The organism is Haloarchaeobius caseinilyticus (assembly GCF_051207395.1).
Lineage (GTDB): Archaea > Halobacteriota > Halobacteria > Halobacteriales > Natrialbaceae > Haloarchaeobius.
In genome coordinates, this window is record NZ_JBPJZC010000001.1 from 165,457 (window position 1) to 219,387 (window position 53,931).

The 53,931-nt window shown below is 63.9% G+C and carries 59 protein-coding genes and 4 tRNA genes (2 of these 63 cut by a window edge); 40 read left to right on the top strand and 23 right to left on the bottom strand.

From position 1 onward, the window contains the following. Together ACSC1P_RS00855 and ACSC1P_RS00860 are read right to left on the bottom strand one after the other, a co-directional pair. Positions 1-46 carry the 5' end (the start) of a TIGR00725 family protein gene (locus ACSC1P_RS00855; protein ID WP_435358233.1) on the bottom strand. 395 nt of this gene lie to the left of the window's left edge, so the window shows 46 of its 441 coding nt (coding positions 1-46); the start codon lies at positions 44-46; its stop codon lies beyond the left edge, outside the window. An 89-nt stretch (positions 47-135) separates the two neighbouring features. Then, a complete protein-coding gene (locus tag ACSC1P_RS00860) occupies positions 136-540 on the bottom strand; it encodes a thioredoxin family protein (RefSeq protein WP_435358234.1) in 405 nt (134 codons plus the stop codon). A 156-nt stretch (positions 541-696) separates the two neighbouring features. On the opposite strand from ACSC1P_RS00860, the gene ACSC1P_RS00865 reads away from it, so the two are divergent. After that, positions 697-939 (top strand): DUF7120 family protein, encoded by a 243-nt coding sequence (locus ACSC1P_RS00865; protein WP_435358235.1) that lies wholly within the window; start codon positions 697-699, stop codon positions 937-939. Positions 940-991: 52 nt separating this feature from the next. Next, positions 992-1,249, top strand: a complete 258-nt coding sequence (locus ACSC1P_RS00870) for a hypothetical protein (RefSeq protein WP_435358236.1) — start codon at positions 992-994, stop codon at positions 1,247-1,249. A gap of 183 nt (positions 1,250-1,432) precedes the next feature. On the opposite strand, the gene ACSC1P_RS00875 is transcribed toward ACSC1P_RS00870, so the two are convergent. The 3 genes from ACSC1P_RS00875 to ACSC1P_RS00885 form a co-directional block, all read right to left on the bottom strand. Beyond that, positions 1,433-1,506 (bottom strand) — tRNA-Thr (locus tag ACSC1P_RS00875). A 13-nt stretch (positions 1,507-1,519) separates the two neighbouring features. Then, positions 1,520-2,008, bottom strand: a complete 489-nt coding sequence (locus ACSC1P_RS00880; protein ID WP_435358237.1) for a GNAT family N-acetyltransferase — start codon at positions 2,006-2,008, stop codon at positions 1,520-1,522. Continuing rightward, a complete protein-coding gene (locus tag ACSC1P_RS00885; RefSeq protein WP_435358238.1) occupies positions 1,998-3,209 on the bottom strand; it encodes a phosphoglycerate kinase in 1,212 nt (403 codons plus the stop codon). Before ACSC1P_RS00885 ends, ACSC1P_RS00880 begins: the two co-directional genes overlap by 11 nt. Positions 3,210-3,532: 323 nt before the next feature. On the opposite strand from ACSC1P_RS00885, the gene ACSC1P_RS00890 reads away from it, so the two are divergent. From ACSC1P_RS00890 to ACSC1P_RS00905, 4 genes are all read left to right on the top strand, one after another. Beyond that, entirely contained in the window at positions 3,533-4,648 is a 1,116-nt protein-coding gene (locus ACSC1P_RS00890) for a branched-chain amino acid ABC transporter permease (protein ID WP_435358239.1), read from the top strand. Between the two features lie 104 nt (positions 4,649-4,752). Next, positions 4,753-6,063 carry a branched-chain amino acid ABC transporter permease gene (locus tag ACSC1P_RS00895; protein ID WP_435360249.1) on the top strand — a complete coding sequence of 437 codons (1,311 nt, stop codon included), beginning with the start codon at positions 4,753-4,755 and terminating at the stop codon, positions 6,061-6,063. Then, positions 6,056-6,898, top strand: a complete 843-nt coding sequence (locus ACSC1P_RS00900; protein WP_435358240.1) for an ABC transporter ATP-binding protein — start codon at positions 6,056-6,058, stop codon at positions 6,896-6,898. The genes ACSC1P_RS00895 and ACSC1P_RS00900 overlap by 8 nt, the downstream gene beginning before the upstream one ends. Further along, positions 6,895-7,641, top strand: coding sequence for an ABC transporter ATP-binding protein (locus ACSC1P_RS00905; RefSeq protein WP_435358241.1), 747 nt, complete (start codon positions 6,895-6,897; stop codon positions 7,639-7,641). The genes ACSC1P_RS00900 and ACSC1P_RS00905 overlap by 4 nt, the downstream gene beginning before the upstream one ends. Positions 7,642-8,028: 387 nt before the next feature. On the opposite strand, the gene ACSC1P_RS00910 is transcribed toward ACSC1P_RS00905, so the two are convergent. From ACSC1P_RS00910 to ACSC1P_RS00925, 4 genes are all read right to left on the bottom strand, one after another. Next, complete coding sequence (locus tag ACSC1P_RS00910) at positions 8,029-9,327, bottom strand: ABC transporter substrate-binding protein (protein WP_435358242.1); 1,299 nt, start codon at positions 9,325-9,327, stop codon at positions 8,029-8,031. A gap of 173 nt (positions 9,328-9,500) precedes the next feature. Next, entirely contained in the window at positions 9,501-10,088 is a 588-nt protein-coding gene (locus tag ACSC1P_RS00915) for a CBS domain-containing protein (protein ID WP_435358243.1), read from the bottom strand. 92 nt (positions 10,089-10,180) lie between these two features. Next, positions 10,181-10,939 carry a GTP cyclohydrolase III gene (locus ACSC1P_RS00920; protein WP_435358244.1) on the bottom strand — a complete coding sequence of 253 codons (759 nt, stop codon included), beginning with the start codon at positions 10,937-10,939 and terminating at the stop codon, positions 10,181-10,183. A gap of 84 nt (positions 10,940-11,023) precedes the next feature. Next, positions 11,024-11,350, bottom strand: coding sequence for a DUF5785 family protein (locus ACSC1P_RS00925; RefSeq protein WP_435358245.1), 327 nt, complete (start codon positions 11,348-11,350; stop codon positions 11,024-11,026). A gap of 120 nt (positions 11,351-11,470) precedes the next feature. Between ACSC1P_RS00925 and ACSC1P_RS00930 the strand changes: the two genes are divergently transcribed. Beyond that, on the top strand, positions 11,471-12,529 hold the full coding sequence (locus ACSC1P_RS00930; RefSeq protein ID WP_435358246.1) for a sodium:phosphate symporter: 1,059 nt from the start codon (positions 11,471-11,473) through the stop codon (positions 12,527-12,529). Between the two features lie 13 nt (positions 12,530-12,542). Here the strand turns inward: ACSC1P_RS00930 and mct are convergent, their stop codons facing one another. After that, positions 12,543-13,763 (bottom strand): succinyl-CoA:mesaconate CoA-transferase, encoded by a 1,221-nt coding sequence (gene mct, locus ACSC1P_RS00935; RefSeq protein WP_435358247.1) that lies wholly within the window; start codon positions 13,761-13,763, stop codon positions 12,543-12,545. A 151-nt stretch (positions 13,764-13,914) separates the two neighbouring features. Here mct and glmS point away from each other — a divergent pair, with 151 nt between their 5' ends. The 5 genes from glmS to citE all read left to right on the top strand — a co-directional run bounded on the left by glmS (position 13,915) and on the right by citE (position 19,334). Further along, on the top strand, positions 13,915-14,355 hold the full coding sequence (glmS, locus tag ACSC1P_RS00940) for a methylaspartate mutase subunit S (protein ID WP_435358248.1): 441 nt from the start codon (positions 13,915-13,917) through the stop codon (positions 14,353-14,355). Further along, a complete protein-coding gene (locus tag ACSC1P_RS00945; protein WP_435358249.1) occupies positions 14,355-15,821 on the top strand; it encodes a methylaspartate mutase subunit E in 1,467 nt (488 codons plus the stop codon). Before glmS ends, ACSC1P_RS00945 begins: the two co-directional genes overlap by 1 nt. Continuing rightward, positions 15,811-17,079, top strand: a complete 1,269-nt coding sequence (locus ACSC1P_RS00950; protein WP_435358250.1) for a methylaspartate ammonia-lyase — start codon at positions 15,811-15,813, stop codon at positions 17,077-17,079. The genes ACSC1P_RS00945 and ACSC1P_RS00950 overlap by 11 nt, the downstream gene beginning before the upstream one ends. A 119-nt stretch (positions 17,080-17,198) precedes the next feature. Next, positions 17,199-18,266 carry a 2-methylfumaryl-CoA hydratase gene (gene mch, locus ACSC1P_RS00955; RefSeq protein ID WP_435358251.1) on the top strand — a complete coding sequence of 356 codons (1,068 nt, stop codon included), beginning with the start codon at positions 17,199-17,201 and terminating at the stop codon, positions 18,264-18,266. 27 nt (positions 18,267-18,293) lie between these two features. Further along, positions 18,294-19,334: an L-malyl-CoA/beta-methylmalyl-CoA lyase gene (gene citE, locus ACSC1P_RS00960; RefSeq protein WP_435358252.1), complete on the top strand. Its 1,041-nt coding sequence runs from the start codon at positions 18,294-18,296 to the stop codon at positions 19,332-19,334. On the opposite strand, the gene ACSC1P_RS00965 is transcribed toward citE, so the two are convergent. The 4 genes from ACSC1P_RS00965 to ACSC1P_RS00980 form a co-directional block, all read right to left on the bottom strand. Beyond that, entirely contained in the window at positions 19,331-19,672 is a 342-nt protein-coding gene (locus ACSC1P_RS00965; RefSeq protein ID WP_435358253.1) for a DUF4112 domain-containing protein, read from the bottom strand. The genes citE and ACSC1P_RS00965 overlap by 4 nt on opposite strands. 75 nt (positions 19,673-19,747) lie before the next feature. Then, positions 19,748-22,084, bottom strand: a complete 2,337-nt coding sequence (locus ACSC1P_RS00970; RefSeq protein WP_435358254.1) for a PAS domain-containing protein — start codon at positions 22,082-22,084, stop codon at positions 19,748-19,750. A 289-nt stretch (positions 22,085-22,373) separates the two neighbouring features. Beyond that, a tRNA-Ser gene (locus ACSC1P_RS00975) sits at positions 22,374-22,456 on the bottom strand. Between the two features lie 41 nt (positions 22,457-22,497). Further along, entirely contained in the window at positions 22,498-23,253 is a 756-nt protein-coding gene (locus ACSC1P_RS00980; protein ID WP_435358255.1) for a DUF2064 domain-containing protein, read from the bottom strand. Positions 23,254-23,698: 445 nt separating this feature from the next. Here ACSC1P_RS00980 and ACSC1P_RS00985 point away from each other — a divergent pair, with 445 nt between their 5' ends. Continuing rightward, entirely contained in the window at positions 23,699-23,917 is a 219-nt protein-coding gene (locus ACSC1P_RS00985) for a hypothetical protein (protein ID WP_435358256.1), read from the top strand. A gap of 12 nt (positions 23,918-23,929) precedes the next feature. On the opposite strand, the gene ACSC1P_RS00990 is transcribed toward ACSC1P_RS00985, so the two are convergent. After that, the gene (locus ACSC1P_RS00990) at positions 23,930-24,550 is read right to left on the bottom strand and encodes a uracil-DNA glycosylase family protein (RefSeq protein ID WP_435358257.1); all 621 of its coding nucleotides are present in this window, start codon (positions 24,548-24,550) and stop codon (positions 23,930-23,932) included. Between the two features lie 132 nt (positions 24,551-24,682). On the opposite strand from ACSC1P_RS00990, the gene ACSC1P_RS00995 reads away from it, so the two are divergent. Continuing rightward, entirely contained in the window at positions 24,683-25,669 is a 987-nt protein-coding gene (locus ACSC1P_RS00995; protein ID WP_435358258.1) for a M48 family metalloprotease, read from the top strand. Between the two features lie 17 nt (positions 25,670-25,686). Here the strand turns inward: ACSC1P_RS00995 and ACSC1P_RS01000 are convergent, their stop codons facing one another. Both ACSC1P_RS01000 and ACSC1P_RS01005 read right to left on the bottom strand, forming a co-directional pair. Continuing rightward, complete coding sequence (locus ACSC1P_RS01000; RefSeq protein WP_435358259.1) at positions 25,687-25,965, bottom strand: DUF7976 family protein; 279 nt, start codon at positions 25,963-25,965, stop codon at positions 25,687-25,689. Further along, entirely contained in the window at positions 25,962-27,005 is a 1,044-nt protein-coding gene (locus tag ACSC1P_RS01005) for an Mrp/NBP35 family ATP-binding protein (RefSeq protein ID WP_435358260.1), read from the bottom strand. Before ACSC1P_RS01005 ends, ACSC1P_RS01000 begins: the two co-directional genes overlap by 4 nt. A 364-nt stretch (positions 27,006-27,369) precedes the next feature. On the opposite strand from ACSC1P_RS01005, the gene ACSC1P_RS01010 reads away from it, so the two are divergent. From ACSC1P_RS01010 to ACSC1P_RS01020, 3 genes are all read left to right on the top strand, one after another. Further along, complete coding sequence (locus ACSC1P_RS01010) at positions 27,370-27,735, top strand: hypothetical protein (protein WP_435358261.1); 366 nt, start codon at positions 27,370-27,372, stop codon at positions 27,733-27,735. Between the two features lie 113 nt (positions 27,736-27,848). Continuing rightward, entirely contained in the window at positions 27,849-28,496 is a 648-nt protein-coding gene (locus tag ACSC1P_RS01015; protein WP_435358262.1) for an Ntn hydrolase family protein, read from the top strand. Beyond that, entirely contained in the window at positions 28,497-29,213 is a 717-nt protein-coding gene (locus tag ACSC1P_RS01020; protein WP_435358263.1) for an archaeal proteasome endopeptidase complex subunit alpha, read from the top strand. A gap of 23 nt (positions 29,214-29,236) precedes the next feature. Here the strand turns inward: ACSC1P_RS01020 and ACSC1P_RS01025 are convergent, their stop codons facing one another. Continuing rightward, positions 29,237-30,145: a DUF7351 domain-containing protein gene (locus ACSC1P_RS01025; RefSeq protein ID WP_435358264.1), complete on the bottom strand. Its 909-nt coding sequence runs from the start codon at positions 30,143-30,145 to the stop codon at positions 29,237-29,239. Between the two features lie 605 nt (positions 30,146-30,750). On the opposite strand from ACSC1P_RS01025, the gene ACSC1P_RS01030 reads away from it, so the two are divergent. Both ACSC1P_RS01030 and moaA read left to right on the top strand, forming a co-directional pair. Then, positions 30,751-32,637, top strand: coding sequence for an ABC transporter ATP-binding protein (locus ACSC1P_RS01030; protein WP_435358265.1), 1,887 nt, complete (start codon positions 30,751-30,753; stop codon positions 32,635-32,637). A gap of 112 nt (positions 32,638-32,749) precedes the next feature. Further along, the gene (gene moaA / locus ACSC1P_RS01035; RefSeq protein WP_435358266.1) at positions 32,750-33,733 is read left to right on the top strand and encodes a GTP 3',8-cyclase MoaA; all 984 of its coding nucleotides are present in this window, start codon (positions 32,750-32,752) and stop codon (positions 33,731-33,733) included. Positions 33,734-33,760: 27 nt separating this feature from the next. Here moaA and ACSC1P_RS01040 read toward each other — a convergent pair whose 3' ends face one another. Next, positions 33,761-34,513: a ZIP family metal transporter gene (locus ACSC1P_RS01040; protein ID WP_435358267.1), complete on the bottom strand. Its 753-nt coding sequence runs from the start codon at positions 34,511-34,513 to the stop codon at positions 33,761-33,763. Positions 34,514-34,519: 6 nt separating this feature from the next. After that, positions 34,520-35,044 (bottom strand): DUF6789 family protein, encoded by a 525-nt coding sequence (locus tag ACSC1P_RS01045; RefSeq protein WP_435358268.1) that lies wholly within the window; start codon positions 35,042-35,044, stop codon positions 34,520-34,522. Between the two features lie 248 nt (positions 35,045-35,292). On the opposite strand from ACSC1P_RS01045, the gene ACSC1P_RS01050 reads away from it, so the two are divergent. The 13 genes from ACSC1P_RS01050 (at position 35,293) to rpsB (ending at position 41,469) form a co-directional block, all read left to right on the top strand. Further along, a tRNA-Ser gene (locus ACSC1P_RS01050) sits at positions 35,293-35,378 on the top strand. 83 nt (positions 35,379-35,461) lie between these two features. Next, positions 35,462-35,974, top strand: a complete 513-nt coding sequence (locus ACSC1P_RS01055; protein ID WP_435358269.1) for a 30S ribosomal protein S13 — start codon at positions 35,462-35,464, stop codon at positions 35,972-35,974. After that, complete coding sequence (locus ACSC1P_RS01060; RefSeq protein WP_435358270.1) at positions 35,974-36,495, top strand: 30S ribosomal protein S4; 522 nt, start codon at positions 35,974-35,976, stop codon at positions 36,493-36,495. Before ACSC1P_RS01055 ends, ACSC1P_RS01060 begins: the two co-directional genes overlap by 1 nt. Beyond that, positions 36,496-36,891, top strand: a complete 396-nt coding sequence (locus tag ACSC1P_RS01065) for a 30S ribosomal protein S11 (RefSeq protein ID WP_435358271.1) — start codon at positions 36,496-36,498, stop codon at positions 36,889-36,891. 3 nt (positions 36,892-36,894) lie between these two features. Further along, positions 36,895-37,641 (top strand): DNA-directed RNA polymerase subunit D, encoded by a 747-nt coding sequence (locus ACSC1P_RS01070; RefSeq protein ID WP_435358272.1) that lies wholly within the window; start codon positions 36,895-36,897, stop codon positions 37,639-37,641. Positions 37,642-37,814: 173 nt separating this feature from the next. Then, positions 37,815-37,899, top strand: a tRNA-Leu gene (locus ACSC1P_RS01075). Between the two features lie 32 nt (positions 37,900-37,931). Then, positions 37,932-38,282 (top strand): 50S ribosomal protein L18e, encoded by a 351-nt coding sequence (locus tag ACSC1P_RS01080; RefSeq protein ID WP_435358273.1) that lies wholly within the window; start codon positions 37,932-37,934, stop codon positions 38,280-38,282. Continuing rightward, positions 38,279-38,719: a 50S ribosomal protein L13 gene (locus ACSC1P_RS01085; protein ID WP_435358274.1), complete on the top strand. Its 441-nt coding sequence runs from the start codon at positions 38,279-38,281 to the stop codon at positions 38,717-38,719. The genes ACSC1P_RS01080 and ACSC1P_RS01085 overlap by 4 nt, the downstream gene beginning before the upstream one ends. Beyond that, complete coding sequence (locus ACSC1P_RS01090) at positions 38,713-39,108, top strand: 30S ribosomal protein S9 (protein ID WP_435358275.1); 396 nt, start codon at positions 38,713-38,715, stop codon at positions 39,106-39,108. The genes ACSC1P_RS01085 and ACSC1P_RS01090 overlap by 7 nt, the downstream gene beginning before the upstream one ends. A 12-nt stretch (positions 39,109-39,120) precedes the next feature. Further along, a complete protein-coding gene (locus ACSC1P_RS01095) occupies positions 39,121-39,315 on the top strand; it encodes a DNA-directed RNA polymerase subunit N (RefSeq protein ID WP_435358276.1) in 195 nt (64 codons plus the stop codon). Continuing rightward, entirely contained in the window at positions 39,315-39,500 is a 186-nt protein-coding gene (locus tag ACSC1P_RS01100) for a DNA-directed RNA polymerase subunit K (protein WP_435358277.1), read from the top strand. Before ACSC1P_RS01095 ends, ACSC1P_RS01100 begins: the two co-directional genes overlap by 1 nt. Next, the gene (gene eno, locus ACSC1P_RS01105) at positions 39,497-40,702 is read left to right on the top strand and encodes a phosphopyruvate hydratase (RefSeq protein ID WP_435358278.1); all 1,206 of its coding nucleotides are present in this window, start codon (positions 39,497-39,499) and stop codon (positions 40,700-40,702) included. Before ACSC1P_RS01100 ends, eno begins: the two co-directional genes overlap by 4 nt. Continuing rightward, positions 40,699-41,469, top strand: coding sequence for a 30S ribosomal protein S2 (gene rpsB / locus ACSC1P_RS01110; RefSeq protein WP_435358279.1), 771 nt, complete (start codon positions 40,699-40,701; stop codon positions 41,467-41,469). Before eno ends, rpsB begins: the two co-directional genes overlap by 4 nt. A 91-nt stretch (positions 41,470-41,560) precedes the next feature. On the opposite strand, the gene ACSC1P_RS01115 is transcribed toward rpsB, so the two are convergent. Next, complete coding sequence (locus ACSC1P_RS01115) at positions 41,561-43,264, bottom strand: histidine kinase N-terminal 7TM domain-containing protein (RefSeq protein WP_435358280.1); 1,704 nt, start codon at positions 43,262-43,264, stop codon at positions 41,561-41,563. Positions 43,265-43,630: 366 nt separating this feature from the next. Here ACSC1P_RS01115 and mvk point away from each other — a divergent pair, with 366 nt between their 5' ends. After that, entirely contained in the window at positions 43,631-44,620 is a 990-nt protein-coding gene (gene mvk / locus ACSC1P_RS01120) for a mevalonate kinase (RefSeq protein ID WP_435358281.1), read from the top strand. Further along, positions 44,617-45,351, top strand: coding sequence for an isopentenyl phosphate kinase (locus tag ACSC1P_RS01125; protein ID WP_435358282.1), 735 nt, complete (start codon positions 44,617-44,619; stop codon positions 45,349-45,351). The genes mvk and ACSC1P_RS01125 overlap by 4 nt, the downstream gene beginning before the upstream one ends. A 26-nt stretch (positions 45,352-45,377) precedes the next feature. On the opposite strand, the gene ACSC1P_RS01130 is transcribed toward ACSC1P_RS01125, so the two are convergent. Both ACSC1P_RS01130 and ACSC1P_RS01135 read right to left on the bottom strand, forming a co-directional pair. Further along, positions 45,378-46,058: a CAP domain-containing protein gene (locus tag ACSC1P_RS01130; RefSeq protein ID WP_435358283.1), complete on the bottom strand. Its 681-nt coding sequence runs from the start codon at positions 46,056-46,058 to the stop codon at positions 45,378-45,380. 59 nt (positions 46,059-46,117) lie between these two features. After that, entirely contained in the window at positions 46,118-46,387 is a 270-nt protein-coding gene (locus ACSC1P_RS01135; protein WP_435358284.1) for an AN1-type zinc finger domain-containing protein, read from the bottom strand. Between the two features lie 374 nt (positions 46,388-46,761). Here ACSC1P_RS01135 and ACSC1P_RS01140 point away from each other — a divergent pair, with 374 nt between their 5' ends. From ACSC1P_RS01140 to ACSC1P_RS01165, 6 genes are all read left to right on the top strand, one after another. Next, positions 46,762-48,114 (top strand): RNase J family beta-CASP ribonuclease, encoded by a 1,353-nt coding sequence (locus tag ACSC1P_RS01140; RefSeq protein ID WP_435358285.1) that lies wholly within the window; start codon positions 46,762-46,764, stop codon positions 48,112-48,114. Then, positions 48,114-49,163, top strand: coding sequence for a geranylfarnesyl diphosphate synthase (gene idsA3, locus ACSC1P_RS01145; RefSeq protein WP_435360250.1), 1,050 nt, complete (start codon positions 48,114-48,116; stop codon positions 49,161-49,163). Before ACSC1P_RS01140 ends, idsA3 begins: the two co-directional genes overlap by 1 nt. Before the next feature lie 105 nt (positions 49,164-49,268). Beyond that, positions 49,269-49,757, top strand: a complete 489-nt coding sequence (locus tag ACSC1P_RS01150) for a DUF8159 domain-containing protein (protein WP_435358286.1) — start codon at positions 49,269-49,271, stop codon at positions 49,755-49,757. Positions 49,758-49,923: 166 nt separating this feature from the next. Further along, positions 49,924-50,094 carry a hypothetical protein gene (locus ACSC1P_RS01155; RefSeq protein ID WP_435358287.1) on the top strand — a complete coding sequence of 57 codons (171 nt, stop codon included), beginning with the start codon at positions 49,924-49,926 and terminating at the stop codon, positions 50,092-50,094. A 114-nt stretch (positions 50,095-50,208) separates the two neighbouring features. Next, positions 50,209-51,927, top strand: a complete 1,719-nt coding sequence (locus ACSC1P_RS01160) for a glutamate--tRNA ligase (RefSeq protein WP_435358288.1) — start codon at positions 50,209-50,211, stop codon at positions 51,925-51,927. Between the two features lie 68 nt (positions 51,928-51,995). Then, positions 51,996-53,931: the 5' portion of a sensor histidine kinase gene (locus ACSC1P_RS01165; RefSeq protein ID WP_435358289.1), read on the top strand. The gene runs 53 nt beyond the window's last position; 1,936 of the gene's 1,989 nt are visible here — the first part of the coding sequence; it begins with the start codon at positions 51,996-51,998; the stop codon falls past the right edge of the window.

Sequence of the window (53,931 nt, forward strand, 5' to 3'; positions counted from 1 at the left end):
ACGTTTCGTCCGACACCGAGCCACCACCGATGACGCTCACTCGCATACCCCAGTCGGCGACGCCCACGGTTACGACTGTTTCGGAACCGCGACAGAACGCAGTCCATCGCGGCCGAAGCGGTACCCGAAGACCGCTCAGGCCGCTCGAATCGCAGCCAGAATCTCTGCCTTGTCCTTCAGGCCGACGAGTCGCTGGACTGGCTCACCGTCGCGGAACACCAGCATGTTCGGGATGCCTTGCACGCCGAATCGCCCCGCGAGCCCCTGCTGCTGGTCGACGTCGACTTTCAGGACCGCAGCCTCGGACTCGGCCGCCACGTCGCCGATGTACTGCCCGAGCATCTGGCACGGACCGCACCAGTCTGCGTAGAAGTCGACGAGCACGACGTCGTGTTCCGAGAGCAGTTCGTCGAAGTGTGATTCGGTCTCGACCTGTACTGGATTGTCCGGCGTCCCAGCTTCGTCGTCGCCTCGCTCACCCGATAGCAGTTCCTCTCGTTTCGCTTCTCGAATCTCTGCGAGTTCGTCGTGTTCGGTCATTCGACTGGGAGTACGACGCCAGCACACAAAACGATTGTGGGGATATTGTGCAATACTGTTCTCGGTAGCTGTGGCGGGCCGTCGCTGCTGACAGTCAATAAACCGATTTCCGTGAAAACCCTAGTCTTAACACTGCCGACGTGCCAACCCCCACCTATGCCCAAGACCGAAGTCCAGCTGTCCGACGACGTGGACGCAGAGATCGACCGCTTGGTCGAGACCGGTGACTTCCTCAACCGCGAGGAAGCCGTCGAGGAACTCCTCTCGCGCGGTATCTCCGCCTACGGCGTCGACGACGAGCCGGAAGAACGCGGCGAAGAGCTGTTCACCCAGTCGATGACCGACCAGCAAGACCCGGCCGCGCGGCAGGACGCCCACGACGACAGCTTCGGATTCTGAGCTGGCGGGTTTATCCAGTCGGCACGTCTTTTTCGCGTATGGTGGTTCGGCCGTGAGTGACGCGTGTGTTCGCTGTGGCGACGATGCGACCGAGGAGTTCTGGCTGAAGGAGCAGTCGGTGGCGTATCTGCGGGAATCTGCGGACGTCGACGGTGGATGTTGGGTGCCTGTGTGTGCGGACTGTGAGTCTGCACTTCGTGACGTTGCGGACTTCGACGATGGGACTGTGGAGATTGCAGATGGGACGACGTACAGAGAGCGGTTTCAGGCGGTGTTGGACGAGATGGATGTGGGTCGCGTTCTTCAATGACTAGCGGCTGTCTCGTCTTCCGTCTGAAAGCCTGCTGCAGGCTCTTCGTGCTCACTTCGTTCAGGCAGGAAACGCTTGGAGCGGGATTCGAACCACGGTCGGACGTGCTCACTTCGTTGCGCACGACCTCCCTGCTTCGAATCCCACGTCAGGCTCTTCGTGCTCACTTCGTTCGCACAGAAGAGCCAGGAGTGGGATTCGAACCCACGAAGTCTCGATTACAAGTCGAGTGCATGAACCGCCCATGCTCTCCTGGCACGCTTTCGCAATTCAGTCTGGGTCCTTCGTATTAGTATCACTTTCGACTCCGACTCGTTTCTCCATGACGAGGCGGTGTTCGTCGTAGCCCTCGCGGCGGTAGAAGTCGATGGCCGCTTCGTTCTCGGCCATCACTTCGAGTTGGACCGACTCGACGCCGCGGTCGGCCAGTGCGTCCTCCGCAGCGGCGAGCAGTGCGGCACCGCGGCCAGCGCCGCGGTACTCGGGGAGGACGAAGAGGTTCTGGATGGTGCCGCGTGTCGCCGAGAGTTCGATGTCGCTGGTGGAGAGGTCGAACATGACGAAGCCGACGATTTGTTCGGGTGTGCGGTCGACGAGGACGGAGTCACCGACGATGTGCTGGGCGAAGTTCTGGCGAATCATGTCGTGATTCTCCACGTCGCGGATGTAGCTCCCGTGGGGGCGTTGCTCGCGGGCGAGGTCGACCCAGTAGTCGGCGAGCGTGTCGAGGTCGGCCAGCGAGGCCGGTTCAACCGCCATGAGCGGTTCGGAGGGCCTCGATGGCGGGGAGGTCGCCCCCAGTGAGCATCTGGAGGCAGGCACCGCCACCGGTCGAGAAGTGGTCGAAGTGGTCCGAGAGTCCGAACTTGCGGACCGCGGCGGCGGTGTCGCCCCCGCCGACGATGCTGTACGGGACATCGCCGGCGGCGGTGTACAGTTCGCGTGTGCCCTTCTCGAAGGTGGGGTCTTCGAACACGCCTGCGGGGCCGTTGAGGATGACGGTCCCGGCGTCTTCAAGGACCGAACGGTAGATACGCAGGGTTTCGTCGCCGATGTCCATGGCGGCCTCACCGGCGCGACTCGGCAGGGCGTTCAGCCCGATTTCGCGGCGTTCACCGTCACGTTCGACCGCCACGTCCTGCGGGAAGCGGATGCGGTCACCGTGTGCGTCGAGCAGGTCGCGTGCGCGGTCAATCTCATCCCAGAAGCCCTGGTCGATGATGAACTCCGTGCTGGCGTCGCCGAGTTCGACCCCGTCGGCGACGAGGAAGACGTTGCCGACGACGCCGCCAGTGAGAATCTGGTCGGCGAGGCCGGATTCGAGGACGCTCCACGCCACGTCGATGGAGTCGGGTACCTTCGCGCCGCCGAGGACGTACACGCGGGGCGTTTCGGTCGACTGGATGTCGCCGAGCACGTCGATTTCGCGCTCCATCACCCGCCCGGCGTAGCTGGGCAGGTGCTGCGGGAAGCCGACCAGCGACGGTTGCGAGCGGTGGGCAGCAGCGAAGGCGTCGTTCACGTAGGCGTCGAGGACAGGAACGAGACCTTTCACGAGGTGGGTCTCGCCTGCTTCGGCGGGGTCCCACGTCATGTACTCTTCACTGTAAAAACGGGTGTTTTCGAGGACGACGGCTTCGCCCGGGTCGAGTGCTTCGACGGCGTCACGGGCAGCAGAGGAGAAGGTCGCGTCGACGTAACTGACCGGGAAGTCGAGTAGTTCGTTCAACCGAGCGGCGTGGGGCTCGAGTGTCTCGAAGTCGTCGCCGCCGGGCCGGCCCTGATGGGCGAGTATAGCGACCCGACCGCCGCGTTCGAGGAGTTCGGAGAGCGTCTCCTGGTGGGCACGGAGTCGAGCGTCGTCTGCGAGTCCGTCGTCCGCGAGCGGACTGTTGATGTCGACCCGTACCCCCACTCGTCGCCCGTCGACCGCGAGGTCGTCGAGGGTCCCTACCGGCATATGGATATTGGTGCGTCGGGGCTGGTCATAGACCTTTCTCCTTGCTAACTTGGGGAGACACGCGCTGTACACAGACACGAGAGGCATTGTCTCACACGGCTTTGGTAGGCCTCGCCGAAAATCGAGTTGACATGTTTCGTGGTAACGCGGGGTGTCCGTAGACACCCGCCACACCGTTTCGCGCCCGGGATTTCGAGGCTGATGTTCGTGTGAATTGCCAGAGTAGATTACCGGCAAATATGTCGATATACCTACGCTCGCTTGCGATTTTTGATGGAAAGTTTAAAAGGGTCGTTCCTCATGATTGTGTGTAGGGATAGCGAATGGGTGTCAATACCACTGTAAACCGCAGCCGGCAGTTCGTCCTCTCGAACCCGGGAGTAGTACTGGTTGGCGCGATCGGGCTCTTGCTCGTCGTCGACTTCGTACGACAACTGGCGACGGGAGACCTCACGTTCTCCAAGGTCGTGACGAACGTCTACGACGGGCTTCTCAGAGGGCTCGTCATCGGTCTCGCCGGCATCGGTCTATCGATGACGTACAGTATTCTGAACTTCGCGAACTTCTCACACGGCGACTACCTGAGTACAGGTGCGTTCGCGGGGTGGGCGACGACGTACCTCATCGCTGGACTCGGAACCCAGTATACGCTCGGTGACCGAATCCTCGTCGGGTCCGGTCAGAGCGTGACCGGGGCACAACTCGACATCGGTATCGCCAGCACGCCGTTGTCGATCTTACTCGGCGTCATCGTCGCCGGAGGATTCACCGCAGGACTCGCACTCGCACTCGACAAGACGGTTTACGGTCGGATGCGGGAGGCAGACGGTATCAGTCTCCTCATCGCCAGTATCGGTGTCGCGTTCGCGCTCCGCTACTTGCTCGCGTTCGTCTTCGGTCCGGCGAGCCGTGGGACGACGAGTTTCGGTTCGAACCCGTCCATGTCGTTCTACTTCATCGACGGTACCATCGCAGTGAACGCACACGACGCGACGCTCGCCATCATCTCTATCGGACTGATGGGCGGCGTCCACTACTTGCTCCAGTACACGAAGCTGGGGAAGGCGATGCGTGCGATGTCCGAGAACGAAGACCTCGCTCGCGTCACCGGCATTCCGACTGAGCGCGTCATCAAGTCTACGTGGGTCATCGGCGGTGCCCTCACCGGAATCTCCGGCTACATGCTCGTCCTCTGGAGCGGGACCATCTCCTTCCAGGACGGCTGGCTCCTCCTACTCCTCATCTTCGCCGCGGTCATCCTCGGTGGTATCGGGTCTATCTACGGCGCGATCGTCGGTGGGCTCGTCATCGGTGTGACGGCCTCTATCGCCGTCTTCTGGATACCCTCGAGTTTCGCCCGCGTCGCAGCGTTCGTCGTCATGATCACCATCCTGCTCATCAAGCCGCAGGGCATCTTCAGTGGGAGGTCGACGTCATGAGCGCTCCAACCTCGACGTCCGACGACGGACAACCGGGAGACGGTGGCGACCCCAGCAATTCCCGTGAATCGGTTCTCGAAACGGTGTTCACCGAGGACTGGATCATGGTGCTCGCGCTCATGCTCAGTATGTACGCGGTGTACATCGTCGTCGGGCTCATCCTCGGCTATCCGCTGCGCGGCCAGCTCAACTCCATCGGGACGTTGACGACGTGGATCGCGCTGTTCGCGATGTTCTCGTTGGCGTTGAACCTGCAATGGGGATACACTGGATTGTTCAACATCGGTATCATCGGCTTCGCCGGTGTCGGTATCTACACGATGGCCATCGTCTCGAACGCCTACGCTGCCCCCGGCAGTACGCAGGCGGGTGGCTTCGGTATGCACTGGTTTATCGGCATCATCGCCGGTGTGATCGCCGCAGTCGTGTTCGGGTTCATCGTCGCTTTGCCCGCACTTCGACTGCGGGCGGACTACCTCGCAATCGTCACCATCGCGTTCTCAGAGATACTTCGGTTCGCGTTCCTCTCCGGTGACTTCGAAGTCATCACGCTCGGGAAGTACGGCATCCTCCCGTCGCAGAACATCGGTCTCGGTGGCGGTAGTGGTATCATCTACGACTTCCCGTCCCCGATGAACGCCCTCATCGGTACCCTCGGCTTGGAAGGGTTCTACGGCGGTATCGTGAACTGGCTCGGCGTCGACTTACCCCAACTCGTCGGTGCGCAACCCATCGACAACCCGAAGCCGGTCGTCGACCAGCTCGTCTACGCGTTCTTGTTGCTCGCCATCGTCTACGGCTTCTACTGGCTGCTGAAGCGGACGGGTGAGTCCCCGTTCGGCCGCGTCCTCAAGGCCATCCGTGAGGACGAAGACGTCGCACGGGCACTCGGCAAGGACACGGACCGCTTCAAGATTCAGGCGTTCATGATCGGCTGTGGTCTGATGGGTCTCGTCGGCATCCTGTGGCTCTGGTCGCAGGGGACGGTGACGCCGACGAACATCCGGCCGCGGATGACCTTCTTCGTCTGGATCGCACTCATCATCGGTGGGTCGGGGTCCAACACGGGGAGCATCCTCGGCGGTGCGGTGTTCGCCGGGACGCTCTTCCAGGGGCCGCTGTATCTGAAAAACGTCCTCAATCAGGTCCTGCCGATTCAGGATGCACCGGCTACGTTCGGTGCCGCGGGTCGAGTCGCCATCAACGGACTGGACCCCGTGCCGATGATTACCTACGTGTTCGCCAACATCCGCCAACTCCAGTTGGTCATCATGGGTGTCGTGCTGGTGCTCGTGATGATTTACCGGCCGGATGGGATGCTCGGACATCGGACCGAAACCGCGGCGAGTATCAGCCTCGACCGGCCGAAACTCCGCCGCAGTGGTTCGGACGACGGAGGTGAGACCGATGAGTGAGAGCAGTGACTCGGTCCCGGACGACGTCGGCCCCGAAACCTCGGGAGGCGACGGCCCGGAACTCTCGGAGACGCCGTTGCAGGTCAAGGGACTGCGGAAGTCCTTCGGCGGCATTCAAGCCGTCAGTGACGCTTCGTTCGAGGTCGAATCCGGGACCCTCACCGGTCTCATCGGCCCGAACGGGGCAGGGAAGTCGACTACGTTCAACCTCATCACCGGGATGCACAAGCCCGACAGCGGGCAGGTGTTGTTCAACGGGGAAGACATCACGGGGTACGAACCGCACGAAATCGCACTCAGTGGTCTCGTCCGCACGTTCCAGATCGCCCGTGAACTGGAGGAGATGACGGTGCTCGAAAACCTCATGCTGGCACCGCAGAACCAACGCGGCGAGTCGTTCACGCAGTCCGTCTTGCCGGGGACGCGAAACAACGTCCAGAAAGAAGAGTCGGAGATACTCGACCGCGTCTGGGAGACGCTCGACTTCTTCGACATCGACCACCTCGCGCATCAGCAAGCAGGTGGGCTCTCGGGCGGGCAACGGAAGTTGCTCGAACTCGCACGCGCGATGCTGACCGACCCGGACATGCTGTTGCTGGACGAGCCGTTCGCCGGCGTCAACCCGACGCTGGAAAAGCGCTTGCTGGAGCACATCCACGAACTCCGCGAGCAGGGCTACACGTTCCTCCTCGTGGAACACGACATGGACCTCATCATGAACAACTGTGAACACGTCATCGTGATGCATCAGGGCTCTATCCTTACGGAGGGGACGCCCCAAGATGTGAAGTCGAACGAGCAAGTCATCGACGCCTACCTCGGAGGTGACGTATGAGTTCGAGCACGTCGGAGCGAGAGTTCCTCGTTCCGGACGAGTCGATACTGGAGGTACGCGAGCTGGACGCCGGCTACGGCGACCTGCAAATCCTCCACGACATTCAGATGGACGTCGCGGACGGCGAGTACGTCACCATCGTCGGCCCGAACGGTGCAGGCAAGTCGACGGCCATGAAGTCCGTCTTCGGTCTCACGACGCACATGGGTGGGACCGTCACCTTCGACGGGGTCGACATCACGGGACAGAACCCGGAGGAGATCATCTACGAGGGCCTCGGTTTCGTCCCACAGAACGACAACGTCTTCCCGAACCTCACAGTGCGCGAGAACCTCGAGATGGGTGCCTACATCCTCGACGAAGTCCCGATGGACGCGATACGCGCCGTGTACGACCGGTTCCCCATCCTCGAAGAGCGCGAAACGCAGAAGGCGGGGACGATGTCCGGTGGGCAACAGCAGATGCTCGCCATGGGGCGCGCGCTGATGCTGGAGCCGAAACTGCTCATGCTCGACGAGCCGAGTGCGGGTCTCGCACCCGACCTCGTCGACGAGATGTTCGACCGCATCGACGACATCAACGACTCTGGCACGGCCATCCTGATGGTCGAACAGAACGCCAAGGAAGCGCTCCGGCGCTGTGACCGCGGCTACGTGCTCGTGCAGGGCGAGAACCGCTACATCGACACTGGCGACTCGCTGCTCAACGACGAGCAGGTTCGTCAGGACTTCCTCGGCGGATAAGGCCCTCGTCGTTTGGTGCAGCGGTCGGCGGTCGGTGTTCGGCGGTTTCTTTTTTGGAGACGGTTTCGAGAGAGCGACTGCAGTGCTGTTCTGTTGCGGTGAATCGCCCGCCCGGATATCTCGTTCGGCTGCGCTCTCGCCGTGTATCGCGCCAGTGTGTCACGCTTCTCGGACGTGAGTGCTCGCGTTCCCACTCACGTTACTTGTCAGCGTACTCGTCGCGATGGTCGTCGTCGGTAACGTCGGCCATGCCGGTCACGTCGGTGGAACTGGTCACGCCGGTCACGCGGTCGAACCGGTCACGTCGGTCACGTCAGTCGCATCGCTCAGGAACGCAGCGTCGCCCGAAAAAATCCGTCTGGTTGGGTCTCGTCGATTCGTCGCGGTTCAGGGCTGCGACTGTGCCTCCTCGATGACCGAGGTGTAGGAGGACTCGCCCTGGTTGTACGCGACCTGCTGCCAGACTTCGCCGTCGTGCTGGTCCTTGAAGACCTTCGAGAACTGGTTGGACAGCTGCTGCCCGTAGTCGTTGTTGACGTACAGCGTCGACGCCGTCCCGCCTTCGAGCCGTTCTGCGGCGACCTGCGCCATCACGCGGCCCTGCAGAAGGTCGGACGGTGCCGTCCGGAAGATGAAGTCGTTGTCTTCGAGGTTGGTGACGCTGAGTGCCGTACTGGACGGCGAACAGCCGACGACCTCGTTCGGGATGAGCACCTGCTTCGAGACAGGGACGTTCACACCGGAGGACGCCGACCCACACACTGCGGGGTAGCCAGCGTTGACGAGCGAGTTCGCCGCGTTGACACCGGCAGACGGGTTCGTCTGCGTGTCTTCGACTTGCTGGTCGACGGTGAGGTCGAGGTCCGAGTCGTTCACCTGAATCGCCGGAATCTTCGCCGCCTGAATCATCAGCTGACCGACCGACGCGAGCGCACCGGTCTCCGGGAGGAGAACACCGACTTTGATGTCCCGACCCATGCCACCGGACGCGCTGTCTGCGGAGGGACCCGACCCTTCCGGGCTGTCGCCCTCGAAGCTCTGCACTTCCTGGTCTGCCGTGTCCTGATTCTCGATGTTCCAGATGGAGTACGCCGCGGACGCCGGGTCACCGGCCTCGTTGAAGTTGGTCGCGCTGGACGCACCCTGATAGTTGATGTCCTCGCCCTTCGCGGCGGCTTCGACGCCCTCCACGAAGTTCTGCGGGCCGACTTCCATCCCTTCGGGGTTGGCGATGCGGCGCATCTGGTCCTTGATGGCCGCCCCGTCGTTCTGCCCGGCCGCTGCGTTGGCCAGGATGAGAATCGCGACGGAGTCGTAACACTGGGAGTTGAACACACCCGGTGCTTCGCCGTATTCGTCCTGGAACAACTGATTGAACGTCTCCTTGTTCGGACCGCCCGCTGCCGGAGCCGTTCCGGTCAGTTGCGTCATGTCGCTGCCGACTTGCTCCGGAAGCTTGTCGTCGCGGAGGCCGTCGGGGACCAGTATTTTCTGCTCGCCGGGGTCGGAGGAGTAGTAGTCGCGGAAGAGTTGGATACCGTCTTCGGGATAGCCGATAACGACCATCACGTCAGGCTTGCCACTTCCGGACCCACCACCGCCACCACCGATACAGCCTGCGAGTCCTGCGATACCTGCCGCACCTGCACCCTTCAGCACGTCCCGCCGTTGTACATTCCGTGCCATGGTAGCGGTGTACAAGTTTCTGTGATATAAATATACCTGCCCGTGTCGACGCAATTACCGAAAGACGGCGGTGCGTTGTCACCCGTAGACATGTCGTAGCGGAGTTGTAGTGTCCAGACATGTCGCTAGGCGGCTGGTCGTGTGCAATTCTGACGAAAGTGGGTCTGTCCTGCTCAGACCTGCCGACAGTCGGGGCAGACGAGTTGGCCGTTGGCCTCGTACAGCGACCCAGCGAGTGCGCCACAAAGCTCACAGACACCCTGTGTCCCGTACTCATCGCCGGTGCCACCATTGGCTATCGGACTCTCGTCCGGCGTCTCGTCCATGTCGGTCGAGTCGCGCAACGAGTCCGTCGTCGCGGCGAGTGACTGTGAGGCGCGCAGTGGTCCCGCCACGTCGATGACGTCGCGCTCGGTGAGGACGCCGACGACTTCGTCGCCGTCGGTCACGAGCAGATTGCGTATTTCCTGTCGAGACATCACGTCGGCCGCCTCCGAGAGCGAGCGGTCCGCGTCGATGGAGACGACCGGACGCGACATCAGATCAGAGACAGTCGTAGTCGCCGGGTCAGACCCGTCCGCGACCATCTCGAGCACGTCCCGTTCGGTCATGATGCCGACGGGGTCCTCGCCGCGGAGGACGAGTACGCTCCCGGCGTCTTCGTCACGCATGAGCTGTACCGTACTGAGGACGGAATCAGACTCGCTGACGCCCACGTACTCTCGCGTGGTTATGTCGCGTATCGACACATCGCGTTCCATGTGTGCCTAGTTAGCATTACACGTATAAAATCTACCCCCGGGAGGTTTACTATCGTGGCGAGCGAACGTACGGGGTTACTCGAACCGTACAGTCACTCGAACGCGATGGGCTTCTCGTGCGCGCGGCACTCTTCGAGCGCGTGTTTCGCGGCGAAGCCCGCATCGTGAGCGTGTGCGCCGTGACCGACGCCGACCTGCAGGTCGATTCCGGTCTCGTCCTCGACGTGGTCGAGTGCATCGCGGTACTCTGCTTCGCCGAGGTCCGGACAGATGGCGATGATGTTGTCGCCGCCGACGAAGAACGAGAGCGAGTCGTGTGCGGTGCGCATGTAGCGCATCAGCGAGGCGTACGCCTGCTCGATTTCGATGAACGTGTCGTACGCGCTGAGTTCGTCGGTGAACTTGCCGGTGGCGTCGATGACGTCGAAGTGGGCGATTTGCACGTCGTCTTCTTTTCGGAACTCGTCGTCGATGGTCCGTCCCTTGAGAATCTCGCGTCGAGACTTGTCCTGCGCGCTGCCGGCGTCTTGGAGCAGTTCCGTGGCGTCCGAGAGCGCGTGCGCGGGCGTCGTGCCCGTGGCGACGGCGAAGCTGACCGTCACCGGGTAGCGGTTGCCCACGGACTCCTGGATGAGTGCGTGGTCGTCCATATCGAGGCCGTTGGTCACCGCGACCATGTTGTCGAAGCGGGTGAAGAAGACGTAGCCGTCGCGGTTCCCCACGAGCTGGGAGAGGTCGGCGTACAGGCGCGACTGGAGCGTCTGAAGGTCCACCTCGCGGCGTGGTTCGGGCGTGACCGTCCACGGGCCGTAATTGTCTATCTGGATGAGGGTAACCTGCGTGTTCGTCACTGTTGGACGTGCCTTACGGACGAACGCGTATAAGTGAATCTGAACCGGTCGACCTCGTTCGACCCGTTCCTTCTGTGTGCGCGGTTACGCGTGCTTGATGTTCGACTCGCCGGCTTTGGGGTGGAACTCCCAGAAGCCGCCCGAGCGCATCGCCTTGCCGACCGCCTTGTGGAAGTGGACCATGTCCTCGAACTCGTCTTCGGTGACGTGTTCGAAGATGTCGGCGACGCTCACGACTCGCTTCGAGTTGAGGCGGATGGGTTCGTCGCTGTGTGCCTCGACGAAGTCCGTCTTCGCGAGCGGGAAGTCTTCGTCCTCGTCCAGTTTCTTCGCGAGGATGGCCATACCGTACTTGCGCATCCCCTCGCTCCCTTCTTCGCCGTCGGGGTCGTGGGGCCAGTCGCTAGTCATACCACCTGCTGTGGACGGAACCCGCAAAAGGATTGCTGATGCGGTCGGTCCTTCGGTGGCGCGAGTCGCAGCCGATGCGCTGTCGGGTTTTTTCCGCCTCGGGTCGGTATCGAGTCGTAGATGCAGCGTCGCTCGCGTAGGGTCCAGACCGCGCTCCTCGTCGTCGTCGCGGCCGGTTGCTTCCTCCTCGGGGTTCGTCTGCTCGGCAGCGCGTCGACCACACTCGCCCCGACCCTCGGACCGCTGCTGAGGCGGGCGATTCGGGGCCCTGCCTCCGCCCTCGGCGTCGGGTGGGTCCTCACGTACGGTGCATTGAACGGGTCGGTCGTCGCCGCGGTCGCGGTGACCCTCAACGACAGCGGCCTACTCCCGTCGTCGGAGCTGTTCGCGGCAATCGTCGGCAGTCGATTCGGCGCGTCGGCCGTGGTCATTCTCCTGGGTCTGGCCGAGTACGTACAGGAGCGGTCGTTCTCGCTTCGAGATGCGACGTCCCTCGGCGTCCTTTCCGCCGTCGTCACGTTCGCGGTGTATGGCCCGGTCGCACTCGTCGGCTTGGCCGGATTCGCCACCGGCGACCCGACTGCGCCGATTTCGCGGGGAGTTCCGCAGTTCGTCGCGATGGAACGAGACCCGAGTGCGACACTCGTCGCCGAAATAGTCGACGCTGTCGGCCCAGTCGTCGGCTTCGCCCTCGCCATCGGTCTCGTTCTGGGAAGCTTCAGGCTGTTCGACCGGATTCTCGCGGCAGCGGACACCGACCGATTTCGAGACCGTGTCGGCCCGCTTCTCGGCAGACCGGCCCTCTCGGCGCTGGTCGGATTCGGCGTGACGTTCGTCACGACGAGTGTCGCCTTCTCGGTCGGGGTGTTGGTCCCACTGTACAATCGTGGCTTCTTCGAACGGGACGAACTCGTCCCGTACTTGCTCGGGGCGAGTGTCGGGACGCTCGGCGACACGCTACTCGTCGCCGTCGTCCTCGGTTCGCCCGTCGGCATCGCGACGGTGGTTCTCGCGATGCTCGCTTCGGGGCTAGTGTCGATAGCTGCACTCGCGACTGGTGGTCGGTTCACGCGGTCTGTCTGTCGTCTGGAGACGGCGATTCGGGTGGAAAAACGAAACTACGTCGCGTTCGTCCTGTTCTTGCTCGCAGCACCGACTGTGCTCGTCCTGTTCGGCTGAGGTGCGCTCGCGCTCAGTCGTCCCCGCTCGCTGCTGCCGTCTCGTCGTGCTCGCCACCACCGAGCAGTTCGTCGCGGTGTTCGTCGAGGAGCGGCGCGCGTCCCTGCGGACCGGTCGGCGAGTCGGAGAATTTGATCGGACAGCCAGCGACGGTCACGTCGCGGCCGGCACCGGGCTGTTCCACGTCCGCCAACATCTCTCGCGCGTGGACGTGCGGGTCGTCGAAGATGTCCGCGGTGTCTTGCACTGGCGCGACGGGAACGCGTCCTTCGAGCGCGTCGACGATGTCGTCCTCTGCGTGCTGGCGCGTCCAGTCCGCGATTTCGCCCCGCAGACTGTCGCGCTCTCGCAGGCGCGAGGCGGCGTCGGGGTACTCTGCGACGAGGTCCGGGCGGTCCATGGCTTCACAGAGCGCGCGCCAGTGGCCGTCCGAGAACGAGGCGACGACGACGTGGCCATCTGCGGCCTCGAAGGCGTTGTAGGGGAACAGCGTCGGGTGGGAGTTGCCCTGTCGCGTCAGCACCTCGTCGGTGTAGGAGTAGTAGTAGATTGTGCGCTCGCACATGGAGACCATCGCGTCGTACATCGCGGTGTCGACATACTGGCCCTCGCCCGTGCGCTCGCGGTGGTGAATCGCGGCGAGGATGCCGACGGCGTTGAGGACCGCGGTGAAGAGGTCGCCGATGCCCGGACCGACCTTCGTCGGCGGACCGTCCGCTTGCCCGGTAATCTCCATCACGCCGCCGAGCGCCTGCGCGATGAGGTCGAAACTCGGCTGGCCCTGTCGCTCGGTCTCGCCCGTGCGCGGGTCGCCGAAGCCACGGATGGACGAGTAGACGAGTTCCGGGTTCCGTTCTTTCAGGGTCTCGTAGCCGCAGTCGAACTTCTCCATCGTCCCGGCGCGGTAGTTCTCGACTACCACGTCGGCCTCCTCGACCAGCGAGAGGAAGTCCTCTCTGTCTCGGGAATCACCGAGGTCGAGTTCGAGCGAACGCTTACCCCGGTTGACGGACTGGAAGTACCCGCCGTAGGGCTGGGCTTCCGGGTCTGACCCGTCGGAGTCCGTATCCGCAACTTCGTCGTCGACGAACGGCGGATTCGGGCGTATAAGGTCACCGCCCGGTCGTTCTATCTTGATAACGTCAGCGCCCATGTCCGCTAGCAGCATAGTGCAGTACGGCCCGGCGAGAACCTGTGTCAGGTCGATGATACGCAAGTCAGAGAGCGCACTCATGGGGGAATCGACCGACTGCGCCGAGTAAAACCTTCCGGATAGATAATGAGAGTTCTTTAGTTCGTCCCAAACTACCTTCGAGAATATAAGGAGTAATATCATGAACAATCGTTATCTTTAAGGATTGTTCACGGCTCGTAACAGATACGACATGCCCCCGACAGTCATCCTCGGTGTCATCGGCTCCGACGCGCACGTTGTCGGAATCACCATCCTCGAACAGGCCTTTTCCGCGGCCGGGTTCGAGGTCGAGAACCTCGGCGTCCAGACCTCGCAGGAGGAGTTCGCCGCGGCAGCCACTGAACACGACGCCGACGCTGTACTCGTCTCCTCCCTCTACGGCCACGCCGAGCAGGACTGCCAGGGATTCCACGAGCTGCTCGCCCGCGAAGGTGTCGACGCTGTCACCTTCATCGGCGGCAACCTCGCCGTCGGCCAGGACGACTTTGAGCAGACCAGAGAGACGTTCCGCGCGCTCGGCTTCGACCGGGTCTTCGACTCGGAGACGACGCCGGAAGAGGCCATCCGCGCCCTCGAACGAGACCTGAACGTCTCCCCCCGCGAAACCGAAACAGATCGAATCAGAGCCTGATGTTACAGGACGAACGCCTTTCCACCGACGAGTTGCAACGCATCGACGAACGGGTTCGCGACGACTGGCCGACCGCACAGGCCATCGACTTCGACGAAGCCATCGCGTACCACGAGACCCTCCCCGAGCACAAACGGTTCGCGCACGTGCTGGAGTCGGCCGACCAGCCACTGCTCCAGCCACGCGCGGGTGTGCCCCTGCTCGACGACCAGGTCGACATCCTGCGTCACCTGTTGCACGAGGGCGGGGCCGACCTGCTGCCGACGACCATCGACTCGTACACGCGCGACAACGAGTACGGCAAGGCACAGGAGGGCCTCGACAAAGCACGCGAGACCGGCGAGGACACCCTGAACGGCTTCCCGGCGGTCAACTACGGTGTCGACGGCTGCCGCGAACTCATCGAGCGCGTCGACGCGCCCATCGAGGTCCGACACGGGACACCCGACGCCCGACTGCTCGCGGCGGTCACCTACGCGGGTGGCTTCCAGAGCTTCGAGGGCGGCCCGATCTCGTACAACATCCCGTACTGCAAGGACCGCGACCTCGCCCAGACCATCGAACACTGGCAGTACGTCGACCGCCTCGCCGGCGCGTACACGGAACGTGGCGTCACCATCAACCGCGAACCGTTCGGCCCGCTCACCGGGACGCTCGTCCCGCCGAGCATCGCCATCGCCATCGGGCTGGTCGAGGGGAAGCTAGCCGCCACGCAGGGCGTCCGCAGTCTGACCCTCGGCTACGGGCAGGTCGGCAACGTCGTCCAAGACGTGGCCGCACTGCGCGCCCTGCGAAAACTGGGCAACGACTACCTGCCCGACGAGGTGACGGTCACGACCGTCTTCCACGAGTGGATGGGCGGCTTTCCGCCGGACGAGGCTCGGGCGAACGGCGTCATCGGCCTCGGTGGCACCACGGCGGCCATCGCCCGCCCGGACAAGGTCATCACGAAGTCGCCACAGGAGTTCCAGGGCGTCCCCACGAAGGAGGCGAACGGGGCCGGTCTACGGACCACCCGCCAACTCATCGACATGGTCGTCGAGCAAGACCTGATACTCGACGGCGTCGACGAGGAACAGGACCTCATCGAGCGCGAGACCCGCCAACTGCTCGACGCCATCGAGTCCCACGGCGACGGCGACGTTGCACGGGGAACGGTCGCCGCGTTCGACTCCGGCGCGCTGGACGTGCCCTTCGCGCCGAGCAACGCTGCCCGCGGCGACGTGCTCCCGGCTCGTGACGACGACGGTCGCGTCCGCATCTTCGAGTGGGGCGACCTCGCCATCGACGACGACATCAAGGAGATGCACGCGGCCCGACTGGACTGTCGCGCCGAGACGGAAGGCCGCAGCCAGTCGTTCCGGATGGTCGCCGACGACGTCGACGCCATCAGCGACGGGAAACTCATCGGGCGACCGACGTCCGAGGACCGGAGTACCGACGGAGGTGAGACCCGTGCAGATTGAGCGGATTCGCGCGATTCCGACGGTTTCGGGGTTCTTCTTCGACGACCAGCGCGCCATCAAGCAGGGTGCAGAGCAGGACGGCTTCGCCTACACGGGCGAGCCCGTGACACCGGGCTTCGAGCGAATCCGCGAGGCCGGCGAAGCCCTCTCGGTCGAAATCGAGCTTTCGGACGGGACAGTCGCCACCGGCGACTGCTGTGCGGTCCAGTACTCCGGAGCAGGTGGGCGTGACCCACTGTTCCGAGCGGAGACCTATCGATCGGTCGTCGAAGGCCCGGTCGCCAGTAAGCTGCGGGGACGTGACCCAGCCGACTTCGCCACGAACACGGACATCGTCGAGGCGATGCCACCGGCCGAGTCCGACGGCGACCACCTGCACACCGCGGTCCGATACGGTGTCTCGCAGGCGCTGCTCGACGCGGCCGCCCGCGAACGCGGAGAGACGATGACTGAAGTGCTGGCCGACGCGCTCGGCACGACACCCGCCACGGACCCGATTCCCGTCTTCGGACAGTCCGGCGACGAGCGCCGGACGAACGCGGAGAAGATGATGGTCAAGGGCGTGCCCGTGCTGCCCCACGGCCTGTTCAACTCCGTGGCGAAGGTCGGAGAATCCGGCGAGAAGCTGCGCGAGTACATCGAGTGGTTGGCGACTCGCGCCCCGGAACTCGGTCCCGCAGGCTACGAGCCGACCATCCACGTCGACGTGTACGGGATTCTCGGCGAGGTGTTCGAAGCGCCGTACGACCGCGCCGAGATTACAGAGTACTTCGCGTCGCTCGAAGCCGCCGCCGGTCCCTTCCACCTGCAAGTGGAGGGCCCGATGGACGAAGGCGGTCGCGAGGAGCAGATTCACGCGATGGCCGAACTACGAGACGGATTGCGCGATGCCGGCGTCTCGGTCGACATCGTCGCCGACGAGTGGTGCAACACCTTCGAGGACGTTCGTGCGTTCGTCGACGACGGCGCGGCCGACCTCGTGCAGGTCAAGACGCCCGATTTGGGCGGCGTCCAACGCTCCGGCGAGGCAGTCCGCTACTGCGAGGGGACCGACACCCGCGCGTACCTCGGCGGCACCTGCAACGAGACAGTCACGTCCGCGCGAGCGTGTGCGCACGTCGCGCTGGCGACCGACGCGGCCCAGACACTCGCCAAGCCCGGCATGGGCTTCGACGAGGGCTTCATGATCGTGACGAACGAGATGCGCCGGACACTGGCCCGGATGGAGACGGCTCACGAGGTACCGGCAGACGACTGACGGGTGCCAATTGACGAGGCGTAGATATTTCGACGACCCAGCCGACGACGACAGTAGAAGCGATACCAGCAGCCACCGACAGCCGCAGATACAGAGACACGACACCCACAGCAGACACCATGGAATACACGGACACAGACACGTTCAGTACCGTCTTGGACACCATCGAGACACGCGAGAAGGGCAACTGCTTCGAGGACTTCGCCGAGGGCGAGACTATCGAACACGCGCCCGGACTCACCCTCTCGAACTACGCCAACGAACTCTGGGCCAGCCAGACACTGAACCACGACCCGACGTACTGGCGGACCGACGCGGCCCAAGCAGTCGGCTTCGACGAACCGCCGGTCCACCCGGACTACCTCGTCGCGGCCGTGATGGGGCCCACAGTGGAAGACCTCTCGGAGAAGGGCGGCTACTTTCTCGGCCGGACGAACCTCAGGTATCACGACCACGCGGTCTATCCCGGCACCGAGTTGCGGGTCGAGTCGACTGTGCTGAGCAAGAAATCGTCCTCGTCGCGCCCCGAGTACGGCATCGTCACCTGGGCGACCGAGGGCGTCGACGCCGAGACCGGCGAGAAACTGCTCTCGTACGAGCGCACGAACATGATTCCGCGACGGGAGCCGCTGGCGACCGACGGCGGACAGTCGGCAACGACCGAGACCGATGGCGGAGAGGCTGACGACGAGGAGGGACTCCCCGACGAGTTCATCACGCCCGATGGCACTCATTTCGAGGACTTCCAGGCTGCCCTCGCCGACGCCGCAGACCGCGACGCCGCCGTCGCTTACCGACACGAGCGCGGCCGGACGATGGACGACGTGATGGTCGCCACGCTCCCGCTGATGACGCTCAACACGGCCAAACAGCACCACAACGTCCACGTGATGGGCGACTCGCCCTCGGGCGACATCGTGGCCTACGGCGACGTGACGCGGTCGGTCGCACTCGGTCACGCACGCTCAGACGAGGCGACCTACCGCGAACTCGGCTGTGACGACGAGCGGTTCCACACGTTCGTCACGCCGGGCGACACGATTTACGGCTTCACGCGCGTCCTCGACGCCGAGGAAACGCGCGACGAGGCAGGCACTGTCACCTTCGAACACATCGCGTTCAACCAGCACGACGACCCCGTCTACTCGGGCACGCGTCGCGCGCTCGTCCAGACCCGGACGAACTGACTGCAGATTCAATATTTCACGATACACATGACCGGACTCGCACGCACGTTCCAGACCGCACCGGCCGCCGTCCCCCGCGACAACACGGCGAAGTACCTCGACTCGGCCCTCGGCGCAGAGGGGTTCGAGTGCCCCGATTGGCTCGTCCCCGACTTAGAAGACGGCACAGCCCCCGACATGAAGGCCGAGGGGCTGGAGAACGTCATCGACCGCCTGCCCGAGGTCGCCGACGACTTCCCGGGCGAAATCTGGCCGCGCGTCCAGTGGGCCTACGACGACGAGGAGAAACGCGAGCAGGGCACCGAGGAGATTCGCCGCCTCGTCGACGAAGTCGGCGAGTACATCGACGGTGTGGTCGTCCCGAAGGTCGGCCGCCTCGCGGACGTGAAAGACGCCGCGGGCGTCGTCGCCGAGGCAGAGCGCGAGTTCGGCTTCGACAACGACTCCATCCAACTTTCGGTCATCATCGAGACGGCACAGGCGAAGTCCGACCTGCGCGAGATTTCGCTGTTCAGCCAGACCTCGCGGCTGTCCGGCCTCGTTTTCGGCCCGGTCGACTACACCGCCGAACTCGGTGGGCGCGACATCGGTTCCGGGCGGCCGCACTGGCCGACGCTGCTCGAAGACATGTCGAACGAAGCCAGCGCGAACGGTCTGACCGCCATCGGCGGCCCGTTCGACCACCTGTTCAAAGAACGCGCAGGCATCACGTTTTACAACGCCGACGGCTACGCCGACCACGCAGAGCGCGAAGCCCAACTCGGCTTCGACGGTTCGTGGTCACTGTATCCGAAACAGACCGCGCAGGCGAACCGCATTCACATGCCGACGCCCGAAGAACTCGCGCGAGACGTGCACAAAATCGAGGCGTTTCAGGAGGCCAAGGCGGGCGGCACCGGCGCGGTCACCGTCGACGGCCAGATGGTCGACGAGGCGACGTTCAAGAACTTCGTGAACACGGTCGTCACGGTTCGTGACATCGATGCTGCGCACCCGACGCAGACGGCCGAAATGTACGACGACGACCTGTTAGAGCGCGCCCTCTCGGTCGATACGACCTGGAATTAGTCTCTCAGCGACTTCTTCAGTAGCTCGACGTTTCGCTCGTTCGCTTTGAATATCGCGTCGAAGGCATCGCCGAAGAGTGGAATCGACCCGAAACCTGCGTCGAGCGCGACGTTCAGGAGCATTCGGGCGATGGTCACTTTCGAAACCCCCGCGAGCCACGCTTCGGCGACGACGTACATCGAGAGCGCGAAGCTTGTCACGTCACCAGCACCCGGCAGGAGACCGAGGAGTGGGTCGAGGCCAAACTTGAAGTTCGTCCCGGGAACGCTGATAGATTCGTCGAGGAGCCAGGCGACACGCTCGGTTCGCTTCACCGCTGGATGAATCCCGTCAGTCATGTGTACTCGTTCGTCGGGAAAGGAGATAGACTTCGTCCCTGCACCAGCAACCGTCTCTTCGCGAAACCGGTACCCTCACGCTCGCCTGACGCCGCTGAACTCGAAGCGGGCCCCGCCTGCCTCGCTCTCGGTCACCCGATTGGTCCAGCCGTGCGCCTCGGCGATTCGCTCGACGATTGCCAGTCCGAACCCGGTTCCCTCCGACGACGTCGTGTAGCCGGACTCGAAGACTCGGTCGCGCTCCTCTGGCGGGATGCCTGGACCGTCGTCTTCGACGTAGAACCCGCTCGGTTGGTGCTGGAGACCGTCAGTGGTGGCGTCGCCAGCGAGGCTGCCCACACGGACCGTGAGCGTGGCTGTTTCTTCGTCCGGGGGCCCATGTTCGACAGCGCCCTCAGCTTGCTGTGGGCTTGTCGAACTGTGGTCGACAGCGTCTCCGACATCGTCGGAGACTCGTGGAGCACCGTGCTCCACGGCGTTTCGAAAGAGGTTCTCGAACAACTGAGTCGTCCGGGATGGGTCGGCCTCGAACCGGAAGTCGTCGACCACGTCCAGCACCGCGTTCCCGGTGTCGAGGCTCGACCACGCCTCCGAGGCGACCGTCGAGAGCGACACCGGTACCGTCTGGTCGATGGCGTCCCCGCGTCGCGCCAGCGTGAGGATGTCTTCGATGAGTGACTCCATCTTCTCGTGCGCGGCTTCGATGGCGGCGAGGTGTTCGCTGTCGTGTTCCTCGCGGGCGAGTTCGGTCCGTAACGACGCCACAGTGAGCGGATTTCGGAGGTCGTGGCTCACGACGCTCGCGAACTGTTCGAGCTGTTCGTTCTGTCGGCGGAGTTCCTGCTGCCGTTCGAGTTCGGTGAGTGCAGTCGTCACGCTTCGTCCAAGGAGCGTCACCAGCGACACCTCTTCGTCGGTGAACTGCACCGTCTCTGTCGTCCCACAGGCGAGGACACCGTAGCTGTTCAGCGGGACGAGCACCATCGAGCGTACCGGGATATCCACGGTGAGGTCGTCGGGATTCACGGAATCGACTGCAGTCGGTGTTCCCTCCTCGAACACTTGCCACAGCCAGCCGCCCCGTGGCTGGACGGGATACGGGACGCCTACGTCGAGTAGCAACTCCCGGGCTTGGTCGGTGCCCGCCACCAGTTCGAGGCCGGACTTTTCCGCGGTGACGTACCATATCGTCGACAGCGGATAGCCCAGTAGTTGACTCGCTTCTTCGACGGCGGTCTCTGCTATCTCGGCTTTCGTCTCGGCGTCCATGAGTCGCATCGTCGCGCCGTGGAGTTCCTGTAACTGCAACTCTCGACGCTTCCGTTCCGTAATGTCCTGCGCCGAGCCGACGATTTGCTGGACTTCGCCGTCGACGATGACGGGTGCGAGTTTCGTTTGCCACGTCCGTGTCCCGTCCGAGAACGTCAGTTCTTCTTCGTAACAAATCGGCTCGCCCTGGTCGAGACACTGCTGATACCGTGCTTCGAGTTCCGCACCGGTCTCCGCACCGAACGCTTCTCGCGGCGTCTTCCCCTGCACAGCAGCCGTCGGGACGCCCGTCAGGCGCTCGTCGGCAGGGTTGAACCGAGAGTAGCGAAACTCCCCATCCTCGACCTCGACGAGGAACAGGGCGTCCTGTGCGTTCTGGAAGACGGTCTCGAACTCCTCTTTCAGTTGCCGGACTGCCTGCTCCTGTCGCTTTCGTTCGGTAATCTCCCGACTCAACCCGACGATGCCCATAACCTCCCCACCCTCACCGTAGTACGGGAACTTGTTGTCGAGGAACACCAGTTCGTTCCCGTCGATTTGCCGGACCGATTCGACCGACTCGGCCGTCTCGGTCGCCATGATTCGCTGGTCCATCTGTCGGATGTCTCGCGCGCTCTCTGCGTCGAACAGGTCTTCGTCGATGCAGCCGACGACCTCCTCCGGCGTCATGTCGAAGAACGCCGCTCCCGCCCGGTTGATGAGCTGATACCGACCCTCGGTGTCTTTGATGTAGATCGCCTGTGACGCGTTCTCGATGATGGCGTTCAGCTGGCGCTCCTGTCGCACGTGGTCCGTGATATCGCGGGAACTCACGACGAGGCCGCCGTTCGAAGCCTCCGGCAACACGCCGCGGTCCGTCGACTCCAGCCAGCGCCACTCACCGTCTGCGTTCGCGATGCGGAATTTGACTGTTTCAGTCCCCTCCGGGTCGGCCAGCGCTTCGGACAGGGCGTCCTCGACGACGGCTATATCGGCATCGTGGAGAAACTCGAAGACGCTCCGACCGATGACAGTTTCCGGCTCGTACCCCAGAATTCGCTCGACGGAGGGACTTACGTACTGCATCGTCCCGTCCGGTTCGTGGACGGAGACGATGTCAGTCGAGTATCGGAGGATGACCTCGTGGCCTTCGATACCATTCATTAGCTGATAATACAGCGAGAACGGACATAAACGAGGTGCTGGGAGAGTCAATCACCCCGGCCGTTCAAAAATGGTAATAATTTCGTCAAAATCTGTGCCACACTTTTCCAACTCTCTCCTATAGGTGCTCAAAGGGTGGCTTGGTGCGACTTCCCGAACATATGTAAAGTGTCGGAAATTATTTTAATCAACCATCTGCTCTAGCGGTTCTCACCTTCGTTCGCTCCATCCCCTGATTCGAATCCCAGTATGTACGCATTGCTCCTCGCGTGAACGCTCGGAGCAAATGCGGTGGGACTGGGATTCGAACCCAGGAGGCCGAAGGCCACCTGCTTTCAAGGCAGGCGCAATAGTCCGCTCTGCCATCCCACCTCGTGCGGTTGTAGCCGGGGGACCCTATAAGGCCTGTCGGTCTACTGTCGTACCAGTCGCGGTTCGCCGTCGTCGCTGACCACGGTCAGGCCGAGGTCGTCGACGAATTCGGTGGTGTGCGGCGGCACGATGCGCCCCGCACGCTGGCGGGCGCGAAGTAGCGAGACGACCGAACAGAGGTCACGGCCGGTCTCGACCGTCTGGTACGTCGGGAGGTAGTCCACGTCCAACCCGGCGTCGAGCGACCGGTCGGTCAGCGTCTCGACGGTCGGCGCGGCGAGTGCCCCGTCGAAGTCGACTGGCTCTTTGAACGCCGAACACCAGACGCGGCCGTCGGTCGACGGGCCGAAGACGGTGTCGTACCGGCGCAGTTTCATCGAGGCGTTGTCGAGGTCCTTGCGACCGACGAGGGGCGCGGTGCCGTCCATCACGAGCACCGACGCGTGTTCTTCCGTGTCGAGTAGGTGCGAGACTGTGTTGCCGAGTCGGGCGTCTGGCGTCGACCCGACCTGCACCTCGAAGCGCGCCTCGTCGGGGTCGTCGAGTGCGTCCTCGGCGACGGCGCGAACCGCGTCTTCGGCGGCCTCGTCGGTCACGAATTCGTCTGGTAAGAGGTCGTCGGAGCGGTAGTTGACGAGCAACTCGCCGCCGCAGGTCTCGGCCGCGCGCATGGCGTCGGCGAGCATCGCGCGGTAGCAGTCTGCGGCCTCGGCGGCCGACAGCGGTGTCTCCTCGGCGAGTCTCGGCAGACAGAGTCCCTCGCGCGGCGGGTCGGCGAGGAGGACCATCAGCGTCATGCGTGAGTGTGGCCGGGCGAACTCCTTCAAGTCGCCGCTTTTAGAAGCGGTATCTGTTTCAGTTCGGTGAGTTGTCGCTTCGAATCGTGTCGGCGTCGGTGTGGCAGCTAGTTTAGTCGAGCAGTTCACGACTGCCGACGGGACATGACCGCAACCACACCCTCCCCATCCGATTCCTCACTCACTTCGTTCGTTCGTCATCCCTCGTGAGAGCAAGCTCTCACTTGCAGTCGTTCGCACACTCACGACAACCTCGCGCGGCTACATCTCGTGGTCTCACTATCGTTCGACACACTCGCCAGCGTGAGAGCAAGCTCTCACTGGCCTTCAGAATCGCAGCGCGATTCTGAGACAGCGCGCGCCAGAGTGTCTGCGTCGACATCGATGCCGACCGGTTCCCACCTAACCGGCGGGATTGAAGACCCCGCACGCCCATCAGTTTGCCATGAACTGGTTCAAAGTTCTCGGCGGGCTGGTCCCGCTGGGTATCCTGCTCGCGAGTGTCGCCGCGCTGGCGACGATGGGGACGGGGCTGTCGAATCTGACCGACGCGGTGGCACTACCGGCCGTCGCGGCAGGGCTGGTGCTGGTCGTCGTCGTGATGGGTGCAGTCTGCGCCGTCGGCGCGCGCTCGAAAGAGTGGCGCTCGAACACGTACTGGTAGAACGTAGCTGACTCAGCGACTGCGCCGTCCTTTCGTCTGCCGGTAGTCCCTCGCCATGAGCGACGCGAACTGCTCGACGAACGTCTGGGTGTCCTCGTCGGTCTGGTTCTCGGGGGCAATCATCGGCACGAGTTCGAAGCCGCGGCCGCGGATTGTCTCGCCGTGGTGTTCCTGAACGTCGAGTTCACTGGCTGGTTTCGTCGTGTACTCTTCGCCGAGTTCGGCCAGGGCGCGCTCGCCGACCGGAATCAGGATTTCGGGGTTGATCATCCGTACCTCCGCGTTCAGGTAGGGTTCACAGGTCGCCACCTCCTCGTCGGTCGCGTCGCGGTCGGGGTGGCGACAGCGCGTCAGGACGGTACAGAACGAGTTCGCGAGTTCGGGCTGGTCGGCGGGACTCTGGCTCGCACAGAGCATGAGCCGTTCGAGGATGCGCCGAAACGTCGGGTCAGTCGCCAGCGGGACGCCCGCGGCCTCGTCGCTGGCCGAGAGCGATTCGCCGACGAAGAGGAAGTCCGCGCCCACGTCGCCGTAGCCGTGGACGACGCGCTCGCGGGCCGTACACAGGTCGCAGTTCGTACAGTCCTCGTCCATCCCGTACGGGTTCGAGAGGCCGTCCTGATTCGCGTCCACGACGGGAGCGAGGGACGCGCCGAGGGTAAGCGCTTCGGAGCGATTTCCCAGTCGAGAACACTTATGAACGGACGAACGCAACTCCCAAGTTGACATGTTTACCAGTGGACTCCGCGTCGAGGTGGGTGGCTGATGGGCGTCGACCGTGGCCTCGTCCTCCGGATGCTGGGGACGCTCCTCGTCGTCGCGGCCCTCCCGGTCGTGTTCCTCTACGCCGTCGGGACGGTCCCGTTCGCCGCACTCTCACTACTAGGCCGGTATCAAGGGGCGGTCGTCCCGTCCATCAGCCCGCTCGTGGTGGTGGGCGTCACTGCCGTACTCCTCGTCGGCCAGTACCTCCTCGGCCCGAAGCTCACGCTCCGGTTGCGTCACGCGACCCCGGCGAGCGCCGACGACTACCCGCGCCTGCACGCCGCGGTCGACCGGACGGCCCAGCAACTCGACATCCCGAAGCCGGACGTTCGAGTCGTCGACTCCGCCGCACCGAACGCCTTCGCTGTTGGCCGGTCGCCGAAGAGTGGCTCTATCGCCGTCACCGAGGGCCTGCTCGACAAGGTTTCGGACGAGGAACTGGACGCGGCCGTCGCGCACGAACTCGCGCACGTCCGGAACCGCGATGCGGCCTTGATGAGCGTCGCACTGCTCGTCCCGACGGTCGCGTTCTTCCTCGGGAAGTTCGTCGCACTCGTGTTCCACGGGTTCGGCAACATCTGGATCATCCCCGACTTCGACGACGACTCCGGCGGTATCTTCGTCGCCATCGCGGTCCTCGTCGTCTCGTTGCTCCTGCTCGGACTCGTCGCGCTCGTCTTCTGGGCTGCGGGGTTCCTGAGCTATCGGTTGCTCTCTCGGTATCGGGAGTACGCCGCGGACCGGGCCGCCGCCGAAGCGACCGGCAACCCGGCCGCACTGGTCAGCGCGCTCACGACCATCGAAGGCGGCATGGCGAGCGCGCCAGACGAGGACCTGCGCGAACTCGACGGCAGCGAGACCGCGCTGTACATCGTCCCGCTGTCGGCGAGTCATATGGAAGAAAAGTCGCTGGTGAGTCCGCGGCTGTTCCCGTCGACGCATCCAGAGACCGAAAAGCGAATCGAGCGACTGCGGGAGTTCGCCTGACGGAGAGAAACAGCCTTTTAGCGCCCGAGACCGCCGCGTTCGATAACCTCCAGAATGAACTTCACGTTCCGCAGAATCTCCTCCGGCGATGTGTCCTCGCTCTCGTCGTAGAGGTCGCTCGTTCGGTAGAGGACGTTCGCCAACTGGTCGGACTCGGTGGCGTCGCTCTCGGCGCGAATCTCGTCGGCGATGTCGCGCAGGAACTGCACTTTCTCCGGGTCGGGGTCGAAGCGGGACGCTGCATCGGTTCCGCCGTCGCCCACGTCTGCGCCGGTCTCGTCGCCTTCCTCGCTCATCGGTGCTGACTGTGCTGCTGGCGCTTCACGAAGCCGACGTTGTCGGCGACTCTCGCCGTGATGTCACGGAACGCTTCGCCCGTGTCGCTGTCGTGGTCGAGCACGATAGGTCGGCCTTCGTCGCCGCCGGTTCGGACCGCGGGGTCGAGCGGGACGGAGCCGAGGAAGGGCATATCGTGGTCGTCGGAGAACTGCTGGCCACCGCCTTCGCCGAAGATGGCGTGCTCGCCGCCGCAGTCGGGACACACGAACGAGCCCATGTTCTCGGCGATACCCAGCACCACGGTGTCGTGCTTGCCGAACATCTCCAGCCCCTTCCGGGCGTCGTCGAGTGCCACGTCCTGCGGCGTCGTGACGATGACCGACCCGGTTACAGGGACGGTCTGGAGCATCGTGAGTTGGGTGTCCCCGGTCCCGGGCGGCAGGTCGATGACCATGTAGTCGAGGTGGCCCCACTCCACGTCTTCCCACAGTTGCGTGAGGACCTTGTGGACCATCGGGCCGCGCCAGATGACTGGGTCGTCTTCCCCGACGAGGAATGCCATCGACATGAGCTTCATCCCGTACTTCTCCGGCGGGACGAGTTTCTCGTCCTTGGTCGCCTGCGGTCGCTCCGTGGCGTCGACCATCCGCGGGACGTTCGGGCCGTACACGTCGGCGTCGAACAGGCCGACGCTCGCGCCCATGTCTGCCAGTCCGGCCGCGATGTTGACTGCCATCGTCGACTTGCCGACGCCGCCCTTGCCGGAGGCGACGGCGATGACGTTCTCGACGTTCGGCAGGACAGTCTCGGACTGGGAAACACCAGTATCGACATCGGCCGAGAGGTCGATTTCGAGGCCGGTGTCCGCGAGTACTTCGCGGACCTCGTTGGCGAGGTCGGTTTCTACGGGCGAATACGGTGCGCCGAGTGCGAGCGAGATAGAGACGGTGTCGCCCTCGACTTCGACGTCGTTCACGAGGCCGAGCGAGACGATGTCGTCTCCCAATGCCGGGTCCTCGACCGTCCTGAGTCGGTCGAGAATCGCGTCTGCATCCATGGGCGGAGTTGGGGGAGTGTGAGCGAAAAGGGTTGTGTTACGACGGGTCGAAACGAGACAGACTCGGTCTCGGCGGTGTTCCAGACATGCCAGCCTGCGTCGCGTCGGCAGGTGCCGGGCCAGATACGATGCTGTTCGCCCGGTGCCTCCCGATTCAGTTCCCCACCCTGACAATTTATCTCCCCCGCGTTCATGTTTCGAATGTGAACATTGGACGACCCGGGTACTTTCGACTCTCGTAACTGCGTCTGTGGCCGGGATTTCGGGGTGTCTCTCGGGAAGCGGACTACCCTTCGCTGGCGGCCCAGCAGCGGGCAGTAGGAGTGTCAACTTCGATGGAAGCGTCCGCTCGGAGGAACCGTTGTTGCGCGAGACAGACTTCTCCACCGGCGAGCCGTACCCGCACTACTACTCGGGCCTCGTCACGTCCGAATCTGAGAGTCAGGAACTCGTTCGATGGGAGTACATGGAACGGGAAGTGCAGCTGCTCGTTCCGCAGATCTCGGATACCGACTTTGACACCGAATCGTTGTTCTTCTTCGGTACCGTACTTCCTGCGACGAAGTACCTCTCGTCGAGATGGAAACTGTCCGGCAGCGACGAGTGGTCGTTCACGTTCAGCATGCAGGACAGCAAGAAGACGGTGGAGAGGCTGGCCGTCGAGTCGCATATCGTCCGAATCACGTCTGACGAAGGACCAGAAAACGTCGACGTGTCGCTCCAGTTCTAATCCGACGACCCGCTTCTGCGCCACCTGTTCACTCCCCGAGAGACAGCCGTCACCGCGCCAGCTAAAATATATTTTAGCTAACATATTTCTTCACACGGCTCCCCGTATCGAGTATGGTCGATTCACTGACCGAGTTCGAAGTACCGTACGAAGAGACGGCCGGGCCGGTGGTCGAGACCGGGACGACCATCGTCGCCGTCGCCGCCGGTGAAACGGTCGTCGTCGCGGCCGACCAGCGCGCCAGCCTCGGCGGCCGGTTCGTCTCCAACAAGGACGTGACGAAGGTCGAGCAAGTCCACCCGAGCGGCGTCATCGCGCTCTCCGGGTCGGTCGGCGGCCTGCAGTCCTTCGCCGACACCCTGCGCGCTGAAGCCAGCCTGTACAGCGCGCGCCGCGGCGAACCACTCTCACTCGACGCGCTCGCCAAAGTCGGCGGGAACCTGATTCGCGGCGTGCCCGGCCAGGTCATCCTCGGCGGCGTCGACGAAGACGGCCCGGCCGTCTTCGAACTGGACGGCGGCGGCGCGGTGATGCGCACCGACTACGCTGCGGGCGGCAGCGGGATGCAGGTCGCTTACGGAGTCCTCGAAGGTCGTGCCGAAGCAATCGAAACGGTCGCCGACGCACGCGAACTCGCCGGGGACACGGTCGCCGCCGCGAGCGAACGCGATACCGCCAGCGGGAATGGGATAACCGTCGCAGAAATCACGGCCGAGGGCGTCGAACTGGACTCGTTCGCCGAGCCGACGGAGGTGGTCTGAATGCAGGGTACGAACCAGCAGGCGTACGACCGCGGGAGCACCATCTTCTCGCCAGATGGCCGCCTGTATCAGGTCGAGTACGCACGCGAGGCGGTCCGGCGCGGGAGCGCGACGGTCGGCGTCAGAACTGCGGACAGCGTGGTGTTCGCTTCGTACGGTCATCGCCGGTCTGACCTGCTCGAACCGTCGACTATCGAGAAACTGCACGACGTGGACGGCCGCCTCGGCGTGGCCTCCGCGGGCCACGTCGCCGACGCTCGCCGACTGGTCGACTTCGCCCGCCGTTTTGCCCAGCAGGAACGCCTGCGTTACGGCGAAGGACCTGGCGTCGAAACCGCCGCGAAGGCCATCGCCGACCACGTGCAGGAGGCGACCCAGACTGGCGGGACTCGACCCTTCGGGGCCGCATTGCTCGTCGGCGGGGTGGACCTCGAAAACGGTGATGGCGGCGCAGGGACGCCGCGACTGTACGAGACCGACCCTTCCGGGACGCCCTCGGAGTGGGCCGCGACCGCGATTGGTGGTGGTTCGGGCAAGGCACAGGAACTGCTCGAAGGCGAGTACTCGCCGGAACTCGGTACCGAGGACGGTATCTCGCTGGCACTCGACGCGCTGGCGGCGAGCAGTGACGACGACCTGTCGAGTGAGGCGGTCGGACTGGCCGTGATGGACGCCGACGGTTACCGGTCGCTCGACGCGTCGGCGCACCTGACCTGAGGAAAAATTACGTCTGGTGTATCCTATTCGGCGACGCTGCCCGCTTCGTTCTCCCCCGGCACGCTGACTCGCTGCGACTCGACGACGCTCAGGTCACGCCCGACGAACAGCGCAAGTTCTTCGTCGGCCAGCCGCGTCGTCACGCGAACCGCCAGCGGGTCGGTCGAAAGGACAGTCTCGCGCCACTCCGTGCCGACGTTCCACACTGGCCGTTCGGTCACGTCCTCGCCGTGGTCGTGGTAGAACGCGACGACTTCCGGGTGGTCGATGACCGTCAACGCGACCGGACACCCGAGGTGGTCGCCGCACACGTCGCAGTCGAAGCGGGCGGTGACGAGCGGTGTCTGCTCGTCGTTCTCGTCTGCTTCTTCGTCAGCGTCGACGCGTTCGACTCGCGCAAAGACGGCCCCGCCACAGGTTGGACACAGGCCGTCAGCGAACGTGGCGATTCGGTGGCGGTGGTACCGGTCGAACGCTCGGGGGAGTTCGTCGTCTTCCCGCGTCGCGTACCCAGCGGGCGGAAACGGCAGTTCGAGCAGGTCACGCTCGCAGGCGGTACAGCCGACTGTCGTGACGTTGTCGACGACTCTGGCGGCCAGCGCGGACTCGTCGCAGAAGGGACACGGGTCCGGTAACTCGACCGGGTCACGGTCCACGCTATCGGTGAACTCCCCGGCGGCGATTGCGCGGGCGACCTGCAACCCCGCGTAGGTGAGTTCGTACCGCTCGTCGTCGCGCTTTCTGACGTACCGGCCGACGAGTTGGCGGAGGTGGTACGCGAACCCGGCCGAGGTGTCAGCGTCGCTGGCTTCGAACAGTTCGGAGAAGGCCGCTGTTCGGGGGCCATCGTCGCCGATGAGCGCGGCGAGCACGGCCATCCGCGTCTCGTTGCCGAGCATCTGGAAGGCGTCGCTCGCCGCGTCGTCGGGCATGACTCGGGTGTAGTTCGTGGTGGGTGAAAGGGGTGCCGACTGTTTCGGAGAGAGACGGGAGGTTAGGTGGTGCAAGAGGCGACTGACCGCCTGTTTCGTGTACTGCATGCGAGAGTGGTTCGGACGGACAAGCGGTTCCCGAATCACGACGGTACATGACCGCCACCGCACCGCAGCCACTACCTCCCCATCCGATTCCGCGCTTCCCTCCGTTCCGCTTCGCTACACTCTGGTCCAGTGCTCATCCCTCGCGCGCTACACCTCACGGGCCTCGCTATCGCTCGGCCACGCTCGACAGCGCGCGCCATCCCGGATGATTCGCCGTCGACGTCAGCCATTGCCAACTGATACCACGTTACAAACAGCTTGATGTGATTTGAGTGATAGAACCGAACGAAGCCGAACGATGCTCCGTATCCCCGCACTCGCTTGATTCTCTCCGCCGCCTCGCTCGGGCGGTAGGAGGTTCGAATTTCGAGGCAATAGCCGCGGCACTGCGGCTATCTCAGCGAAACCACCGCCCACACGTGCGCCCGCACCGCCAGTATCGAGTCTCGCAGACGACTGCCCATGCACGACAGGAACCACACGACACAGACACGACGATGCCAGATACGACACCAACTGACGACGAAGAAGACGACACGTTCGAGGAACAGCGTGAGCGGGTGGACCGTCCGATGGTCCGCCTGTTCAAAGAATACGGGAGCGACAACTGGGTCCCGATAGTCGGCGGAATCGTCGCAGGAGTCATCGCGCACACGATGGCGCTCCTGCCGACGTACGTCCTCGCCGAGACCATCGACGCGGTGTTCGTGCCGCGGACGAAGGAGTACGCCCTCCCGCTCGTTCCGGCCAGCGTCATCCCGGAGACGGCCGCGGGCCAGTTCTGGTTCTCGGTCGGGATAGTCGGCCTGACCTACCTCTCGTCGGCCTTCTTCACCTGGCTGATGGGGCTGGGACTGAACTCGTTCGCCCAGTCCGTCCAGCACGAGGTTCGCGCCGACAGCTACGACGCGATGCAGCGACTCGACTACGAGTTCTTCGCCGACAAGCAGACCGGCGAACTGATGAGCATCCTGAACAACGACGTGAACCGACTCGAGCAGTTCCTCAACGGGGGCGTGTTCATCGGCACGATGCTGTTCGTGAACGTCGGCGTGACGGCGGTCCTGTTGCTCATGCTCCAGTGGCAACTGGCCATCCTGACGATGGTGACCGTCCCGGTCATCGCCTTCTTCACGTACAAGTTCGTGCAGGTGATTCAGCCCATGTACTCCGAGGTTCGCTCGACGGTCGGGCAGCTGAACTCTCGGTTAGAGAACAACCTCGGTGGCATCGAGGTCATCAAAGCCAGCACGACCGAGGACTTCGAGGCCGACCGGGTGAGCGACGCCTCCTACGAGTACTACGAGAAGAACTGGGACGCTATCACGACCCGCGTGAAGTTCTTCCCCGGCCTGCGCCTGACCGCCGGTATCGGCTTCGTGCTGACGTTCGCCGTCGGCGGCTACTGGGTGTTCAGCGGGGAGGCTCCGTGGATTTTCAGCGGCGGCCTCTCGGTCGGGACGTTCGTCGCGTTCGTCTACCTCGGTCAGCGCTTCATCTGGCCCATGAGCCAGTTCGGTGAACTGGTCAACCTCTACCAGAACGCCCGCGCCTCGGCCGAGCGAATCTTCGGTCTCATGGAAGAGCCGAGCACACTCGCCGACGACGAAACGCTCCCCGACCTCGCGGTCGACGAAGGCCACGTCCAGTACGACGACGTGACGTTCGGCTACGACGACGACGAGACCGTCCTCGAAGACGTGTCCTTCGACGTCTCCGGCGGCGAGATGCTCGCACTCGTCGGCCCGACCGGTGCTGGGAAGTCGACCGTCCTCAAACTCCTCCTGCGTCTGTACGACGTGGACGAGGGTGCGGTCCGCATCGACGGCCAGAACGTCGCCGAGGTCACGCCGAAGAGCCTGCGCGACGCGGTCGGCTACGTGAGTCAGGACACCTACCTGTTCTACGGCAGTGTCCGCGACAACATCGCCTACGGCAAGTTCGACGCGAGCGACGAGGAGATCGAGAAAGCCGCGAAAGCCGCCGACGCCCACGAGTTCATCACCGACTTCAACGACGGCTACGACACCGAAGTCGGTGAGCGCGGCGTCAAACTCTCCGGCGGGCAGCGCCAGCGCATCGGTATCGCCCGAGTGCTGCTTCGCGACCCTGAAGTCCTCCTGCTCGACGAGGCGACCTCCGACGTGGACACCGAGACCGAACTCCGGATTCAAGAGAGCATCGAGAACCTCGTCGCCGACCGGACTGTCATCGCCATCGCGCACCGGCTTTCGACGGTGAAGGACGCCGACCAGATTCTGGTCCTCGAAGACGGTCAGGTCGAAGAACGGGGCACGCACGACGAACTGCTCGCCGCAGAGGGCACCTACGCCGACCTCTGGGGCGTGCAAGCCGGGGAACTGGAGACGATTCCCGGGATGTGACCGCCCACTCGTAACCGGATAGGGTCGTCGGCCCACGACGGCGTAACTGCTTTTCGTTACTTCGTTCGAGAATCGCCCGCGGGTTTAAGCACGTTCGACCGAAGTGTGAGATATGCTTGCAGACGAGTTCGGCCGCGAGGTCTCTGGGGTTCGCGTCTCGCTGACCGACCGGTGTAACTTCGACTGCGTCTACTGCCACAACGAGGGGCTGGGGGACACACGGGGACCGATGGACCCGCAGGACGACGAGATGACCGCCGACGAGGTGGTCCGCTTTCTCGAAGTCGTCGAAGAATTCGGCGTCGAGAAGGTGAAGTTCACCGGTGGCGAGCCGATGCTCCGACAGGACCTCGAAGAAATCATCCGCCGCACGCCGGACTCGATGGAGGTCTCGATGACGACGAACGGGACCTTCCTCCCCGGTCGCGCCGAAGGCCTCGTCGACGCCGGCCTCGAACGAGTGAACGTCTCACAGGACGCGATGGACCCGGAGGAGTTCGCCGCAGTCACGAAGTCTGGCGCGTACGACCGCGTCATGGAGGGTGTCCAGGCGGCGCTCGACGCCGGACTCGACCCGGTGAAGCTCAACATGGTCGTCTTCGAGAAGACCGCGGGCTACGTTCCGGAGATGGTCGAACACGTCGCCGAGAACCCCGGTCTCCAACTCCAACTCATCGAGTACATGCCCGAACTCACCGGGAAAGCCGAGTGGGCCATCGACATCGACCGCGTGCACAACTGGCTGGCAGAGCAGGCCGTCGAAATCGAGCATCGAGAGATGCACGACCGGAAACGGTACTGGATCGGCGGAACGGCCGACGATGACGGTGGGATGGTGGAAATCGTCGACCCGGTGGAGAACCCGACGTTCTGTGCGAACTGTCACCGCGTACGCGTGACGCACGACGGATATCTCAAGGGCTGTCTGAACCGCAACGACGACCTCAAATCGATGGGCGAGATGACGCGAGACGAGATTCGTGAGACGTTCCGCGAGACCGTCGCCCAGCGCGTCCCCTTCTACGGCGAGTACATGGTTCGCGAGGGCGACGGCGAGTGGGAACTGAACGACGAGTACGTCGAACTCGCCGACTGAGGCGGTAGCCATCGAGGCGTCGGCTCGCTACCCGAGCAGTGCTTCGACGAAGGTCACGCCGTACAGTAAGCAGATGCCCGCGACGAAGACACCGAAGTTGCGGAGCGACCGGCGCAAGGACGTGTCTCGCTTTATCTCTGGCACCAGGTCCGAACTGGCGATGTAGAGGAACGACCCACTCGCGAACGCGAGCAACAGCCACGGGACGCTCGCCACGGCACTCCCGACGACGATGCCCACGACACCGCCGAGAACGACAGTTACCTGTGTGAGGTAGTTGAGCACGAGTGCCTGTCGCGGTTCGTAGCCGCCGTAAACCAGCACGCCGAAGTCGCCGATTTCCTGTGGAATCTCGTGTAGTGCGATGGCGAGTGCGGTCGCCAGTCCGACAGGCGGGCCGACGAGGAACGCCCCGGCGATGACGAGTCCATCGACGAAGTTGTGGACTGCATCGGAGACGAGGACGAGCGTCGTGACTGCGTCACGCTCGTGGACTGTCTCGTGGTGGTGGTGCCAGTGGACGAACGCCTCCAGCACGTAGAACACACAGAAGCCGACGACGACGAGGATGAACACCACGTCGTCCTGGTCGCTCTCGGCCAGTGCCCGGGGAAGGAGGTGAAAGAAGGCCCCGCCGACGAGACTGCCAGCGGCGAGTGCGACCAACAGAAGCAGTATCCGGTCGAGACGCTCGCGTCGCACGAACAGACTGAAGACGCCAACCCAGGCGACGAGACTGATCGCGAGCGTCGTTCCGAGAACCCACCAGAGCGGCCGCATCGACGCTCAGGTCTGCCCGCGGCGGCCACCGACGCCGAAGTCTTCACTCAGTGTTCCCTCGTTCTCACTCAGCAGGGTCCGGTGTTCCGCCAATCGGTCGTAGACGCTGCCGAGAACGATGCCGTACAGCATGTACGAGACGAAGGTCCCGCTGAGCAACAGGATGTACTCGCTGAGTGGTTGGCCCCCCAACAGCCTGAGTAGCACGACGGCGACGTAGCCCGCCCAGAGGAAGAGCGCGAACACTGCACCGTGGAGGGGACCGGATTCACCGGGAAGTCCCCACGTGAGCGCGGCGAACACCAGCGGCCACGCGAACCCGAACAGCGCCATGAAGACGGTGAACGTCAGTGCTGCGTCGACGAGTGTCGAGGTGCAGCCAGCCTCACCGGAGAGGCTGCACAGCGTCGTGAACGTCGAGAACGCGAACAGGTCGTACCCCTGTAGGACGACACCGGTAACGAGCAGAAACGCTGCCAACACGAGCGCTGCGACGACGCCTGCGTAGAGGCTGCTCTTGACTTGCTCCATGTAACAGGTAGTCGGTCGACCGGGAAAAGCTGAGACGACGGTCGGCCGAACCGTCTCGTCTGCCGACCGAAACGGTCTCTGACGTCGCCTCCGACCACCGGACCCCGTCGTCGGCCCGTCGCTGTGCCACGGTTTCGCAGCCGACGAGCGTTCCGTTGGGCTTAAGTACTGTACGTGGATAGGTGCAGTCGCAATAGCAATGTAGGGGCGTCGGGTCCCGAGTCCATACGGGCGATGATACAACGCGAGTTGTGGTAGCCAAGCCTGGCCCAAGGCGCAGGGTTGCTAACTCTGTGGCGTTCTCGCCTCCGGGGTTCGAATCCCCGCCACAACGTCGGACCTTTCACACCAGCATTGGGCACGGTGTGAGTCTACAAACGAATCGGAAGTCAATCGAGCACTTCCAGTACACAACACATGAGTGCAGAAGAACCACAGGGCGAACAAGATGACGACGACCTTCGTTATTTCGTCCGCATCGGGCAGACAGACCTCGATGGGACGAAGACGGTCGAGCGTTCGCTCATCGAGATGAACGGTATCGGCCGACGGACGGCACGTATCGTCGCCAAAGAGGCAGACGTGGACCGAACGGCCACGTTCGGACGCCTCGAAGAGGACGATATCGACGCCGTCGTCGAAGCGGTCGAGAACTACGCCGACGAGGTTCCTGCCTGGCTCACCAACCGCCAGCGGGACTTCTACACGGGCGAAGTCTCTCACGAGGTCGGCAACGACCTCAACATGTCGCGCCGTCACGACATCAACCGCATGAAGATGATCGACTCCTACAAGGGCGTCCGCCACAAGAAGGGACAGAAGGTACGCGGACAGCGTACGAAGTCCACGGGACGTACTGAGGGTACCATCGGCGTCAACGTCGAGGAGATCCGCGAGGAGCAGGCCGCCGAGGAGGCGGGTGAAGAATAATGGCGCTCGGTAGCAACACCAAGTTCTACGAGACGCCGAACCACCCCTTCCAGGGCGAGCGCATCAGCGAGGAACACAGCCTCGTCGAGCGCTACGGTCTGAAGAACAAGGAAGAACTCTGGCGTGCCCAGTCCGAACTGCGCGACTACCGCCGCGAGGCGCGAAAGCTGCTCGGACAGGCACAGTCCATGGAGGAAGCCGAGTCGCAGGCGACCGAGTTCCTCGGTCGACTCAAGCGCATCGGCATCCTCAGCGAAGAGGACAAGCTCGACGCTGTCCTGTCGCTCGAGATTTCGGACATTCTGGAGCGCCGTCTGGAGACCGTCGCCTACCGCAAGGGCCTGGCGAACACGACCCAGCAGGCGCGTCAGTTCATCGTCCACGGGCACGTCACCGTCGACGGCGCACGCGTCAGTATTCCCTCGTACACGGTCGCCGTGGACGAGGAGGACTCCATCGCCTTCGACGAGAACAGCCCGCTTGCAGACGAACTTCACCCGGAACGAGCGGAGGGTCAATAGATGGCAGAAGAAGGAAACCAGGAACGCTGGGGCATCGCCCACGTCCACGCATCGTTCAACAACACGGTCATGACCGTGACGGACCTCACGGGTGCGGAGACCATCACGAAGTCCTCGGGTGGGACTGCTGTCAAGCAGAACCGCGACGAGGCGTCGCCCTATGCGGCGATGCAGATGGTCGAGTCCATCGCGGACGAGATTCGCGCAGCTGGCATCGAGGGCCTGCACGTCCGCGTGCGCGGCCCCGGTGGCAACCTGCAGAAGTCGCCCGGACCGGGTGCGCAGGCAGCGATTCGCGCACTCGCCCGAGCGAACTTCGAGATCGGCCGCATCGAAGACGTCACCCCAATCCCGCACGACGGGTCCCGAGCGCCCAAGGGTAAAGGCGGGTTCTAAGCCATGGAAGAGGACTACGAGGTCGAATTCGTCGAACGCGACGAACGCAACGCGCTGTTCCTAGTGCGTGGTGTAACGCCCGCGTTCGCGAACGGTATCCGACGAGCGATGATCGCCGACGTGCCGACGCTTTCGTTCGACACGGTCCGGTTCATCGAGAACTCGTCGGTGATGTTCGACGAGCAGATCGGACACCGTCTCGGGATGGTCCCGTTGACCACGCCCGAGGGTGAGTTCGACGAGGAATCCGTCGTCACGCTCTCCATGGACGTGGAGGGACCGGCGACCGCGTACTCGGGCGATCTCGTCACATCCGACGAGATGGTCACGCCCGCGGACGCGAACGTCCCCATCATCGACCTGAAAGACGGTCAGCGACTCGAACTCGAAGCCGACGCGGTCCTCGACTCTGGCAAGGAACACGCGAAACACCAGGGCGGCGTCTCGGTCGGCTACCGACACCTCCAGCGCGTGGAGGTCGTCGGCGACGCCGCCGAGTTCGAAGAGGAGGAGCCACAGATCATCCGGGGTGTCGTCGAGGTCGACGGCGAACTCATCGACACGGCCGAGTTCGACAACGACCTCACGAAGAAGTTCCCCGGCAAGGAGGTCACGGTCGAAGACGTCGAGAAGGCGTTCGTCTTCCACGTCGAGACCGACGGCTCCATGACCGTCGACGAGCTCGTCACTCGCGCTGTCGATTCCATCGACGCACGAGCGGCGGAACTGAAAGACGCGGTATCGCTATAATAGACACGTGACCCCACGCAACCACACCCTGACGGCCGCACGACAGCCCGCGACCACCGGTGTTTCCGGTGTGTCGCCCGCGAGCCATGGCGCTCGCGTCGGGCGAACACGGTCGATAATCGAAAGTGGTTTTAGTGGGGGGACGATAGCAGGTAGTACCCGCAAGGGTGCGAGCAGGGATAGCCAAGTCTGGCCAACGGCGCAGCGTTCAGGGCGCTGTCGTGTAGACGTCCGCAGGTTCAAATCCTGCTCCCTGCATCACTTCTCTCACAATTATCAGGAGGAAAGTCATGAGTAAGACGAACCCACGGCTCAGCAGTCTCATCGCCGAGCTGAAGTCGGTGTCTCGTACAGAAGACGCTGACATCTGGAGCGACATTGCAGACCGTTTGGAAAAGCCCCGGCGTACGCACGCTGAGGTCAACCTCGGTCGAATCGAGCGCTACGCACAGGAAGACGAGACGGTTATCGTCCCGGGCAAGGTGCTCGGTTCCGGTGCGATCCAGAAGTCGGTCACGGTCGCCGCGGTGGACTTCTCGTCCAGCGCGAAGACGAAGATCGACGCAGTCGGCGAGACTCTCGAACTTGAACAGGCAATCGAACAGAACCCCGAAGGCTCCAACGTGCGGGTGATCCGATGAGTCTCGCAGAATTCGACGCCGACGTCGTCGTCGACGCGCGTGACTGCATCATGGGTCGCGTCGCATCGAACGTCGCACAGCGAGCGCTCGACGGCGAGTCCATCGCCGTCGTGAACGCGGAGCAGGCAGTCATCACGGGCTCGGAAGACGACATCATGTCCGTCTACGAGAAGCGCGTGGACGTCGGGTCCGACCAGGGTCCGTACTACCCGAAGCGCCCGGACCGCATCTTCAAGCGCTCCATCCGTGGCATGCTCCCGTACAAGGAGACCCACGGTCGCGAGGCACTCGAGAGTGTCCGCGTCTACGTCGGGAACCCCTACGAGGACGAGGACGCGGAGATCCTCGACGGCACCTCGCTGGACCGACTCTCGAACATCAAGTTCGTCCAGCTGGGCGACATCTCCGACCAACTTGGTGCTAACGTCACATGGTAACTAACACGTCCGGAAAGAAGAAGACGGCAATCGCCCGCGCGACCGTCAAGGACGGCAAGGGTCGCGTTCGAATCAACTCCAAGCCGGTCGAACTCGTCGAACCCGAGACGTCCCGACTCAAGATGCTGGAACCGTTCCGCATCGTCGACGACGTCCGCGACGGCGTCGACATCGACATCCGCGTCTCCGGTGGCGGTATCAGCGGACAGGCTGACGCCGTCCGCACCGCCATCGCACGCGGCATCGTCCAGCACACCGGCGACGCCGAACTCCGCGACGCGTACATGGAGTTCGACCGTTCGCTGCTCGTCAACGACGTTCGCCAGTCCGAGCCCAAGAAGTGGGGCGGCCCCGGCGCACGTGCCCGCTACCAGAAGTCCTACCGCTAAGGTGATTCAGTCATGATGGTACCAGTCCGGTGTTTCACGTGCGGTAATGTCGTCGGCGAACACTGGGAAGAGTTCAAAGCGCGAACGCGCGAAGGCGACGAAGACCCACAGATGGTCCTCGACGAGTTGGGTGTCGACCGGTATTGCTGCCGGCGGATGCTCGTCTCGCACAAGGACCTGGTCGACATCGTCTCTCCCTACCAGTGATGCCACGAGTACGTTACAACCGATACGAGAAGGCCCGCATCCTCGGCGCGCGAGCGCTGCAAGTGTCGTACGGGGCACCAGTCCTCATCGACACGGACCAGACCGAGCCGATCCTCATCGCGGCCGAGGAGTACGACGCAGGCGCACTACCCTTTACGGTCAAGCGCGGTGAGGAAAAGGCATGACGCTCATCACCGACGTTCGGCTCCGGCGCGTGCTCGACTCTCGCGGTAACCCGACGGTCGAGGCCGACGTGTTGACGGAGAACGGCGGATTCGGTCGTGCTGCAGCACCCTCGGGTGCGAGCACGGGCGAGTACGAGGCTATCGAACTCCCGCCGGGCGAGGCCATCGCCAGTGCCCGCGAACACGCCATCCCTCGACTCGAAGGACGGGCGTTCGCTGGCAACCAGCGCGAGGTCGACTCCGCACTGCACGCCGCAGACGGCACCGACGACTTCTCGGAAATCGGGGCCAACAGCGCGGTCGCCATCTCGATGGCGGCGGCGAAGGCGGGTGCGGACATGCTGGGTGCGCCGCTGTATCAGCACCTCGGTGGTGCGTTCCGCGGCGAGAACTTCCCGACACCGCTCGGGAACGTCGTGGGCGGTGGCGAGCACGCCGCCGACGCGACGCACATCCAGGAGTTCCTCTCGGCACCGGTCGGCGCACCGAGCGTCACCGACGCCGTGTTCGCCAACGCAGCGGTTCACGGTCGCGTCGCCGAGATTCTCGACGAGCGCGACGAACCCTGCGGCAAGGGTGACGAGGGTGCCTGGGCGCCGTCCATCGACGACGCCGAGGCGTTCGAAATCGTCGAGCAGGCGACCGACGAGGTCGCAGACGACTACGGCTTCGAGATCGGCTTCGGCCTCGACATGGCCGGTGCCGAACTGTACGACGCCGACGAGGAGGTGTACGTCTACGGTGACGAGACGAAGTCGACCGCGGAGCAGATCGACTACGTCGCTGAACTCGTTACCGAGTACGACCTCGTCTACGTCGAGGACCCACTCGACGAGAACGACTACGAGGCGTTCGCCGAACTCACCGACCGCGTCGGTGACCAGACGCTCATCTGTGGAGACGACCTGTTCGTGACGAACACGGACCGACTCCAGACGGGCATCGACGAGGGCGCTGGCAACAGCATCCTCATCAAGCCCAACCAGATCGGGACGCTGTCCGACGCGTTCGACGCCGTCGAACTGGCGACCCGCAACGGGTACGAGTCGGTCATCTCCCACCGGTCGGGCGAGACCGAGGACGCGACCATCGCACACCTCGCCGTGGCGACCGACGCACCGTTCATCAAGACGGGTGCGGTCGGTGGCGAGCGAACCGCGAAGCTCAACGAACTCATTCGAATCGAAGACGACGCACTATGACAGAGCAAGAGCAAGAACAGGAAGGGCTCGACGCCTCCGATGTCGACGTAGACCCCGAACCCGCTGAGGGTGCTGGGCCTGCGGCCGAGGCCGAAGAGGCAGAGCCCGTCGACGCAGAGACCGCCGAGGCCGAGGAGGCCGAGGCCGAAGAGCCCACGCTCGACGAGGACGTGATGTCCGACGAGGAGGCAGACCTCCTCATTCCCGTCGAGGACTACCTCGGTGCCGGTGTCCACATCGGTACCCAGCAGAAGACGAAGGACATGGAGCGGTTCATCCACCGCGTCCGCACGGACGGCCTGTACGTCCTGGACGTCGGTAAGACCGACTCTCGCATCCGCACGGCAGCGGACTTCCTCGCGAACTACAACCCGGAGCAGATCCTGGTCACGAGTTCGCGTCAGTACGGTCGGTTCCCGGCCGAGAAGTTCGCCGACGCCGTCGGTGCCCGTGCCCGTACGGGACGCTTTATCCCGGGCACGCTGACGAACCCGAAGTACGACGGCTACATCGAGCCGGACGTCGTGGTCGTCACCGACCCCATCGGTGACAGCCAGGCCGTCAAGGAGGCCATCACGGTCGGCATCCCGGTCATCGCGATGTGTGACTCGAACAACTCTACGTCCAACGTGGACCTCGTCGTCCCGACGAACAACAAGGGGCGCAAGGCGCTGTCGGTCGTCTACTGGCTGCTGGCCAACGAGACGCTCGACCGCCGCGGTGCTTCCCCGAGCTACTCGCTCGACGACTTCGAGAGCGAGATTTAAGGACCGTTTTCGACTTCGTTTTCTGGTTGGTCAGTTCGTGAGTGGTGACGCTATCGGCAGCGTTCTACGCCAGTCCTGCGCGTCGCGACCGTCACTCGACGCTAGTGACTTCGAATCGTGCACCACCGTCGTCGCTCTCGGTGACGACGAGTTCCCACCCGTGCGCGTCGATTGCTTCGGCGACGATGGCGAGGCCGAGGCCGGTGCCGCCACCGCCCGAGTGGCCGGATTCGAGGACGACGTCACGTTCGTGTTCCGGGATGCCCGGGCCGTCGTCTTCGACGAAGAAGCCGTCGGGGAGCGACCCGACACGGACGCTGATGTCGGGTGCCTCGCTTCCGTGCTCTACCGAGTTCCCAGCTTGCTGGGTGCTTGTGGAACCATGTTCCACTGCGTTCCGGAACAGGTTCTCGAACACTTGCAGGAGGCGGTCCCGGTCGCCCGTGACGGTTCGGTCGGTCTGCACGTCGAGGGTCGCGTCGCCGGTGGCGACGTGGCTCCACGCGTCACGGGCGAGGATGCCGATATCGACCGGGACAGGGTCCGTGACGGCGTGGCCTTCGCGCGAGAGCGTGAGGACGTTCTCGACGATGCGCTCCATGCGGTCGTGACTCGACTGCACCTGTGCGACGAATGCGCGGCCGTCGTCGTCGACGTGTGGTTCCACGAGGTCGGTGTAGCCCTGCGCGACGTTGAGCGGATTTCTGAGGTCGTGACTGACGACGCCGGCGAAGCGGTCGAGGCGGTCGTTCTGGTGTTCGAGTTCGCGCTCGCGTTCGATGCGTGCGGTCACGTCCTGTAAGAGGAAGACGCGGCCGGTCGGTCCCGAAGCGGCGTCGCCGAACGCGGTCGTCTCGACTTCGAGGTGGCGCGGCTGGCCAGCCGATTCGACGGTGACGGCGGCGGCCGGGGCTTCACCGCGCTCGGCAGCGGTGGCGAGTTCCGGGTAGGTGTCGAATGCAGCCGTCGCCTGCGCACCGACGACGGATTCGCCGACCCCGAGCAGTCGTTCAGCGGCGGGATTCACGTCGGTCACGCGCCCGCGTGCGTCGACGACCACGACACCTTCAGAGAGCGCGTCGAGGACAGTCGCCCGGGCGATAGGCGAGAGTTCGATGAGGTCGTACCGAAACAGCGCGATCCAGAGCGCCACGACCGTCACTGCGAACGCGGGTTCGGCGAGGGTCAATGTCGGGTCGGCGAACCCGTCGTAGATGCTCCCGGCCCACGGGAGGAAGATGGCGACGAGCAGCGCGAACGCCTGTCCCCGGTACACCCGTCTGGCCCGGTACAGCGTCTCGACGAGCAACGCCGAGCTAACGGCGAGCAGGACCGACGAGTACGCCAGATGGAGGTAGAAGCCGACACCGTACCGGGGGTTGAGCATGTTCTCGATGCGCGGGTCGAGTGTGACGAGCGGGTGAAAGAGGTCGTGGCCGACGAACACGAGTGCGACGACGACGACCGGTTCGACCGCGAGCACGGCGAGCAGTCGCCGGTCGATGAGGTGTGCGCGCCCGGTGTACGACAGGGTGAACAGGAAGAGTGCGGCGACGACGACTACCGCACCGACGTAGGTGAGTTTGAACCAGAGGAGCGAGCCATCGAGGCCAGCCTGGAGCGTCCCGACGAACTGCGACCCGGTCCACAGCGTGACGCCGCCGACGGCGACGACGAACCAGTCTGCCCCCGGTCGGTCGCGGTCGCGCCAGACGTGGAAACCGGTCCCGGCCGCGACGAGGGCCGAAAAGCAGAGCACTGCGGCGTAGGCCGATACGACCGGGTCCATGGCCATTCGTGCGAACCTCGGTTCGGGCACTTAGGAGTGTTCCGGCCATCATGATGGTCGATTTTGGTGGTCTCGTTCTTCGTGGTCGTCGAGGCGCTTGGTTCGGTCACTGTTGGTGCTGTCCGGTCCGGGAAGCAGTTCACTATCGTCGACGGAACGTGACCACAGCCACTGCCTCCCCATCCGATTCCTCATTCGACTCACTGCGTTCGTCTCCCTCGTCATCCCTCGCGCGTCTACAGCTCGCGGCCTGCGCAGGGCGCAGGCACGCTCACCAGCGCGCGCCAGAGTGTTTGCGGCGACGGGCATCCGACACCCCAACTCGGGCGGCGATTCGACAACACTCATTGTGGCCCCCCGGTGACAGGGAGTATGGTCACGGCACACGCTCCCGGGAAAGTCTATCTGTTCGGGGAGCACGCCGTCGTTTACGGCGAACCGGCGATTCCATGCGCCGTCGAGCGCCGGGCGACGGTCACGGTCGAGGAGCGAAGCGACGCTCGGTTGCGGGTCGACGCGAAGGACCTGCAACTAGAGGGGTTCACCGTCGAGTACGGCGAGACGGGCGGTGACCCGGCGGTCGAGGCACCGAACCCGATGCTGGAAGCGGCGACGCAGTACGTCGACGGTGCGGTTTCGCAGGCGAGGGATGCGGCCGACGCGCCAGAAGCAGGCTTCGACGTGACAGTCGAGAGCGACATTCCGCTCGGGGCTGGCCTCGGGTCGTCGGCGGCAGTGGTCGTCGCGACCATCGCGGCGGCGGCGTCGGAACTCGGCGTCGACCTCGACCCGCGAGAAGTCGCAGACCGCGCGTATCAGGTCGAAGCTGACGTGCAAGACGGGCAGGCCTCGCGCGCCGACACGTTCTGTTCGGCGATGGGCGGGGCGGTCCGCGTCGAAGGCGACGACTGCCGGACGCTCGATGCGCCGGATCTCCCGTTCGTCATCGGCTACGACGGCGGCAGCGGCGACACCGGCGAACTCGTCGCCGGAGTCCGCGAACTCCGGGACGAGTACGATTTCGCGGCCGACACGGTGGCGGCCATCGGTGACCTCGTTCGCGAGGGCGAGGCGTTGCTCGAACGCGAGGACGAGGGCGCCCTCACCGAACTGGGTCGCCTGATGGACTTCGACCACGGCCTGCTCGAAGCACTGGGCGTCTCTGCGCGCTCGCTCGATTCGATGGTGTGGACCGCCCGCGAGGCGGGCGCACTCGGCGCGAAACTGACCGGTGCCGGCGGCGGGGGCTGTATCGTCGCGCTCGACGCGACCGACGCGACCGAGACCGCGCTCACCTACGAGGCGGCCTGTGAGCAAGTGTTCCGTGCCGAACTCGCCACTGACGGGGTGGTCGTCGAATGACGACGATTCTCAAGTTGGGCGGTTCGGTCATCACGGACAAAGACCGTGCGGAGACGGTCGACGGCGACGCACTCGACCGGGCGACTGCTGCGGTCGCAGGCCACGAGGACCTCGTCTTGGTCCACGGCGGCGGCTCGTTTGGGCACCACAACGCACAGGAGTTCGGGGTCAGCACGACCGAGGGCACGCACGACGTGGACGGTGTCCTCCAGATTCACAACGCGATGAAGGCACTGAACGGGCTGGTCATGCGGCGACTGCACGAACGAGACGTCCCTGCAGTGCCGGTCCACCCGCTCTCGGCGGCGAGCCGCGACGAAGGAGGAAGCCTGACCCTGCCCGCCACCCAGGTCGAGACGCTGCTCGGCGAGGGGTTCGTGCCGGTGCTGCACGGCGACGTGGTCGCCCACGCGGGCGAGGGGGCGACGGTCCTCTCTGGCGACGAAATCGTCACGTCGCTCGCGACCTCGCTCGACGCGGACAGAGTCGGTCTCTGTTCGACGGTTCCCGGTGTCCTCGACGAGTCCGACGACGTGATCTCGCGCATCGAGCGCTACGACGACGTGGCGAGTGTCCTCGGTGGCGCGGACACGACCGACGTTTCCGGCGGCATGGCTGGAAAGGTCCAGACACTGCTCGAACTCGGCTCACCGGCGAGCATCTTCGGGCTGGACGCGCTTTCGGCCTTCCTCGACGGCGAGCGTCCGGGGACGACCATCGAGTCCGAATAGCGTCGTTTGCGTCTCGAAGCGGGGTTCTAACAGAAGTTCTGCGTGACGTAGACGTAGGTCACGCCGTCGCGGTTTTCGACGACCACGCCGATGCCCTCGTGTTCCCAGTAGTCGCGGAGCAAGTTCTCACGGTGGTCGGTCGAGTTCATCCAGCCGTCGACGGCTTTCTGTGCCAGTTCTTCCTCGGTGAACCCCTGTCCCGAGTAGTAGGCGTAGTAGATGTTCTCGCCACCGCCAGCGTAGCGGCCGTCACCGGTCGGCACGCGGCAGTCGTAGTCGAATCGGTCGTAGCGGTCGCCCATCGTCTCGCCGTCGGGCGCGGTGTGGGCGACGTACTGATTGTGGGCCATGTCGCGGCTGTGGTACCGACCGACGGCTGCGAGTTCGGAGTCACGCTCTAGCATCGACAAATCGCGTGACTCGCGCACGTCGTTCACGTCTTCGTGTATCAGTCGTTCGAGTCTGGCCACGTCGATACCCGACTCGGGTGCGGTCGTCGGTGTTCCGGCGACGGTCTCGGGTGGTGCGCGAACCTTGCCGTCGTCACCGCTCACAGGGCCTGGCCCACCAGTCAACCCGGGTGGGAGGTCGAACTCGTCGTCGATTGCAGACGCGACGGGCCCGGTCACGTCCACGTACCCGGCGGCCTGCAAGACGAGGAGGGCGGAGAGGACGAGCGGGACGACCGAGCGGACGAATCGTCTCATCACGAGTTCTAGCGATTCGAGCGACAAAAGTCGCACTCCTAGCCGACGGTCGGAGAACCTTACCGGCGGAGGCGACGCAGCGGCGCGAACAGCGCATCGAGAGCAGTGGCGAGGATGCCGCCGTCACTCGTTCCTGCGTGGTCGCGCTCCGTGACGTTGTACGACTGGCCGACGAACGCGCTGCCCGATTTCCGGTCGGACACGCGAGCGAGTCCTCGGCAGTCGTGTCGCTCCGGGAGCCGGTGTCGCTCGCAGTGTCGTTCGTCGCACTCGTTGCACGTGTAGGGAAATCCAGACGGCTCGCTCCCACAGTACGCGCACTCTGCCATGGTCTCACATAGTCGTGCTGAGAGTTAAGTCTGTATCTCTGGGGGGACGTGGCAATCGAGGGGTACTGAGAGATGGGACAGGGCGGTAGAACCCCCGAAACATGCGACCGTACCGACCCGTAACGTCACCGTTCGACGACGAGTAAACCGTCAGACTTGAACCCACGCGTTTATACGCCCGGGGCGTGAAAGGCCGCATAACACGGCCCGCGGGTAAGTGTGGTGGGGACCACGGTGGTACACCGTCGGTCATTTCGGACCGAGCGTCTCCATTGCATAGCGGGATTCACGCCGACGAGCTGTAAGACGCCGGGGCGAGTGTCCTTGAGAGTCGCGGGTGTTTCCGTACCGAGCGGCAATCGGTGTTACAAACAATGGAAGTCGAAATCGCAACCATCGGCGGCTACGAAGAAGTCGGACGGCAGATGACTGCTGTCCGCGCGGGCGACGACGTCGTGGTATTTGACATGGGACTCAACCTGTCCCAGGTCCTCATCCACGACAACGTCGAGACAGAGAAGATGCACAGCTTGGACCTCATCGACATGGGGGCCATCCCGGACGACCGGGTCATGAGCGACTTAGAAGGCGACGTGCAGGCTATCGTGCCGACACACGGTCACCTCGACCACATCGGTGCCATCTCGAAGCTGGCACACCGCTACAACGCGCCTATCGTCGCGACCCCGTTCACCATCGAGCTGGTCAAACAGCAGATCGAGGGTGAACAGAAGTTCGGCGTCGAGAACGACCTCATCAAGATGGACGCCGGCGAGACGATGTCCATCGGGGACTCCGGACAGGTCGAACTCGAATTCGTCAACGTCACGCACTCCATCATCGACGCCATCAACCCGGTCCTCCACACCCCCGAGGGTGCGGTCGTCTACGGACTGGACAAGCGCATGGACCACACGCCGGTCATCGGCGACCCCATCGACATGGACCGGTTCCGTGAGATCGGCCGCGAGGGCAACGGTGTCCTCTGTTACATCGAGGACTGTACCAACGCGAACAAGAAGGGCCGCACGCCCTCCGAGGCCGTCGCACGACGTCACCTCAAAGACGTGATGTACTCCGTCGAGGACTACAAGGGCGGCATCGTTGCCACGACGTTCTCCAGCCACATCGCGCGTGTGACCTCGCTCGTCGAGTTCGCCCGCGACATCGGCCGACAGCCGGTCCTGCTCGGGCGTTCGATGGAGAAGTACTCCGGTACTGCGGAACGCCTCGGCTTCGTCGACTTCCCGGGTGACCTCGGGATGTTCGGCCACCGCAAGTCCGTCGACCGGACGTTCAAACGGATCATGAAGGAGGGCAAGGGCAACTTCCTGCCCATCGTGACCGGCCACCAGGGCGAGCCACGCGCGATGCTCACCCGGATGGCCCGCGGCGAGACGCCGTACGAACTCGACGACGGTGACAAGGTCATCTTCTCGGCACGGGTCATCCCGGAGCCGACGAACGAGGGCCAGCGCTACCAAGCCGAGAAGCTCCTCGGCATGCAGGGCGCACGCATCTACGACGACATCCACGTTTCCGGCCACCTGAACCAGGAAGGCCACTACGCGATGCTCGACGCACTGCAGCCCCAGCACATCATCCCGGCTCACCAGAACATGAAGGGCTTCTCCGGCTACGTCGACCTGTGTGAGAGCGAGGGCTACAAGATGGGCCGTGACCTCCACGTGACCCGTAACGGGAACATGATACAGCTGACCGAATGATGACAGACGCCGAGACGAGAGAACAGACCGTGCTCGATGCCGTCGGCCAGCGACGCGAACTGGTCAACGAGGGCATCGCAGAGGAACTGCCCATCAAGCGCCCCGAGCGGCTCTACGAAGCCTCGCGATACCTGCTCGACGCGGGTGGGAAGCGCCTGCGCCCGACCGTCCTGCTGGCGGTCGGTGAGGCGCTCATGGACGTCGACCCGCTTTCGACGGATTACCGCGAGTTCCCGTCGTTGGCGGGCGAACCGGTCGACCTGATGGCGGCCGCGGTGAGCGTCGAGGTCATCCAGACGTTCACGCTCATCCACGACGACATCATGGACGACGACGACCTCCGGCGCGGCGTGCCGGCGGTCCACAAGGAGTTCGACCTCGACACCGCCATCTTGGCCGGTGACACGCTGTATTCGTCGGCGTTCGAGATCATGCTCAGTTCCGACGCGCCGCCGGCACAGGTCGTCGCCGCGATGGACACGCTGGCGTCGACGTGTACGAAGATTTGCGAGGGCCAGAGTCTCGACGTGGCGTTCGAAGAGCGCGGCGACGTGCTGCCCGAGGAGTATCTGGAGATGGTCGAACAGAAGACGGCTGTCCTCTACGCCGCCTCTGCGGCCATCGCCGCGCAGTTGCTCTCGGCCGACGAGGAGACGGTCGAGGCGCTGTACGGCTACGGTCTCGACATCGGCCGTGCGTTCCAGATTCAGGACGACGTCCTCGACCTGACGGTCCCGTCCGAGGACCTCGGCAAGCAGCGAGGTTCCGACCTCGTCGAGAACAAGCAGACGCTCATCACGGTCCACGCCCGCGAACACGGTGTCGACGTGGACGGACTGGTAAACACGGTTCGCGTCGAAGACGTGACCGAGACGGAGATCGACGACGCGGTCACGCAACTCGAAGCGTCCGGCAGCATCGACTACGCGAACGAGGCTGCGAAAGAACTCGTCGAACAGGGGAAGGAGCGGCTCGAAGTCCTTCCGGACAACGACGCCCGCGACCTACTCTGTGACATCGCGGATTACCTCATCGAACGCGGCTACTGAGGTTTCTCTCCCGTCTTTTCGGACGACTCAGATGTTGAGTCGAGGGCTGAATCGGCCTTCGAAATCGTCCGTGCTTTTAGTGGGGTACCCAGCTATGCGGTAGATATGCCACAGCACAGCACCACGACGACGCGCCGTCGACTGCTCGCCAGCACCGGGGCTGTGGCTGCCTTCGGGCTGGCAGGCTGCCTCGGTGGTTCCGAGCAGGTGGAGCCCAAAGAGCCAGACGGTGACGGCTCTGGGACGCTCGGCGAACTGCGGTGGATACTGGAGCAGAACCACGAGATGGAGATTACGAGCATGACCTACGAGGAGGGTCTGGTGGACCTTTCGTACTCGTCGACGGCGACGAGTCGCGCCGAGTCTCGCAGCGAAATCGGTGCGGTCATCTCCGTGTACGGCCTCATCGTGTCGAGCGATGGCCCGTCGGAGAAACTGCGAGCGACTATCGAAGACCGATTCGAGAAACAGGCGACCTCGTACTTCGTGCAGGCCGACTGGGTGAAGCGATGGCGGGCGGGCGATATGTCCGACTCGCTCATCGCACAGCGTGTGTTCAACACGCGCGAATTCCCGAAGGCTGCAACTGCGTAGGCACGCTGTCTGTGGCTGTACCGATGTCTCGGTACTATGCAGGCGATCTGTGCGGCTGACTGCGGTACTGGCGTCTCCCACGACGATACTGGCGTATCCAACTGTGGAACTCGCCGCCACTCCCGATGGCGGCACAGGCAACCGTCGCACGACGCGACGAAAAACGATGGTCACCGCTCCCACGGTGACACAGACCGTCGCCACTCCCGAGGCGACGCAGATATTCGTCACCCTTCGGGGTGACGCAGGCAACGACCGGGCGCTCCCGACGCCCACTGGCGGCCTAACACGCCACCGCCCCGACGGTGGTACAGGCAACGGTCACCCTTCGAGGTGACGCAGGCAACGATACATCGCCGTCGCTCCCGACGACGGCACGACACATCCGACTCGGTGTTCCCACGCCGAAACATCACGACTGTTTTGACGCCGCTCCAAGTACAGAGTGACAATGGACGATGCACTCCGTGCGCAGGTCGAAGAGGAGGCAGAGAAACACGCCCTCTTCAACGCGCTCAAACACGAGAGCGAGGCGAACGTCGGCGCGGTGATGGGGCCGCTGATGGGCGAGAATCCCGAATTCCGCCCCCACGGTGGCGAGGTGCCCGGCGTCGTCGGGCAGGTCTGTGGCCGAATCAACGGCATGTCGACAGACGAGAAGCGAGAACGACTCGCCGAACTCTCGCCCGAGATGGTCGAAGAACTCGACGCCGAAGACGAGGAGGACGACCGCGTGCTCGGTGACCTCCCGAACGTCGACGCCTACGACGAGGTGCGGATGCGCTGTGCGCCGAACCCGAACGGCCCGTGGCACATCGGTCACGCCCGGATGCCCGCCGTCATCGGGACCTACAAAGAGCTGTACGACGGCTGGTTCTGCGTCCGCTTCGACGATACCGACCCCGAGACCAAGCGCCCGGACATGGACGCCTACGACGGGATTCTGGAGGACGTCGACTACCTCGGCTTCGAACCCGACGAGGTCATGAAGGCGAGCGACCGCGTCGAGACGTACTACGACCACGCCCGCGAACTCATCGAGATGGGCGGCGCGTACACTTGCTCCTGTTCCGGCGAGGAGTTCTCGGACCTGAAGAACAACGGGAAGCCGTGCCCGCACCGCGACAAGGACGCTGAGACGACCATGAGCGAGTTCGAGGACATGGTCTCGGGCGAGTACAGCTCCGGTGAGATGGTCCTGCGCGTGAAGACCGACATTGAGCACAAGAACCCCGCACTCCGTGACTGGGTCGCCTTCCGCATGATAGACACGCCGCACCCGCGCGAGGAAGCCGAAGACTACCGTGCGTGGCCGATGCTCGACTTCCAGTCCGGCGTCGACGACCACCTCGTCGGCATCACGCATATCATCCGCGGCATCGACCTGCAGGACTCCGCGAAGCGCCAGCGCTTCCTCTACGACTACTTCGGCTGGGAGTACCCCGAAGTCGTCCACTGGGGCCACGTACAGGTCGACGCCTACGACGTGAAGATGTCCACCTCGACCATCAAGCAGTACATCGAGGACGGCAAACTCGACGGCTGGGACGACCCGCGCGCCCCCACCATCAAGAGCCTGCGCCGCCGCGGTATCCGCGGCGAGGCCATCGTCCAGTCGATGCTCGAACTCGGCACCTCTACGAGCGACGTGGACCTCGCCATGTCGACGGTCTACTCGAAGAACCGCGACATCGTGGACGACCAGACCGACCGCCAGTTCTTCGTCCGCGACGGCACGGAACTCGCCATCGTCGGTGGCGCGCCCGAGTTCGGCGAACCGCCGGTCCACCCGGACCACGAAGACCGTGGCCGTCGGAAGATTCCGGTCGGTGATGCCGTGCTACTCGAACCCGCGGACCTGCCCGAGCGCGAAGAGCGCGTCTGGTTGAAGGGCCTCGGCTGCTTCCGGTTCACTCGGGATTCGCTGCAGTACACGGGTGACGACATCGATGCCGTGCGCGAGGAAGGCGTCGACGTGGTCCACTGGGTGCCCGCCGAGGACAACGTCCCGGTCGAACTCTGGACGATGGACGGCGTCGTAGAGGGCCACGCGGAACCGGGCTTCCGTGAGTACGAGGTCGACTCCCTCGTGCAGTTCGAGCGCGTCGGCTTCGCGCGAGTCGATGCGCACGAAGAAGGGAAGTCGGTCGCGTACTTCGCACACCAGTAGAGTTCTATCGACGAAACGGCAGGTCACGGCCGGGACAACTATACGTCTGAAACTCTCTCTTTTTTGAAATGCGCGCACAGGCTGCGGAGCGTTCAGTCCTCGTCGTCGATTCGGACGAGTCCGAACGAGCGACGGTCGTCGCTGCCCTCACTGCGCACGAGTCCGCGTGGACAGTCACGGGTGTCTCCCAGCCCGATTCCCTGCCCGTTGACGAGGTGTCGTCGGTCGATTGCATCGTCACGAGCACGGTCACCGATGAGGAGTGGCAGACTCTCTTCCGGAGTCCTGCGTTTGGAGAGCGGCGACCGCCAGTCGTCGTGTACACCGACCTCGACGGCGACGCGACCGTCGAATCGCTCCTCCGAGCCGGCGCCGACTCGGTGCTCCGGAAGGTTGACGGGCCGCAGGCAATGGCACTGTCGGTCGCCAGTGCGATGAGGTGTGCCGAAGCGACCGGTGGAAAGGAGCGACCAGAGTCGAGTCAGTCGGTTCGCCGAAAAGTCGAAGACTTACACGGTGTCGCTACCAGCTTCGTCCATCACCACACGGAGGCTGAAATCTTCCGGGCCGCGGTCGACGCGGCCGACTCGATACTCTCGTTCGACATGTGTTACATCGGTGTGGTGAGAGACGGTGACATCTACACTGCGGCGGCGAACGACTCGCTGCTCGAACAGGCCGAGCCCCTCATGTCTATCGACGAGGGAATCGCCGGGAAGACGTACCGAACCGGTCGAACGTTCGTCGTCGACCACCCATCGGAGGACCCGGACTCGAATCCGATCACCAGTGACATCCTCTCGGCGTTGTCCATCCCCATCGACGACATTGGCGTCTTCCAGTCGCTGTCGAGGGCGAAAGGGGGCTTTACCACAACCGACGTCGAAATCGCCGAGTTGCTCGTCGCACACGTCAGGAGTGCAATCGAGCGAATCAGATACGAGGAAGCACTCCGGGCGGAACGAGACCGGTTCGCGGCACTGTTCGAAAACGTCCCCGAACCGGCGGCACACTACGAGATAGAGGGCGGACAACCTCTCGTCCAGTCGGCGAATCCCGCGTTCGTGGAGACGTTCGGGTTCGAACCAGGCCGGCCGCTCGCGGAACTGGTTCGACCGGTCGGTTCGAGCGACGAAGCCCTCGAACACCACCTCGAACGCGAGAAGCGACTCGACGTGGTGGTCGAGCGCGCAACCGCCACGGGGCGACGGACGTTCCTCGTCAGAAACGCGCCAGTGACCTCCGACAGCGACCGCACGACCGGCTACGTCATCTACACCGACATCTCCGACCTGAAGCGGCGCGAACAGCAGTTGCACCGACAGAACGAACGACTCTCGGAGTTCGCGAACATCGTCAGTCACGACCTCCGAAACCCGCTGGCGGTCGCGGGTGGATACCTTTCCGAGGCCCGCGCATCGTCCGACGACGAGAACTTAGCGGAGGTGGCGACAGCGCTCGACGAGATGGAGCGATTCATCGACGAACTCCTCGCACTCGCCCATCAGGGACAGGTCGCTGACGAGCCGACCGAGACCTCGCTGGCTGCCGTCGTCGACCGGGCGTGGGCGAACGTCGAGACGGCGACCGCGTCCATCGTGGGTCCCGGTGAGGGGACCATCGTGGCGGACCCGGACCGGTTGCAGCAACTGCTCGAAAACCTGTTTCGCAACAGCGTCGAGCATAGCTCGACTGGCAGCCACTCGGAGGCTGCTGACGACGACGAAGACGAGTCCACGAACCCACAGAACGAAGATACAGACGTGGTCGAAGACAGAACGGACTCCGTCACAATCTCCGTCGCGTTCTGCAACGAAAGTGGAGACTTCGAGGTCGTGGACGATGGGCTGGGCATCCCCGAGGACCGCAGGGAGCGGGTGTTCGAAGCCGGCGTCACCTGGTCCGACGAGGGCACCGGTATCGGGCTCTCCGTGGTCAAACAAATCGCAGAGGCCCACGGCTGGTGTGTTACCGTCGACGAGGGGCCAGCGGGTGGGGCCCGAT

What these genes read in the sequence shown, in the direction of transcription:
- ACSC1P_RS01115 (WP_435358280.1), bottom strand. Translation starts at nt 43,264, where the DNA reads ATGGCCATGGACCCGGTCGTATCGGCCTACGCCGCAGTGCTCTGCTTT.
- ACSC1P_RS00860 (WP_435358234.1), bottom strand. Translation starts at nt 540, where the DNA reads ATGACCGAACACGACGAACTCGCAGAGATTCGAGAAGCGAAACGAGAG.
- ACSC1P_RS01000 (WP_435358259.1), bottom strand. Translation starts at nt 25,965, where the DNA reads ATGAGCGAGGAAGGCGACGAGACCGGCGCAGACGTGGGCGACGGCGGA.
- eno (WP_435358278.1), top strand. Translation starts at nt 39,497, where the DNA reads ATGACGCTCATCACCGACGTTCGGCTCCGGCGCGTGCTCGACTCTCGC.
- ACSC1P_RS00970 (WP_435358254.1), bottom strand. Translation starts at nt 22,084, where the DNA reads ATGAATGGTATCGAAGGCCACGAGGTCATCCTCCGATACTCGACTGAC.
- ACSC1P_RS01100 (WP_435358277.1), top strand. Translation starts at nt 39,315, where the DNA reads ATGCCACGAGTACGTTACAACCGATACGAGAAGGCCCGCATCCTCGGC.
- ACSC1P_RS00880 (WP_435358237.1), bottom strand. Translation starts at nt 2,008, where the DNA reads ATGGCGGTTGAACCGGCCTCGCTGGCCGACCTCGACACGCTCGCCGAC.
- ACSC1P_RS01025 (WP_435358264.1), bottom strand. Translation starts at nt 30,145, where the DNA reads ATGCCCGACGACGCGGCGAGCGACGCCTTCCAGATGCTCGGCAACGAG.
- ACSC1P_RS00985 (WP_435358256.1), top strand. Translation starts at nt 23,699, where the DNA reads ATGAACTGGTTCAAAGTTCTCGGCGGGCTGGTCCCGCTGGGTATCCTG.
- idsA3 (WP_435360250.1), top strand. Translation starts at nt 48,114, where the DNA reads ATGACAGACGCCGAGACGAGAGAACAGACCGTGCTCGATGCCGTCGGC.
- ACSC1P_RS00900 (WP_435358240.1), top strand. Translation starts at nt 6,056, where the DNA reads ATGAGTGAGAGCAGTGACTCGGTCCCGGACGACGTCGGCCCCGAAACC.
- ACSC1P_RS00930 (WP_435358246.1), top strand. Translation starts at nt 11,471, where the DNA reads ATGCAGCGTCGCTCGCGTAGGGTCCAGACCGCGCTCCTCGTCGTCGTC.
- ACSC1P_RS01160 (WP_435358288.1), top strand. Translation starts at nt 50,209, where the DNA reads ATGGACGATGCACTCCGTGCGCAGGTCGAAGAGGAGGCAGAGAAACAC.
- ACSC1P_RS00995 (WP_435358258.1), top strand. Translation starts at nt 24,683, where the DNA reads ATGGGCGTCGACCGTGGCCTCGTCCTCCGGATGCTGGGGACGCTCCTC.
- ACSC1P_RS00885 (WP_435358238.1), bottom strand. Translation starts at nt 3,209, where the DNA reads ATGCCGGTAGGGACCCTCGACGACCTCGCGGTCGACGGGCGACGAGTG.
- ACSC1P_RS00965 (WP_435358253.1), bottom strand. Translation starts at nt 19,672, where the DNA reads ATGACTGACGGGATTCATCCAGCGGTGAAGCGAACCGAGCGTGTCGCC.
- ACSC1P_RS00980 (WP_435358255.1), bottom strand. Translation starts at nt 23,253, where the DNA reads ATGACGCTGATGGTCCTCCTCGCCGACCCGCCGCGCGAGGGACTCTGT.
- ACSC1P_RS00905 (WP_435358241.1), top strand. Translation starts at nt 6,895, where the DNA reads ATGAGTTCGAGCACGTCGGAGCGAGAGTTCCTCGTTCCGGACGAGTCG.
- mch (WP_435358251.1), top strand. Translation starts at nt 17,199, where the DNA reads ATGGAATACACGGACACAGACACGTTCAGTACCGTCTTGGACACCATC.
- ACSC1P_RS01150 (WP_435358286.1), top strand. Translation starts at nt 49,269, where the DNA reads ATGCCACAGCACAGCACCACGACGACGCGCCGTCGACTGCTCGCCAGC.
- citE (WP_435358252.1), top strand. Translation starts at nt 18,294, where the DNA reads ATGACCGGACTCGCACGCACGTTCCAGACCGCACCGGCCGCCGTCCCC.
- ACSC1P_RS00915 (WP_435358243.1), bottom strand. Translation starts at nt 10,088, where the DNA reads ATGGAACGCGATGTGTCGATACGCGACATAACCACGCGAGAGTACGTG.
- ACSC1P_RS00945 (WP_435358249.1), top strand. Translation starts at nt 14,355, where the DNA reads ATGTTACAGGACGAACGCCTTTCCACCGACGAGTTGCAACGCATCGAC.
- ACSC1P_RS01090 (WP_435358275.1), top strand. Translation starts at nt 38,713, where the DNA reads ATGGTAACTAACACGTCCGGAAAGAAGAAGACGGCAATCGCCCGCGCG.
- ACSC1P_RS01005 (WP_435358260.1), bottom strand. Translation starts at nt 27,005, where the DNA reads ATGGATGCAGACGCGATTCTCGACCGACTCAGGACGGTCGAGGACCCG.
- ACSC1P_RS00910 (WP_435358242.1), bottom strand. Translation starts at nt 9,327, where the DNA reads ATGGCACGGAATGTACAACGGCGGGACGTGCTGAAGGGTGCAGGTGCG.
- ACSC1P_RS01135 (WP_435358284.1), bottom strand. Translation starts at nt 46,387, where the DNA reads ATGGCAGAGTGCGCGTACTGTGGGAGCGAGCCGTCTGGATTTCCCTAC.
- ACSC1P_RS01080 (WP_435358273.1), top strand. Translation starts at nt 37,932, where the DNA reads ATGAGTAAGACGAACCCACGGCTCAGCAGTCTCATCGCCGAGCTGAAG.
- ACSC1P_RS01155 (WP_435358287.1), top strand. Translation starts at nt 49,924, where the DNA reads ATGGTCACCGCTCCCACGGTGACACAGACCGTCGCCACTCCCGAGGCG.
- glmS (WP_435358248.1), top strand. Translation starts at nt 13,915, where the DNA reads ATGCCCCCGACAGTCATCCTCGGTGTCATCGGCTCCGACGCGCACGTT.
- ACSC1P_RS01070 (WP_435358272.1), top strand. Translation starts at nt 36,895, where the DNA reads ATGGAAGAGGACTACGAGGTCGAATTCGTCGAACGCGACGAACGCAAC.
- ACSC1P_RS01095 (WP_435358276.1), top strand. Translation starts at nt 39,121, where the DNA reads ATGATGGTACCAGTCCGGTGTTTCACGTGCGGTAATGTCGTCGGCGAA.
- ACSC1P_RS01045 (WP_435358268.1), bottom strand. Translation starts at nt 35,044, where the DNA reads ATGGAGCAAGTCAAGAGCAGCCTCTACGCAGGCGTCGTCGCAGCGCTC.
- ACSC1P_RS00925 (WP_435358245.1), bottom strand. Translation starts at nt 11,350, where the DNA reads ATGACTAGCGACTGGCCCCACGACCCCGACGGCGAAGAAGGGAGCGAG.
- ACSC1P_RS01030 (WP_435358265.1), top strand. Translation starts at nt 30,751, where the DNA reads ATGCCAGATACGACACCAACTGACGACGAAGAAGACGACACGTTCGAG.
- ACSC1P_RS00890 (WP_435358239.1), top strand. Translation starts at nt 3,533, where the DNA reads ATGGGTGTCAATACCACTGTAAACCGCAGCCGGCAGTTCGTCCTCTCG.
- mct (WP_435358247.1), bottom strand. Translation starts at nt 13,763, where the DNA reads ATGAGTGCGCTCTCTGACTTGCGTATCATCGACCTGACACAGGTTCTC.
- mvk (WP_435358281.1), top strand. Translation starts at nt 43,631, where the DNA reads ATGGTCACGGCACACGCTCCCGGGAAAGTCTATCTGTTCGGGGAGCAC.
- ACSC1P_RS01125 (WP_435358282.1), top strand. Translation starts at nt 44,617, where the DNA reads ATGACGACGATTCTCAAGTTGGGCGGTTCGGTCATCACGGACAAAGAC.
- ACSC1P_RS01130 (WP_435358283.1), bottom strand. Translation starts at nt 46,058, where the DNA reads ATGAGACGATTCGTCCGCTCGGTCGTCCCGCTCGTCCTCTCCGCCCTC.
- rpsB (WP_435358279.1), top strand. Translation starts at nt 40,699, where the DNA reads ATGACAGAGCAAGAGCAAGAACAGGAAGGGCTCGACGCCTCCGATGTC.
- ACSC1P_RS01015 (WP_435358262.1), top strand. Translation starts at nt 27,849, where the DNA reads ATGGTCGATTCACTGACCGAGTTCGAAGTACCGTACGAAGAGACGGCC.
- ACSC1P_RS01140 (WP_435358285.1), top strand. Translation starts at nt 46,762, where the DNA reads ATGGAAGTCGAAATCGCAACCATCGGCGGCTACGAAGAAGTCGGACGG.
- ACSC1P_RS01020 (WP_435358263.1), top strand. Translation starts at nt 28,497, where the DNA reads ATGCAGGGTACGAACCAGCAGGCGTACGACCGCGGGAGCACCATCTTC.
- ACSC1P_RS01040 (WP_435358267.1), bottom strand. Translation starts at nt 34,513, where the DNA reads ATGCGGCCGCTCTGGTGGGTTCTCGGAACGACGCTCGCGATCAGTCTC.
- ACSC1P_RS01055 (WP_435358269.1), top strand. Translation starts at nt 35,462, where the DNA reads ATGAGTGCAGAAGAACCACAGGGCGAACAAGATGACGACGACCTTCGT.
- ACSC1P_RS01060 (WP_435358270.1), top strand. Translation starts at nt 35,974, where the DNA reads ATGGCGCTCGGTAGCAACACCAAGTTCTACGAGACGCCGAACCACCCC.
- ACSC1P_RS00865 (WP_435358235.1), top strand. Translation starts at nt 697, where the DNA reads ATGCCCAAGACCGAAGTCCAGCTGTCCGACGACGTGGACGCAGAGATC.
- ACSC1P_RS01065 (WP_435358271.1), top strand. Translation starts at nt 36,496, where the DNA reads ATGGCAGAAGAAGGAAACCAGGAACGCTGGGGCATCGCCCACGTCCAC.
- ACSC1P_RS00895 (WP_435360249.1), top strand. Translation starts at nt 4,753, where the DNA reads ATGGTGCTCGCGCTCATGCTCAGTATGTACGCGGTGTACATCGTCGTC.
- ACSC1P_RS01085 (WP_435358274.1), top strand. Translation starts at nt 38,279, where the DNA reads ATGAGTCTCGCAGAATTCGACGCCGACGTCGTCGTCGACGCGCGTGAC.
- moaA (WP_435358266.1), top strand. Translation starts at nt 32,750, where the DNA reads ATGCTTGCAGACGAGTTCGGCCGCGAGGTCTCTGGGGTTCGCGTCTCG.